We start from the raw sequence: 55,998 nt of genomic DNA, 5'->3' as shown, positions 1-55,998 counted from the left end.
ATCAGGCCGAGCCGGCGCAGGATCAGGTTCAGCAGGCCCTCCGGCTTGAGGATCGCGATCCAGGCGTAGATCCGGATCAGGAAGCTCGTCCAGAACGGCACCACCACGAGGGCGACCAGGAGCGGTTGCCACCGCGACGGCGCCCGGGCCAGCGCGTAGGCGAGCGGCGTGCCGAGCGCGACCAGGATCAGGCTGGCGACCAGCGCGTAGCCGAGCGAGCCCAGGGCTGCGTCGCGATAGAGCGTGTCGGCGGCGAGCGTCGCGTAATTGTCGAGGTTCAAGGATTCGAGGAAGCTCGACCAGCCGTCGAGCCCGCCCTGCCAATCGAGCACCGGCAGGTAGGGCGGAATCGCGGTCGCCGGCTCGGATAGGCTGATCTTCAGCGTGATCACGAACGGCAGCAGGAAGAAGGCCGTCAGCCACAGGAACGGCGGCAGGCGCGCGAGCCGGTCGAACAGGGGTCTTCTCGGCGCCTTAACCCTCACGGCTGCCGCTCACACGGCTCGGTCGTGCGGACGTGCCTGATGCCCAGCCGCATCATGCCGGGAGGATCACGGCGTCGGCGGCGGCAAAGCCGGCGCGGGTTTCCGAACCTGCGGGAGCGTTCTCGTCGTCAGGCCGCCCACTCGACCGCAGCAGGGTGCCGTCGGGCAAGCGCAAGGTCCGGCGCAGGCGATCCCCTAAGAAAATCGCGTCGGCGATCGTCACCGGAAGTCCTTCGGTGCCGACGATCAGGTTTTCCGGGCGCACTGCGACGACCACCGTCGCGCCCTCGGGCAGCGCCGTCGCGGCTGCCCGGACAGGCCCATGCGGGGTCTGAACCGCGCGGCTGTCGCCGGCCTCGGCCGGACCAAGGCGGCCGGGGATGAGGTTCACGTCGCCGAGCAGGCCCGCCACGAACCGGCTGGCCGGACGCCGGTACAGCTCGGCCGCCGGTCCGACCTGGGCGAGCCGGCCGCGCTCCATGACGCCGATCCGGTCGGCCAGCATCATCGCCTCCTCGGGATCGTGGGTCACCACCACGAAGGCGGTGCCGAGCCGGCGCTGGACGGCGCGCAGCTCCGCTTGCGTCTCCTCGCGCAGGCCGCGGTCGAGGGCGCCGAGGGGTTCGTCCAGAAGGAGCAGCTTCGGCTCTCGGGCGAGCGCCCGGGCCAGAGCGACCCGCTGGCGCTGCCCGCCCGACAACGTGTCGGGCCGGCGCTCGGCGAAGCCTTCAAGCTGGACGAGGCGCAGCAGCTCGGCCACCCTGGCGGACGCGGCAGTCCGGCCCAGACCCTTCAGGCCGTAGCCGACATTCCCGGCCACGCTCATATGCGGGAACAGGGCGTAGGACTGGACCATCATGTTCACCGGCCGCCGGTGCGGCGGCAGGGCTGTCAGGTCCTGATCGCCCAGCCGCACGCGACCGGAACTTGGGATCTCGAAGCCCGCGATCAGGCGCAGCAGGGTGCTCTTCCCGCAGCCGGACGGCCCGAGCAGGCAGAAGAACTCCCCGGCCTCCAGCTCGAGGTTCACCGCATCGACGGCGACATGCGTGCCGAAGCGTTTGGTCAGGTCCTCCAGCCGCAGGCGCAGCGCGGGTGCGTCCGTCAAGGCTTCAGGAATCCTCGCGCAAAGCCTCGGCCACGCGCGCCTCGAGCAGGTCGGGCCGGCGCAGGACCAGGGCTCCGCGCGTGCGGTCGACCAGCCCCTCGGACGCCATGGCGGTGAATTCGCGGGTGACCTGCTCGCGCCGGCAGCCGATCCGGGCGGCCAGCACGTGGTGATAGGGCGGCGGCGACACGACCCGCTCGCCCGACGTGCCCGATCTCGGAACCGAGAGACGCAGCAGCTCGGCGTAGAGCCGGTGCTTCAGGTCGAGGAGCGCGTGCTCCATGAGCCGGGTGTTGAGTTCGCGCACGCGCTTGGCCAGCAGCCGGAACAGCCGGTCGGCGATGGCCTCGGAGGCAAACACCATCTGGCGGAACACCGCCGCCGGAACCACGCAGACCTCGCCGCGGGTGAGCGCCGTGACGTTGGCCGAACGGCCGATGCCGTCGATGGCGGCGAGCTCGCCGAAAAAGGCCCCGCCGCGCATCTCGCCGAGGATCACCTCCTTGCCGGACTGGGTCCGGTTGAGGATGCGCACCTCGCCCGAGGCGATGAAATAGACGTCCGTGGAGATGTCGTCGAAGTCGACCAGCACCTCGTTCTCGTCGAAGCGGCGCCAATGGCAGCGGGTCTCGAACGGGCCGAGCTCGATGCCCGGATCCTTGAAGAAGGGTATCGTCCCCAACCGCGCCATCGATCCTGTCCCTTCGGCCTCGGCCTCCGTCCCTGCCCTGACGGGAGCCAACCAGCAATACTGGGGACGGGTGCAGCCCGCATCGCGCGCAGCGCACCAATCCGGCCGCGCTCGATCGATGAGGCGGACTTGATCGTGACGGCCGCGCGCGGACCGGTCAAGCCGCGCTCGGATGAACAGGAGTTTATTAGCGTGGATCGGGGAAGAGGGATAATTTCCCGTGCTGCGGCGCCCGACGAATCCCGATGCACCAAGCGTTCGAAATCGCAGGTTTGAAGTCGGGACCGGTCCTATCGATCGGCCGGCATCAAGCGACATTGGCCGCTGCCTTCGAACGCGCCGGCCACAGCTTGCATTCGGGCCGCTATGCCACCGTCCGGGTCTGTCCGGCCCCTGTGGGGCACCGCATCGTCTTCCGCCGGCGCCTGAAGTGCGGGCGGACGATCGATGTGCCGGCCCTGTGGCAGTATCGGGAGTCGCAGCCGCTCTCGGCGGCGATCCGGCGCGAGGGCGCGCTCGTCCGCACGATCGAGCACCTGCTGGCGTCCCTGCACGCCCTCAGAATCGACAACGCGCTGGTCGAGATCGATGCCGACGAATTACCGATCTTCGACGGCAGCGCGATCCCCTGGTGCGAGGCGATCCGGGCGGTCGGGCGATCCGAGCAACCCGCCCCCTGCCGGGTGATCCGCTTGCGCAGGACGGTCACGGTCGAAGACGGGCGGCGCCGGATCCAGATCGGGCCGGGCGCGGGCCTGCACGTCGCCGGGCATGTGGCGCTCGCCCATTTCGGCGCGATCGACTGGTCCGGCTTCATCACACCGGAGAGCTTCGTGCAGGACATCGCCCCCTCGCGCAGCTTCGGACGGTATTTCCGGGCCATGGCCGGCCGCGCCTACGGCTGGGTCTCGGGCCGGGATTTCCTGCAGGGGGTCTCGCCGCACTCGGCGGCGCTGCTCTGGCGCGGGTCCGTGCTCGGCGGGATGCGCGTTCCGGGGGAGCCGGTCCGCCACCGGATCCTGGACCTCATCGGCGATCTGGCGCTGGCCGGCCACCCGGTCGAGGGCCACGTGGCCGCCTTCCATACCGGGCACGAGCTGAACCACGCGCTGGTCGGTGCGCTGATGCGCGAGAGAACGGCCTGGGAGCTGGTCTGACCGTGCCGGTTCAGGCCGAGGCGCGAAGGCTCGGCTGCTCGCACGCGAAAGCCACCTGGCGGAACGCCCGGACGAGGTCGGCGTCGAGCTTCGGGCCCATTTTTTCGAGGATCGCGTAAGCCTCCCGAACCGGCTTCGGAGCCTTGTAGGGGCGTGCCTCGATCAGCGCCGCGAAAATATCGCAGATCGTGATCAGTCGGACCAGATCGGAGATCTCCGCAGCCCGCAACCCGTCCGGGTAACCCGATCCGTCGAGAAATTCGTGATGCGAGCGGACGACCGCGAGCGTCCCGGCATCGTAGCCCCCGCCGATCAGCATCCCGTGGCCGATCGACGGATGGCGATCCATCTCGACCCGCTCCTCCGGGGTCAGCGGAGCCGGCTTGTTCAGGATCGCGAGCGGGATCCGCGACTTGCCGATGTCGTGCAGCAGCGCCCCCTTGGTGAGATGATGGGCGTCGGCTTCGTTGAGACCAAGGCTCTGGGCGAAGGCGGCCGCCAAGCCGGCCACGGCAAGACAATGCCGATGCGTCACGTCGTCGAAACCCGCGACCACGTCCAGCCAATCGCGGACCTTCGACTCGCGGATCGCCCGGTTGACGATGGTGGTGCCGGCATCGACGATCGCGGCAGATGGGGCCGCGTCGCCACGGAAGATCGCCGTGAAGGCGCACCGTGCCTCTTCGGCGCAGCGCCAAAGGTCGGTGGGGTCGTCGGGTCTGCGGCCCGTTGTGCTCAAGCCGGCGACCGCTTTGACGAGCAGCGCGGTCGCCGCGGAAGCCGGGAGGATCCGCGTGGCGCCGAGGGCGGTCGCCTGGATCTCGCCGCGCCCGAGATTGCCATGAATCAAGGCGAGGAACGGCGTGGTCTTGTCGCGCGTCGCCGCAAGCGCCCTGCGCAGCCGAAGCACAGCATCGGATGTCAGCGCGCTCACGTCGCTAATCACCAAGGCCGCACCCGTGGGCGGTTCGGCATCCCCGTAGAGATCGTGGAGAACGAGGCTCGGGCCGCCGCCGAGGTTGCGGATCAAGCGCTCGCCACGGCCGAGATCATCGGTCAGGATCACGGTCCGACTCAAAGCGCCACTCCCACCACACGCCCCCTCGATGGGCGCACAACCCAGCGGACCGGCCTTCACGACGCCGCTCCGCAACCGCGAAACTCCGGCTCTCCGGCACCTACCAACGGGCGGGTTGAACACTATCCGCGGCGCCGGTGTCGAAGAAGTGTCACATATTCGACCGAGAGTGATGCGATTCCGTTAAAGTGGCCGCTGTCGATTTTTCCTTTCAGTGCAGCAATAAAGTTTCCGCGGTCGCGTCATCTTGCCCGGCCGGGCGGCATGCGAAGGCGCCGACAGGGCGCTTGCCTCCCCGCTCCCGGACGGCCAGAACGCCGCCATGCTGCGCGTCCATGACCTCACCTACCGCATCGGCGATCGCCTGATCCTCGACGCCGCGAACTTCTCGATCCCCGAGGGCGCGCGCGTGGGTCTCGTCGGGCGCAACGGCGCCGGCAAGACGACGCTGTTCAAGGCGATCCTCGGCGACTTGCCGGTGGACGCGAAATCGGTCTCGCTGCCCAAGGGCATGCGCATCGGTGCGGTCGCCCAGGAGGCGCCGGCCGGCCCGGAGACGCTGCACGCGGTGGTGCTCGCCGCCGACACCGAGCGCGCCCGGCTGATGGCCGAGGCCGAGCATGCCGACGGCCTGCGCCGGGCCGAGATCGAGACCCGGCTGGTCGATATCGGCGCCCATTCGGCGCCCGCGCGGGCCGCCGCGATCCTGCACGGTCTGGGCTTCGATGCGGCGGCGCAGGCACGCCCCTGTGCGGACTTCTCCGGCGGCTGGCGGATGCGCGTGGCGCTCGCCGCCGTGCTGTTCTCCGAGCCCGACCTGCTGCTGCTGGACGAGCCGACCAACTACCTCGACATCGAGGGGACGCTCTGGCTCTATGATTATCTCGAGCGCTACCCGCGCACCGCGATCATCATCAGCCACGACCGCGACCTGCTCGACACCAGCGTCGATCACATCCTGCATCTCGACCGGGGCAAGCTGACGATCTACCGGGGCGGCTACACCAGTTTCGCCAAGCAGCTTTCCGAGAAGCGCATGCTGCTCGCCAAGGCCAAGGTGAAGCAGGATGCCGAGCGGGCGCATCTGCAGAGCTTCATCGACCGGTTCAAGGCGAAGGCGACCAAGGCGCGCCAGGCCCAATCGCGGGTGAAGCGGCTGGCCAAGATGGAGCCGATCGCGGCCCTGATCGAGGACGACGTGCCGGTGATCCACCTGCCGAGCCCGGAGAAGCCGTTGTCGCCGCCGATCGTCTCCATGGAGCGGGTCAAGGCCGGCTACGGCGACCGCGTCGTGCTCAGCGGGCTCGACCTCAACCTCGCGCCCGACGACCGGGTCGCGCTGCTCGGCGCCAACGGCAACGGCAAGTCGACCTTCTGCAAGCTGATCGGCGGCCGGCTCGGGACGATCGCCGGGGAGATGCGGCGCTCGTCCAAGATGCAGGTCGCGTATTTCGCCCAGCATCAGCTCGACGAGTTGCGGCCTGCCGAGAGCGCCTACGCGCATGTCCGCACGCTGATGCCGGACGTGCCGGAGGCGAAGGTGCGCTCGGCCACCGCCCGGCTCGGATTCGGCGCCAACAAGGCCGATACGCCGGTGGAAAAGCTCTCGGGCGGCGAGAAGGCGCGCCTGCTGATGGGGCTCGCGGCCTTCCACGGCCCGCATCTGCTGATCCTCGACGAGCCGACCAACCACCTCGACATCGAGAGCCGCCAAGCCCTGGTCGAGGCGATCAACGATTACGAGGGCGCGGTCATCCTGGTGAGCCACGACCGCTTTCTGGTCGAGGCCTGCGCCGACCGGCTGTGGCTGGTGGCCGACGGTACGGTGAAGACCTTCGACGGCGACATGGACGATTACCGCCGGTTCGTCCTGTCCGGTCCCGAGCGCGATGAGGAGCGCGACGCCGAGCCGGCCGGTGGTCAGAAGGCCGAGGCGCGCCGGGCGGGCGTCGAGCGCCGGGCCGCCATCGCCCCCTTGCGCAAGAAGCTCGACGGGATCGAAGCCCGCATGGCCAAGCTGACCGCGGCGATCCAGAAGATCGACGCCGCCTTGGAGGACGGTTCGGCCTTCCGGGAGAACGCCGCCAAGGCGGGCGAGATCGCCAAGATGCGCGCCGACGCCGCGAGCGCGCTCGCTTCCGCCGAGGAGGAATGGCTGACGGTCAGCGAAGAGATCGAGGCGGCCTGAGCGCGTGCTGCCCGGCGTCGTCCAGGACTGATCACGAAAGTCCCGGTTTCAAAAGGTCGTCGACCTTTTACGGGTCCAGGGTAGAGCCCTGGTATCTCGGGAGCTCCGCCCCCGAACCCCGCCAAAGGGCTTGCCCTATGGGATCCAAGTCGTGGGCGCGTTAGACCGAGGCTTCGAGGGCGCGCTCCAGGATGTCCACGCCCAGATCGATCTCCGCGTCGGAGACGGTCAGCGGCGGCGCGATGCGGAACACGCCGCCCATGCCGGGCAACTGCACGATGTTCATGCTGAGGCCGAGATCCAGACAGCGCCGGGTGATCGCGTCGCCGAGTTCGGGCGCCGGCACCTTGGTCCGGCGATCGGCCACGATCTCCATCCCCTGGAGCAGGCCGCGACCCCGCAGGTCACCGATGCAGGCGAAGCGCTGCTGCAAGGCGCGAAGGCGCGCGCTTAGTTTTTCGCCCGCCTCCGCGGCCCGGGCGGCGAGCCCATCCCGCTGGACGATCTCCAATACCTTCAGGCCGACCGCCGCCGGGAGCGGGTCGGAGACATGGGTGGTGTAGAACAGGAAGCCGCGGGCGTGGCAGGTTTGTTCGATCTCGGCCGTGGTGACCAGCGCGGAGAGCGGCAGACCGGCACCGAGGGTCTTCGACAGGGTCAGGATGTCCGGGGCCACACCGTCGCGCTCGCAGGCGAACATCAGGCCGGTGCGGCCGATACCGGTCTGGGCCTCGTCGAGGATCAGCAGCATGCCCCGCTCGACGCATTTGCGCTTCAGCGCGGCCAGGTAGCCGAGGGGCAGCTCGATGATGCCGCCCGAACTGAGAATCGGCTCGGCCAGGAAGGCCGCGAGGTTGCCGGTCGATTGCTGGTCGATCAGCGCGAAGGCGTAGTCCAGCTCGGCCTGCCAATCCCCGGCGCCATCGGCCACGAATGCCGGCCGGTAGGCATTGGGAACCGGGATCGCGAAGGATCCGATCGCGGCTGGCCCGTAGCCCTTGCGGCCGGCGCTGTAGGTCGCCGCGGCAGCCCCGGCGGTCATGCCGTGCCAGGATTGGGCAAAGCTCACCACCTCCCAGCCTCCGGTGGCGAGCTTGGCCATGCGCAGGGCCGCCTCGTTGGCTTCGCCGCCGGTGGTCAGCAGCATGGACCGTTCGAGGCCGCCGGGCGCCAGACGGGCCAGCTCCGTGGCAAGGTCGACCACAGGTCGGGTCAGCATGCCGCTGAACAGGTGGTCGAGATTCGCGGCGTGATGCGCCACCACGGCGGCGATCTCGGGATGCCCGTGGCCGAGGATCGCGCTCATCTGGCCGGAGGTGAAGTCGAGGATGCCGCGGCCGTCGGCATCGTACACGAAGCTGCCCTGCGCGCGCTCGATGATCACCGGTGCGAAGGTCCCGCCATAGCGCACGAGATGCCGGCGCGCCCGGGTCCAGAAATCGGGGTCTGCGTTCCGCGTCATGGCTCGTTCGGATCCGGTGAAGGTCCCGCCATGCTAGGCACGCGAGCGCCGTCACGGTAGCTGATAGATCTGAACCGAGGCTTCAGAAAATTTGATGGCTGCAGCCCTGGATATCGACCTGCTGCGCAGCTTCGCCCTCGTCGCCGAGACCGGCGCCTTGAGCCGTGCCGCCGAGCGGGTCGGGCGAAGCCAAGCGGCGCTCAGCATGCAGATGAAGCGCCTGGAGGATATCGTCGGCCAAGCGCTGCTGACCCGGACCGGGCGCGGTGTACTCCTGACGGTCCATGGCGAGCGCCTGCTGGTCCATGCGCGCCGGATCCTGGCCGCACACGACGACGCCCTGGCGGAACTCTCGGGCGGCCGACTGGATGGGACGCTGCGCTTCGGCTGTCCGGACGATTACGCCGATGCGTTCCTTCCGGCGCTGCTGCGCAGCTTCGCGCAACTGCACCCCGCGGTGGTGATCGAGGTGGTCTGCGCGGCCACGCCCCGGCTGGTGAACCGTTTCGAGCGCGGCGGCCTAGACCTGGCGCTGATCTCGGTTCCGCTCGACGCGGAGCGAGAGATCCTGCGGCGCGAGGCGCTCGTCTGGGTCGGCGCCAAGGACGGCGCGACCGACTGGCCGGACCCGCTCCGGCTGGCGCTGGGCGACCCGGATACGCTGGATCATCGCGCGGCGCTCGCATCTTTCGACCAGACCGGGCGCAGCTACCGGATCGCCTATGCCAGCGGCAGCCTCTCCGGGCTTCTAGCGGTGGTGCGCTCCGGGCAGGCAATCGCGGTGCTGACCCAGGCCGCCGTGCCGGGGGATCTGCGCATCCTCGCGCGCACCGCCGGATTGCCGCCCCTGCCGAAGATCGGCCTCGTGGTCCGCGTCGACGAGCGACACGCCTCGCCGCTGACCCGCACCTTCGCGGCGCATATCCGGACCCTGCTGCCGGTGCTCTGATCCTGCCCGCTCGCCATCAGGCCAGCGCCGAGACCGCGATCACAGGAGGCCGATGGCCGCGCATCGATGGCACCAAACACCGATGGAAAGAGGCGTTCGATGATGTCTCAAACAAGGTTCAAACCGCCTCTTGGCGGCAAGATCCCGCTTGAACCTGCGATCTCGGTCCGATGATGATCGAAGGCGAAACAATCGTCAGACCGTCTCGGAGAACCATTTGTCGGTTATCCTCGGCCAAAGCGAGACGATCTTTTTGTTATCGACGTTAATCCAGTGAACGTCGACGCTCGGATGCTCAGTTTTGAAATCTCTGTAGTTTGCGTCGTTGGCCATCAGATAGAAGCTGATCGCATTTGCAACATTGACATCAATATGAGTGATTTTGTATAGATAGGCTTCCCAATCTGCGGCCTGCTTGGCTTGCTGGACCGTCTTTGTTTCGACGATCGACGGTTCGAAGACCGCCGTCGTTGCACGATCGCTCGAAACCCGGGATGCTGAAGCCACGTCGCCGCTCGCGCTCCTATCCAAGCGCGTATCGCCGGCGAGCACGGGCCGTGGTGCGTTCTCGGCGTTCTGGAGCGGCGAGGTTTCGACCTGGTGTGGGAGAAACACGACCGCATCCTGTGCGGACGCCTTAGCCTGGACGAGAGACAGAACGGCATCGGCCGTCTGAGTCGACAGGGCGTAAGTCGCCCGCGGATCCAGCACCACCGGCGCAGGAAGAATATTGGCTATCACCGACGCGACCCGCTCCGGCGCATCGACCTGTAGAGGCCTGGATGCGGCGACGGACGTAGCCGCGACAGGGCTGACAGCGAACATCTCACGAACTCCAAGCACTTGGTTTGACGACATTCCGCATCAAATCGCCCCTCACCGAAACTCTACAGTTATGATTTAAGTATTCCGATTGAAGTCAGTATTATTTTCATGATAACTAAAGAAATTTAAATAAATTCATTTGCTTTTTGTTTTATTCCCGAATTTAAATATCGACAATCGCAAATCAGCGCGGTGATTGCGACGCTGCCAGCCGCACGAGCTGGCAGCGTCCCTTTTCAGCATCCAAAATAACTTCGACCGCATGAATGCACGTCGCCGAATGGCTGATACGCATTACCAAGCGCAATAAGGACCGAAATATGATTGCAAAATCGCTGGGATTAAAATACGCGGCGCGCCGCCATCGTGCGCCAAGTCTTCCGAAGGCTATCATGGCCGAGGAAGAGACCGCCTGGAGCTTCATACTCCAGGGTTAGGAGTAGGCACATCGCAGCCTTGACTTGTCAACTTGCCGTGCGACCAAGCAGCGCACGGGAAATGTCCCTGCACTCTGACGCGGATATTCTTTACCGCTTGCCTGATGATACGTCCGTCGCGGATCAGGATTTGACGTTCTCAGCGATACTGATCACGCTGCGACATTCGCGTCTCTGATCGGCCTAGCCGTAACGTCCCAGCCCACCACAGAAATCTGATTTTGTGAGCGGCGTCACGATCGCAAGGCGGCACGATTCGGTGTCGGATAGGCCCTCCGCCCGCGGTAAGCGGCTGCCGTGCGCGTCCCCGCCCGCGAATCAGTCGCTGGCATCCGAGCGTGCTCAGGCGCGCGCCGACGCGACGGCCCGGGCGCGGCCCCGTCCAAGGCCCACAACCAGCAGGCAGCCGGCACCCGAGAGCACCACCAGCGGCAGCAGGCCGAGCGGGTAGCTGCCGGTGGCGTCCTTGATCACACCGAGCAGGTAGGTGCCGACGAACCCGCCGATATTGCCGATGGCGTTGATCTGCGCGATGCCGGCCGCCGCTGCGCCGGCCGAAAGCCATTCGGTGGAGAGCGCCCAGAACGGCCCTTTCACCATGTAGGTGGCCGTGACGGCGAGGCACAGGATCAGGATCGTCGGCAGCAATTGTGCGGTGGCGATCGAGGCCGCCAGGCTCAAGGCCAGCAGGCCGAGCGGCAAAGCGGTGTGCCAGACCCGCTCGCGCCGCTTGTCCGAGGAGCGGCCCCACAGGATCATCAGAACCGAGGCGATGCCGAACGGAATCGAGTTCAGCAGGCCGGTCTCCAGGTTCGTCAGCCCGAACGACTTGATGATCTGCGGCTGCCAGAGCGACAGGCATTGGCTGGCGCCCGATGCCCCGGCGTAGATCAGCGAGGCAGCCAGCACGTAGCGGTTGCGCATCACCTGCCAGACCGAGAGGTGCCGGGCCGGCGCCGCCTCGCCCGCGACCACCGAGGCGCGCTCGGCGGCGAGCCGGTCCTGGAGCCACGCGCTCTGCTGCGGCGTGAGCCACCGTGCCTTTCCGGGTCCGTCCGGCAGGATCGCGATGGCGACAAGCCCCAGCAGCACTGCCGGCAGCGCCTCCAGGATGAACAGCCACTGCCAGCCGCGGAAGCCGAGCATCCCGTCGGTGTTGAGGATCGACGCGGAGATCGGCGAGCCGAGGAAGCTGGAGATCGGGATCGCGACCATGAACACGGCCACGATCCGCCCCCGATAGGCGCGGGGGAACCAGTAGGTCAGGTACAGGATCACCCCGGGGAAGAAGCCCGCCTCGGAGGCGCCGAGCAGCAGCCGGACGACGTAGAACGACGTGGGGCCGACGACGAAGGCCATGGCGGCCGAGACGAGGCCCCAGGTGATCATGATCCGGGCGATCCAGATCCGGGCGCCGAACCGCTCCATGGCGAGGTTGCTCGGCACCTCGCACAGAACGTAGGACACGTAGAACAGCCCGCCGCCCAGGCCGAACTGCGCCGCGGAGAGGCCGATATCGTGGTTCATCTGCAGCGCCGCGAAGCCGGCATTCACCCGGTCAAGGAAGGCGATGAAGTAGGCGAGCATCAGGAATGGGAGGATCCGCCAGGTGACCTTGCGCAGGGTCTCCCGCTCGATCTCCGGGACGGCGTCCGGTACGTTCGTCGGGGCCATCGCAATCCTCCGGGCTCGATCAGCCCCCGCTTGGATCATAGGCAGCCCGGCGACCAGTCCCGGGCCCGACAACTTCGCTCGACTGTCATAGCCGCCCAGCAGACGCGCCTTCGCGTGCGCGATACGCGCGAATAGCCGCCGCCTCCCCGCCTGGCCGGTTTGCCCGCGGCCCGAGGACATGCGAGAGAAGCCGCATGTTGACGGTCGATAGCCTCTGGCGCGTGCGGCACCGGCTCGCGCAGATCGGGAAGAAGCGAACGGGCTCGCCCCGTATCCTCGTGGTTGGCGTGTGCCAGGCCGGCTCGATGGCCAAGGTGCTGCGCTTCCTGCTGCCGGACGCGCAGGTCGATTTCGTCTCGGCCTTCACGGCGACCCGCCGTTTCCCGAAGCTCGTCGACCTGATGGCGCATGCCGACGGCTACGACCATGTCTATTCCAGCATCTACCTGCCGCGCTTCAAGGATGGCGGCACGATCGACCGGTTTCGAACCCACCCCAAGGTTCGGCTGATCCCGACCATCGTGTTCGGCGCCTACCATCCCGACTTGATCCATGTCGGCGTGCAGGATGCCGTCTCGCTGAACGGCCTGATCTCCGGCCCGATGGGACATTCGCACTCGGCGATCACGCTCTACGCCTACCTGGCGGGTTTTTCACAGGCGCAGGCTTTGCGCCTGTTCGCCGAGCCGGTGTTCGAGCGGCTGGGCTATTTCGACCTCTGGAACGAATCCGTGTCCTACCTGCGCGGCCTAGGCGCCCAGGCGGAGTACGATCTCGATACCCACCTCACACGCTGGGCACGTCGCGGGTGCTTCATGCACTCGATCAACCACACCAAGCTCTATGTCGTGGCCGACCTCGCCCGCGGGCTGCTCACTAAGTCAGGCGTCGCCTATCCCGAGTGCGACCTCGACGCGTTCGTGCCCGACGACCTCGGCGGCCAAGGCAGCTGGCCGGTCTACCCTGAGATCGCCGCGCATTACGGCATTCCCGGCAGCGCTCTGTTCTTCAAGGCGGAGACGCGCCGCTCGGGCCCCCCCCGCACGATGACGCGGGCGGAATTCGTGGCCGCGGCCTACGCGAATTACGATCGACGCCCGCGCGAGGCTCTGGTCTCGCAGCGCGTTCAGGGCTGGCGCAACGATCCGGCCACCGTGGACTTCTTCCGCGAGGCCGCGGGCCGGGACATCAGCCCGATCCGGCCGGCCGGACGCACCCCGGCGGTCGCCGCGGGCAGCCTGGCCGGCCACGCATCCTGAAACGACGGCACTGTCTCCCCTCTACCGGCGCACCGCGCAGTCCGGGCCGGGGCCTACTGAGGTTGGGGAGCCTGATGAGTCGTGAGCCGCACAAGCAGGGTCGCGCCGGATCCTACGGGATCGCGGCGGTCCTGACGTTTCTCGGCTCCGCGGCGAGCCTCGTCGGCTGGAGCCGATTTGCCGTGAACCGGCAGATGGATCTGCCGCCGGCCCTGCCCGGCCGGCAGGAGCGGATCTCGACGGACCGCGCCGGTGTGGTCTCGTTCTACGGGTCGAACGATGTGGAGGGCGTGCCGCTCCTGCTGATCCATTCGATCAACGCCGCCGCGAATGCCTACGAGGTTCGCCCCCTCTACAAGCATTACCGCAAGTCCCGTCCGGTCTACGCCCTCGACCTGCCGGGCTTCGGGTTCTCCGAACGCTCGCGCCGCCGCTACACGCCTCGCTTGATGGTGGAGGCGATCAACGCGGCCGTGGCCGAGATCCGCCGCCGGCACCGGGACGGGGCAATCGACGCCATGGCGCTGTCGCTGTCGTGCTCCTACCTCGCCCGTGCGGCCCTCGAGCGGCCCGACGATTACCGCAGCGTCGGCCTGATCAGCCCGACAGGCTTCGACGCACGGCTCTCCGGCGAAGGACCGCCGGACGGCCACCGCGGTCGGGATATTGTGCGTGATCTTCTGGATCGAAAACCGTTCGGCCGGCCTCTGTTCGACGCGCTTGCCTCGCGTCCGAGCATGCGCTTCTTCCTGCAAAAGACGTTCGGCTCAAAGGACATCGACGAGGGCCTGTTCGCGTATGACTATGCCTCGGCGCATCAGCCGGGCGCCGAGCACGCCCCCTATTGCTTCATCGCCGGCCACCTGTTCCCGACCGATACGACGCGGCTCTACGAAGAGCTGCGCCTGCCGGTCTGGATGGTGCACGGACGACGCGGCGACTTCGTCGATTACCGGCTGGCGCCCCGGGTCGCCGGCCGGCCGAACTGGCGCGTGGTCAGCCTGCCGACCGGCGCCTTCCCGCATTTCGAGCGGATCGACGACATGACGGCCGATTACGACGCCTTCCTGGCGGATCTCACCTGGGCCCCGCCTCGGCCACCGGCGTGATGCGGTAGCGCAGCCAGACGACGCCGCCCGATAACGGCTCGCAGGACGTCAGCTCCAGCTTGCACCGGCTACCCATCGAGTCTTCCTCCTCCCCGGCGAAGTCGAATAGGGCCGGCGTGCCGGACACGCCGTCGACCGCCGGAGCGAGCAGCAGGCTCAGCTCATCGATCACGCCGGCTTTCAGCATCGAGCCGTTGATGTGGCCGCCGCCCTCGACCAGGAGCCGCTCGATCCCGAACAGCGCGCGCAGCTTGGTCACCGCCAGCGCGAAATCGACCGTCTTCTCGCCGGCAAACAGGTAGGATTGGCCGCCGGCCCGCAGCGCCCTCAGGTGCTCGTCCGGCACGGATTCCGTCAGCACGACCACGATGTGGTCGCCCTCGATCTCGTTCCGGGCGCCCCAATCCAGGCGGCCGCGAGCGTCGAGGGCCACGGCGTAGCCCGAGGCCCCGGGTTTCGCCACGTGATCCTCCCGCGGGATTGGGCTCGTATCGTCGAGGACCGGTTCTGGCAGCGGGTCGGCGCTGTCGGTGTAGCCTTGCATGGTCACCCGCCCGCACATCCAGGCATCGCCGTTCAGTGCGCCGTGGACGCGCTCGTAATGGCTGTCGGCGTCGAGGGTCTTCCAGCGACGGACCTTGATCCGGCCGTCCACCGAAGTGGTCATGTGGCAGATGACGTAGGGGCGCTGTGCGTCGGCCATGGTGCGTTCCGGATGTGGGATTCTATCGGAACGATAGGGGCGAAAGGCTGGGCGGCAACGCGCAAGCCGGTTTTCCAGCGCGTCAGCGCAGGTGCAGGAGGCGGCGCAGCCGGTCGATGAGGTGGGGCTTCAATTCCCGCCGGACCCGGCTTTCCGCGAAAGCATCGACCGAAAACCGGTCCGTCGGCACGCGCCGCAGGAACCGCTCGGCGATCTCGTAGACCACGAGGTCGGGCTTCACCGCGGCGACGTAGGCCCAATCGATCTCGGCGGACCAGATCGCGTGGACCTCGCAAAAACTCTCGGCCAGCATCGCGGTGAGCCGCGGTCCCTGGTCGAACACGTAGGAATCGCCGAACAGCACGATGCGTCGGGGATCGGCGGCCTCGGGATTGTGCATCACGGCGCGCGACCCGACGAAAAAACCGCCCCGGCCGGCGACCCGGCCGGTCTCACGCAGATGCACCAGCGCGTTGGCCTCGCTGCGCTGCGCATGCCGCGGGAAATCGTGGGCGAAATAGGCCTCATCCACGGGCGGCGAGAGCTTGCCGCCGAGGTCGAACACGAAGTGCTCGATATGCCCGGTCGCCGCGACCACATGGGCGGCCGGGGCGATCCCGAGCGCGGCGCACAGCGCTCGGTAGGCGGCGATATAGCCGCGATGGTTCCAGTGCGTGTCGGTTTGCAGGTAGACCGGCCCCTCGGCCCGCGCCGCACGCAGGGGCTCGTACAGGTCGACCCGTTCTGCCTCGGTTTCCGCCAGGAGCCGGCCGAGCCGCGCGCCGGGCGGGTCGTTCAGGTTCGGGAACGGCCGGTCGAGCGTGTCGGCATGGATCGCGATCTTTTCCGGCACGATCGCGTGGACGTAGGTCGCGCCCAGCGCTTTCGCCCGGCGGACGCGGGCCTCGACCAGCCGCACCCAGCGGCGGAGCAGGCGGCGGGTCGCCGCGGACTCGGTGTAGAGATCGACCAGGTCGTTCTTGCGGCCGATCCAGAACAGCCAGCCGTCCCGCCCGACCGCGATACCGCGCACGCCTGTCTGAGACAAAATCCGCTCATCCCCCCTGATCGCCCGCAGGCGGCGCCGACACATGCCGCCCGTCGGCGCGGGACACAAGCCGGAAACATCGCTCTGCGGCCGCGTCCCGAATCACGTTCGGCCGGGGGCGGCGCGATCCAAGCCATCGAAGCCGGCTACGCGCCGTGGAGAAACACGCCCCAGCACAGGACGGTCAGCGTCGAGACCGCCGTCGAGAGCGCGACGATCAGGGACGCCGCCGCCACATCGCTGCGCAGCTGCGCGGCGAAGACCACGACATTGCCCGCCACCGGCAGCAGGCCGAGGAGTCGCACCGTATTTAGGTTCTCCGTTGCGACCGGCACTCCGACGAGGGCGAACAGGCCGATGACGGCCGCGATCGCGCCGACCGATGCGACGTGGCGCCAGATCACTAGTTGCAGCGTCCCCCGGATCGCGGCGGCGGTGAAGCGGACCTGGCTGGCCCCCAGCCCGACCACCATCATCCCGCAGCCCGACATTAGCAGGGTCACCATCTGGAACGGCGCCTCCGTGCCGGGGGGCAGCAGGTCGCGGAACCCGAGGGCCTGACCGGCAAGCCCGGCACCGAAGGCATACAGCGCCGGGGTGGTGGCGACCTTCCACAGGCTCGTCCTGACCGAGAACCGATCCCGCGCCACGCAATAGAACCCAACGGTGTTGCCGAAGATCAGCCCGCCGACATAGGCCATGATCAGGATCGGCAGGCTGTCGGGGCCGAACAGCGCCAGGCCGGTCGGGACCCCGAACCAGCCGATATTGGTGTAGCTGAACGCGCAGAACGCCAGCCGGCGGGGAACATCGGTCTTGCACCGCGGCACGATCAGCGCGGCGCACAGCACCATCACCGTGCTGAAGGCCATCGACAGGGCGACGTTGCCGATCGCCGCGCCAAACTTCAGTGCCAGGGCGTTCTTGAACACGACCAGCGGGATCAGGACGTACATCAGCAGGCTGGAGAGGTGTCGGAGCCAGTCGCGACCCGACAGGCGTCCGACACAGAACCCAGCGGCGATGGCGCCGTAGGCCGGCGCCATCCGCGTCATGAGATCACCGGCCAAGTGCATGGCTGCGTACATCGGTTTCCATCCACCTCAATTTTTTCGATTGACCGATTTAATTACTTTTATTTAGTCAAAATTATAAGTAGATCAAATTATTAGCCAATGCTATGGCCGACAAAGCGACGTTTCTCGTTCTAAAACTCGAGTCATGCGCAGAAAGATTTTGAAAACATCTGCCGAGATCGAATTCGTATCGGGACGGATGCGGATTCAGGACGTTGGCGGCCGCAACGAAAGAACCGTAGATCACCTGGACATGCGAACTGAAGATCCACAATCGCGGCTCGTGACCGAGCCACTTCGCGTCAGCCTCTGAGGTTCGCGATGGCGCGCCGAACAAGGACGCTGCCGCTCGGCATGCCGGTCGCCCCACCCGAGCGGGCCAAGGCGCGCTGGGTGGTCGAGGCCCTGCGCGTCGCCATCCGCGAGGGCCGGGTGGTGCCGGGCAGCCGGGTGCCGAGCACCCGCGACCTAGCCGGACAATGGGGCGTCAGCCGCGGCCTCGTGAGCGCGGCTTACGAGGAACTACAGGGTGAGGGCCTGCTGGAATCCGCGCCCGGATCGGGGACCTATGTGCGCGCGGGCGCCGTCGATCCCCAGCCCGATGGTGCCGAGGGCGCGCCGCCGCGCGCAAAAACCGAATCCGGCTGGATCCGGGTGAATCCCGAGCGGCCGTTCATCGCCCGGGAGACCGACGTCACGCAGTTCCCGATCGGCGTCTGGAAGAGGCTGGCGCAGCGCGTCCTGTCGGAGGCCGACACGCAATTCTTCTACGACCCGGACCCGGCCGGCTCGGAGGAACTCAGAGTTCAGGTGGCACGCTATCTCGGCTTCGCCCGGGGCATCCGCTGCGATCCCGACGACATCCTCATCACCACCGGAACCCGGCACAGCCTGGATCTATGCCTGCGCTGTCTCGCCCGGCCCGGCGATCGCGTCTGGACCGAGTCGCCGGGCTATGCCGGGGCCGAGGCCCTGATCCGGTCACACGGTCTCACGGCCGTCCCGGTCCCGGTGGATACCGACGGCTTCCAGGTCGAGATCGCCGAGGCGATCGCCCCGGAGGCGACGCTGTGCCTCCTCACCCCGTCGCACCAATCCCCGCTCGGCGTCCGGCTGTCGCTCGATCGGCGAACCCGGATGCTGGCATGGGCCGCGCGGCGCGACGCCTACATCGTCGAGGACGATTACGACGGGGAATTCGTCTTCGAGCCGATCCGGGTTCCGGCGTTCAAGGCCATGGATGCCGCGGACCGGATCATCCATGCCGGGAGCTTCAACAAGAGCTTATTTCCGACGCTGCGGATCGGCTACATGGTCGTGCCGCGGGCGATCCGCGCCCGCATGCGCACCCTGCGGGCCGATACCGGGCGGGGCAACGGCACCCTGGACCAGGGCATCCTGTCCCGGTTCATCGCCGAGGGCCATTTCGCGCAGCACATCCGCCGCATGGAGCGGGTCTACAAGGACAAGTGCGCCCAGAGCCTGGAGGCGATTCGACAGGGCTATGGCGGCCCGCTCGGCGTGCTCGGGGCGCATGGCGGCTTCCATTTCTTCCTACGCCTGCCCGATGGGCTGGACGCGGCGCGTTTCGAGGACAACTGTCGCCACAACGGGCTGATCCTGCAAACCGCCGCCCTGCATGGCGCGGAGCGGCGCGAAACCGGTATCGTGGTGGGGTATTCGTCGCTGACATCCGAGACGATCGATCGGGCCGGCACGCTGCTCGGCCGGCTCCTGCGCGCCGGTTGAGGCCCCGGCTTCCCCACATGGTGGACCGGTCCCATCCCGATCCTCTAAGTGTAAGGCCGCCGCCCGGAGCGGCGACAGACCGTGGAATCCGATGATCGACCTGACGCTCGAGGCCGCCCGCAGCATCGTGGACACCGCCCTGCGCGAAGCCCGCACGCGCGGTCTGAAGCCGATGGCCGTCGTGGTATACGATGCCCGCGGCGCGCTCAAATCCGTCGCGGTCGAGGACGGCACGTCCCTGCGCCGGGCCGAGATCGCCAGCGGCAAGGCCAACGGCGCCCTGGCGCTCGGTCTCGGTTCCCGGGCAATCCACACCCGGGCCGAGGCGCAGCCCTATTTCGTGGCGGCGGTGAGCCATGTCGCCGGCCCCGCCGCGCTGGTGCCGGTGGCGGGCGGCGTGCTGATCCGCTCCCGAGAGGGCCGGTTGCTCGGTGCGGTCGGCATCTCCGGCGACACCTCCGACAACGACGAGATCTGTGCGGTGGCGGGCATCGAAGCCGTCGGCCTGGTGCCCGAGACCGGCGCCTGATCATGGCGATCCGCCGGCGCGCGTGGCTGGCCGGCGCCGCCGCCCTCGCGGCCGTGCGACCAGCTCGCGCCGGCGAATCCGGGCTCTACCGGCGCGGCAACGATGCGGACCCGGAGACGCTCGATCCGCACCGCTCCTCCTCGGTGGCGGAGGCGCATATCCTGCGCGACCTGTTCGACGGCCTCCTCACTTACGACAATTACGGGGCCATCATTCCGGGCGCCGCCCGCGCCTGGACCGCCTCGGATGACGGCCTGACCTTCCGCTTCGCATTGCGCCCGGACGGCAAATGGTCGAACGGCGAGCCGGTGACCGCGGAGGATTTCGTCTACGCGTTCCGCCGCATGCTCGCCCCGGCCACGGGCGCGAAATACGCCGAGATCCTGTCTCCGATTCGCGGCGCGGCGGCTTTCAACCGCGGCGAGAGCGCCGGCGATGCCCTCGGGGTCACCGCGGAAGGTCCGCTCGCGTTCACAATCACCCTCGAACAGCCGACGCCCTACTTCCTCGAACTCCTGACCCACCAGACCGCCCTGCCGGTGCACCGGGCCTCGGTGGAGCGCTACGGCGACTCCTTCACCCGCCCGGGCAACTTCGTGACCAACGGCCCCTATCGGCTGATCGATCGGGTGCCGGGCGGCGCGATCACCCTGGAGGTCAATCCGCACCATCCCGACGCCGGCCCGATCCCGATCCGGCGCGTCGCCTTCCTGCCGATCTCGGACCTGTCGGCGGCGGTGCGCCGCTACGCCGCCGGGGAACTCGACTCGCTGTCCCAGCTCCCGGTCGACCAGATCGTCGACCTGCGCCGCCGCTTCGGCACGCAGGTGGTTCTCGGACCCTCGCTCGGCCTCGAAGCCCTGATGGTCGACACCCGCAAGGCGCCGTTCTCGGATCGGCGGGTCCGCCAAGCCCTGTCCCTGCTGATCGACCGCGAATACCTGGCCGACGGGCTCTACGGCGGCACCATGAGCCCGGCCTATTCCCTGTGCCCGCCGGGCATCGACAACTATCGCACGCCCCCCGAGACGGAAGGCCGGCAGGGCCTGCCGATCGACCACGAGGCGGAGGCGCGCCGCCTGCTGGCCGAGGCGGGGTTCGGCCCGGGCCGGCCGCTCACCGTGGAATACCGGTTCAACGTCAGCGACAACAACCGCAACAACGCGGTGGCGGTCGCCGAGATGTGGCGCGATCTCGGGATCGAGACCCGGTTCGTCTACACCGACGCCAAGACGCATTTCGCCTATCTGCGCGACGGCGGCGCCTTCGATGTCGCCCGCTACGCCTGGATCGCCGACTATTCCGACCCGCAGAATTTCTTGTTTCTGCTCCAGAGCGGCAACGATGGATTGAACGCCGGCCGCTGGTCTGACGCGGCCTATGACGCGCTCCTGGCCAAAGCCGCCTCTGAGCGCGACCTCGGCCGCCGCGCCGACCTGCTCTACGACGCCGAGACCATCGCGCTGCGCGAGCTGCCCTGGATCCCGCTGATGCATTACCGCTCGAAGGCGCTGATCGCGCCGCGGCTGCACGGCTACACGCCGAACGTCCGCAACGCCACGCCGACCCGCTTCCTGAGGCTCGACGCGTGATCCGCTTCATCCTGCGCCGCCTCGCGCAGTCGGTGCCGACCCTGTTCGCGGTCGTAGCCGTCAGCTTCTTCCTGATGCGGCTCGCCCCCGGCGGCCCGTTCGACCTGGAGCGTCCCCTGGCGCCCACCGCCATGGAGAACCTGCGCCGGGTCTACGGCCTCGACCAGCCGCTGATCGTGCAGTTCGGCCGCTACCTGGCGGCCCTGGCGCGGGGCGATCTCGGCCCGTCCTTCTCGTTCCGCGACATGAGTGTCCTCGACCTGATCGCCCGGGGACTGCCGGTCTCGGCGACGCTCGGCGCCCTGGCCCTGACGCTGGCGGCCGGCTTAGGGATCGGGCTCGGGACCGTGGCGGCGCTCCGGCGCGGCGGCGCCCTCGACCGGATGCTCGGCCTCGGGGCGGCGCTGACCCTGTCGCTGCCGAGCTTCGTCGTCGCGCCGCTCCTGCAGATCGTGTTCGGGTTGAGCCTCCGCTGGCTCCCCTTGAGCGGTTGGGAGGGCGGCGCCCCGAGCCACCTGATCCTGCCGGTGGTGACCCTGGCGCTGCCGCAGGTCGGCGCCCTGGCCCGGCTGACCCGCGCCTCGCTCGGCGAAGTCCTGCGCACCCAGCCGGTGCGGACCATGCGCAGCCTCGGCCTGCCGCCGTCCCGCATCACCCGGCACGCCCTGCGCGGCGCGCTCCTGCCGGTGGTGGCCTATCTGGCGCCGCTGGCAGCCGCCCTGCTCACCGGCTCCGTGGTTGTCGAGACCATCTTCGGCCTGCCCGGGATCGGCCGCTATTTCGTCGAGGGGGCGCTCAACCGCGACTACACGCTGGTGATGGGCACCGTCCTGCTGGTGGCGGCCCTGGTGATCGCCCTCAACCTGATCGCCGACCTCGCCTGCGCCTGGCTCGACCCGCGCCTGCGGAGCGCCGCGTGAGCGCCGCCCGCGCCAGGGCCGGCCCGGCCGCCCGCACCCTCGGCCGTCTTGCCCGCGAACGGGTGGCGATGGCCTCGCTCACCGTGCTGATCCTGATCGCCTTCGCCTGCCTGGTAGGGCCGGCGCTGACCGGACACGATCCGACGCGCGCCTATCCGGACCTGCGCCAGCTCCCGGCCGGCCTGGCAGCGCAGCCCGATCCCGACCACCTGCGGCCCGCGCTGGAACGCCTCGCCTTCCGCATCCGCGCCCGCCTCGACGACGTGGCCCGGGACGGCGATACGCTGCGCCTGACGCTGAGCTCCGAGGCCGGGATCGACCGGCGCAGCCTCGTCTACCTGCCGCGCTCCAACCTGTTCGGCGAGCCGAACGTGCTCGCCGATCCGGAAGGCGGGAAGCGCTTGGTCGTGGCGGTGCCGCTCCGGCGCCTGCATTTCCCGCTCGGCACCGACGTGCATGGCCGCGACCTGCTCAGCCGCTGCCTAGTCGCCGGACGGGTCTCGCTGCTGATCGGGCTCACCGCCACCCTGGTCGCCCTGCTCATCGGCGTCGGCTACGGCGCAACGGCGGGCTTCATCGGCGGCGCCGTCGATGCCGTGATGATGCGGCTGGTCGACGTGCTCTATGCCCTGCCGTTCGTGTTCTTCGTCATCCTGCTGCTGGTGTTCTTCAAGGCGAGCCTGACGCTGATGCTGGTGGTGATCGGCGCGGTGGAATGGCTCGACATGGCCCGGATCGTCCGCGCGCAGACCCTGTCGCTACGCGAGCGCGATTTCGTCCGCGCCGCCCGCGCCCTCGGGCTCGGGACGCCCCGCATCATTCTCCGCCACATCGTGCCGAACACCTTTGGGCCGGTGGCGGTGGCCGCGACCCTGCTGGTGCCGCGCGTGATCCTGCTGGAGAGTTTCCTGTCGTTCCTCGGGCTCGGCGTGCAGGAGCCGGACACGAGCTGGGGCGTCCTGATCGCCGAAGGCGCCCGGGCGATCGAATCGGCGCCGCACATGCTGGCTGGCCCGGCCGCGTTCCTGATCACCACGCTGGTCGCCCTGACGCTGCTCGGCGACGGCCTGGCTGATGCCGTCGATCCCAGGGCCGACTAGCTTCAGCTCAGTTGCCGGATCGGCGCACCGGCGAGCCACGCCTCGATATCCTCCACCGCCTGGGTGAAGAACGTCCGGTAATTGTTGAGCGTGACGTAGCCGACATGCGGCAGCGCCAGAACATTCGGCAGGTGTCTAAACGGGCTGTCGTCGGGCAGCGGCTCGGTCTCGAACACGTCGAGCCCCGCCCCCGCGATCCAGCGCTCCTCCAGGGCCCGGACCAGGGCGGCCTGATCGACGATCGGCGCGCGCGAGGTGTTCACCAGGATGGCGCTCGGCCGCATCCGGCGCAGCTCCGCCTCGCCGAGAAGTCCCCGCGTCCGGTCGCCGAGGACGAGGTGGATGGTGACGACGTCGCTCGCCGCCAGCAGCGCCTCCTTGGACTCGGCACGCTCGACACCGGCCGCCGCGGCTCGGGCATCGTCGAGGTTCGGGCTCCAGGCGATCACCCGCATGCCGAAGGTCCGGCCGATCGCGGCCACCCGCGTGCCGATCTTGCCGAGCCCGAGCACGCCCAGCGTCGCTCCGGCGAGATCGGTCCCAACCGTGCTCTGCCACGGGCCGCTGTCGCGCAAGTTCTGGTTCTCAACCGTGAGATGGCGGGCGAGGCCCAGGATCAGCGCCCAGGTCAGCTCGGTCGGCGGCGTCGGGCTGGAATCCGTGCCGCAGACCGTGATGCCGCGCGTCCGCGCCGCCGCCACGTCGATTGCGAGGTTGCGCATGCCGCTGGTGACCAGCAGTTTCAGCCGGGGCAACCGCTCTAGCAGGGCTGCCGGGAAGGGCGTGCGCTCGCGCATGATGACGAGGATCTCGGCCTGCTCGATCCGGGCGACCAGCGCGTCTCGATCCGCGATGTGGTCGTTGACCGTCGAGACGGCGACGCGATCGGACAGACGCGTCCAGTCGGCGAGGCCGAGCGCAGCGTCCTGGTAATCGTCGAGGATCAGGCAGGTTTGCACGGCGCACGCTCCCGGCAGAAGGTGGCGAACGTCTCAAGAAATGTCTCTGCCGCCAAGCGATTGGGTGGTGCACCGACGATCTGTGCGATGCCGTCCGGCGTCTGGTCGAGGAGAGACAGGCGGAAGAAGATCTCGGGTTTGAAATTCGTACTCATCGTCGCGAGCACAGTGCGCAAGACCTGCAGCATCTCATCGCCCCTATGGGAGGCGTGGACGAGCGCGATCGGCTTATCGATCACGTGATGTGTCGAGACGAGCCAATCGATCGCGTTCTTCAGCCCACCGGGGATGGACCGGATATATTCGGGGCTCGAAACGATCAGCCCATCGCAGCCGTGAACGCTTCGCACGAACTCCTGCACAGCAGGGGGTGTCGCCGCGCCTTCGAGATCCGGCGAAAAGACGGGGAGGCTTCCGATACGATCATAGACATCGAGGCAGATTCGATCCGGAGCTACGGCTTGCAAAGCGCGTAAGAGCGCGGTGTTCGTCGAAGCTTGGCGCGTGCTTCCGGACAGCCCGAGAAGCCTGACATGCCTCTGAGCGTCCGACGCAGTCCAGACTTCATCTCCACCCTCGACCGTCAACGGGCCGCCGCCAGCGCCTCGAACGCCGCCGCGACCCCGGCGGCCCCCGGATCCTCCACGCCGGCGAGATCCGCCGCCGCGAGGTAACTCGATCGGCCGGTGGCGGCGTGGTCCATGCGGGCGGTGGCGGCGGCGCCCGCGCGGGCGGCGGCGGAAGCGGCGTCGAGGCCGCCGGATTTCAGGGCGTCGAGCGCCGGGATCAGCGCATCAAGCAGGGTGCGGTCCCCGGGCCCGGCGCCGCCGTAGTCCCGCACCCGGGCCACGCCCTGGGCCAGGGCGTCCGGCCATGAGGCGCCGTCGGCCAGCGATGTCGCGGTGGCGGCGAAGAAGATCGAGGCCAGCACGCCGCTCGAACCGCCGACCGCGCGGCCGATCCGCTCGGCCAGCGCGCGGCACAGGGCGGCCGGGTCGGCCTGCGGCAGCCGGTCGAGATCCGCCTCGACCGCCCGGGCCGCGCCCGCGAAGGTCGTGCCGGTGTCGCCGTCGCCGACCTTGGCGTCGAGGGCATTGAGCGCGCCCTCGGCGGCAATGAGGGCGCCCGTCACGGCAGCGATCCGGGCGGCCGCCACGGGATCGCGCGACGGCGTGAAGGCCTCGCCCGCGAGCCCCTCCGGGATCGGGCGCAGGACCGGCGGCGCGATCCGCACCGCGCCGGGCCAGGCCGGCAATGGCACCGGCGCCAGGAGCGCCGCTTCGAGGTCGTCGTCCAGCGGCAGGATCGACAGCGACGCGCCGTGCATGTCGAGCGCCGTCATCAGCGGTGCCGGGCCGAGGAGCAGGCGCACCCGCTGCCCCAGCTCCGTCGCCAGGACGGCCTGGGTCAGGACCTGCATCTCCAGGGCGGTCGCCGAACCGAGATTGTTGACCAGCAGCGCCAGCGGCCCGGTCGCCGAAAACCGTTCGGTCATGAGGCGAGCCAGATCGCTCGCCTTCGGCAGGGTGATCCGCTCGGCCCCCGGCTCGCCGTGGATGCCGAGGCCGAGTTCGGCTTGTCCCTCGGCGAGGCGCTCGCTGCGCGGCGAGCCGGGAATCGTGGCGGTCGAGACCGCGATGCCGAGCGACTGGGCCGACGCGGCAACCCGGCGGGCCAGCGCCGCGACTCGCTCCAGCGGCGCGCCGGCCTCCGCGGCATGGCCGGCGACCTTGTGCACGAACAGGGTGCCGGCCACGCCCCGGGGCTGCTTCGCGTCCGGCAGAGCGATGTCGTCGGCCACGATCACGGTCTCGACCGTCTTGCCCAGCGCCCGGGCGCGCTCGGCGGCGAGACCGAAATTCAGGCGGTCGCCTGCGTAGTTCTTGATGATCAGCAGGCATCCCGCCGGTCCGGTCACCGCCAGGATCCCGGCCAGCACCGCATCGACGCTGGGCGAGGCAAAGACATCGCCGCACACCGCCGCGCTGAGCATACCCGGCCCGACGAAGCCGGCATGGGCCGGCTCGTGGCCGGAGCCGCCGCCGGAGATCACCGCGACCTTGCCGGTATCGATCTCGGCCCGCAGCACGACGCGGATCCCGGGATCGCCGTCGAGCCGCGCGAGGCGGCCGCCGCTGGCGGCCAGGAGGCCCTCGATGGCGTCGGTGACCAGGGTCGCGCGGGTCTCGATGAAATGGGCCATGGCGTGACCTTCTGCGATCGCGGTCCGCAGGGGTCTCCCTGCGCGCCGTTACAGCGGACTGTCTGAGCAATCGTGGCCGCCGGCGCAACGGCCGGGGGCCGGTTTCCCCGGCGTCGCGGCCTACTCCTTCACGGCGCCGGTGAGCGCGGAGACGTAATATTCCACGAAGAACGAGTAGAGGATCACCAGCGGCAGGGAGCCGAGCAGCGCGCCGGCCATGAGCGAGCCCCACTTGTAGACGTCGCCGTCGACGAACTCGCTCACCACCGCGATCGGCACGGTCTTGTTCTGCGTCGAGGACAGGAAGGTCAGCGCGTAGATGAACTCGTTCCAGCACAGCGTCAGGGAAAAAATCCCGGCCGAGATCAGGCCCGGGAACGCGAGCGGCAGGATGATCTTGGTCAGGATCTGCCAGCGGCTGGCGCCGTCCATGAGCGCGCATTCCTCCAGCTCGTAGGGGATCGTCTTGAAGTAGCCCATCAGGAGCCAGGTCGAGAACGGGATCAGGATGGTCGGATAGGCCAGGATCAGGGCGATCGGCGAATCGAACAGGCCGTAGGCCTGGATGATCGTGGCCAGCGGGATGAACAGGATCGAGGGCGGCACCAGGTAGGCGAGGAAGATCGCCGCGCCGACCCAGCCCGCGCCGTTGAAGCGGACGCGCACGCAGGCATAGGCGGCCAGCACGCTGGCGAATAGCGATAGCGCCGTGGCGGCAACCGACACGTACATCGTGTTCCAGAGCCAGCGCGGATACTGCGTCTCGAACAGCAGTTTGTTGATGTGCTTGAGCGTCGGCTGCACAACCCAGAACGGGTTGTAGTGCTCCATGTCGATCAGCTGCTCGTCCGGTTTGATCGCCGTCAGAGCCATCCAGTAGAACGGGAACAGCAGCACCGCGAGGATGGTCAGGAGCGGCAGGTAAGTGGTCACGAGCCGCCGCGGCAGGCGCTCTAGGTAGGCCATCCCCTCGCTGTCGTCGGTGAGCCCGGCGGGGCGGGCGGCCATGATCGGCGCGAGGCGCGGGTCGGCATGGGCGGGCGGAGCGGGCGCGCTCATCGGTCGGTTCCCCCGGATTGCCAGGCCCGGCGCTGGAGGCCGAACCACGAGATGCCGATCGCGGCGAGCAGGAACGGCACCATCGCGGTGGCGATCGCCGCGCCCTCCCCCAGCGTCCCGGAGAGGATGCCGCGCTGATACGACAGGGTCGCCATCAGGTGCGTGGCGTTGACCGGGCCGCCCCGGGTCATCGCCCAGATCAGCTGGAAGTCGGTGAAGGTGAACAGCACCGAGAAGGTCATCACCACGGCGATGATCGGCGTCAGCAACGGCAGGGTGATGCGCGAGAAAATCTGCCAGTTCGAGGCGCCGTCGAGCGTCGCGGCCTCGTAGAGCGAGGGCGAGACCGTCTGCAGCCCGGCCAGCAGCGTGATCGCGATGAACGGCACCCCGCGCCAGATATTGGCGAAGATCACGCAGGCCCGCGCCATGCTGGGCTCGCCGAGGAAGTCGATGTTGCCGTCGATGATCCCGAGATGGCGCAGCGACCACGAGATGATCGAGAACTGGCTGTCGAAGATCCACCAGAACGCGATCGCCGAGAGGACCGTCGGCACGACGAACGGGATCAGCACGATCGACCGGACGATCGACTTGAACGGCATGTTCTTGTTGAGCAGCAGGGCCAGGTAGAGGCCGACCGCGAACTTCACCACCGAGGCCACAGCCGTGTAGAGGCAGGTGTTGAACACCGAGAGCCAGAACACGTCGTCGTCCCAGAGCCAGGCGTAGTTCTCCAGGCCGATGAACGTGCCGTCCCGGCCGATCCGGGTGTTGGTGAACGACAGCCAGATCCCCTTGAGCAGCGGATAGGCCAGGAACAGGCCGAGGATCAGCGCGGTCGGCAGCATGAACCAGAAGCCCGCCCAGCCGCGGCTGCCGCGCAGGCGCTGCCAACCGGAGCGGGTCGGGACCGCGAGCGGGGCAGGCTGTGTCAGGGCCGTGTGCGCCATGGGTTCGCCTCGGGAACGGGGCCGGGATGCGTCGCCGCGTCAGGTGTTGCGGAAGATGCGCTGGGCGGCGCGCTCGGCATTGCGGATCGCGGTCTTCACGTCCTCCCGGCCGGTGCAGTGGCTGGCGAACATGTCGACCACCACGAAATCGGCGAGCACCGCGGCGATGCGCTCGCTCACCGGCGCCTGGCCGCCGGCCGCGAGCGACCGCCGTCCCGCCTCGGCGAAGACCGCGTTCTTCGGGTCGCTCGTCCAGATCGGGTTCTTGGGGTAGTTCGACAGCGGCTCGCACAGGTAACCCTGCGCGCCCTCGATCCACGGACCGTAGTTCGACGCCTCCATCATGAAGGCGATGAACGCCTTACAGGCATTGGGCGCCTTCGAGTACTTGAACGCCAGGATCGGGAAGGCGAGCTGGAACTCCGTCGGCTTGCCGGCGGGACCGATCGGCCAGACCGCGTGGTCCATGTCTTCGGCGAGCTTCGGGTTGTCCTTCTTGGCGGCGGCGTAGATCGAGATGCCGTTGTGCGTCAGATACAGGTCGCCCGCCAGGAACGCCTTGTTGTTGGAGGAATCGTTCCAGGACACGGTGCCCGGCACGAAGGTCTCGTACATCGCCTTGACGTATTCCAGCGCCTTGGCGGTCTCCGGCGAGTTGATCACGATCTTTTCGTTGGCATCGACCAGATTGGCGCCATGGGACCAGAGCGCCCAGTGACACCAGGTGTTGGCGTCGCCGGTGGCGTGCCCGAGGGCGAAGCCCGCCGGGGTGTTGTTCTTCTTGAGCGCCCGGCACAGTTCGAGGAGGCCGGCGGTATCCTCCGGGAACTTGCTGAACCCGGCCCTCTGCATCGCCGAGATGCGGTAGTTCGGATAGCCGCCGTTGAAGCCCACGGGAATCGCGATCCACTTGCCCTTGACCTTGCCGTAGGCCTCCGCCGACGGGAACCACGGGCCGTATTTCTTGGCCAACGACTCGGCCACGTCCTCGAGCGGCAGGCACTTGTCCGGGAACAGGGCCGGGAACGAGAACAGGCCCCAGACCATGTCGGGTCCCTGGCCGGTATTGGCGGCGACGGACGCCTTGGGCTGGATGTCGTCGAAGGATTCGTTGGTCACCGAGACCTTGACGCCGGTCGCCTTGGTGAAGGCGTCCACCATCCGCAGGAACGCCTCGTCCTCGCTGGGAATGAAGCGCTTCCAGCGCAGGATGGACAGGCTGGCGCCGGGCTCCGGCTTCCACTCGGCGGTCTGCGCCCAGGCCCGGGCGAAGCCGAGGAGGTCGGCGCCGGCGGCGAGACCGGTCGCGGCGGCACCCGCCAGGAGGGAACGGCGGTCGAGTTTGGGCATCGTGGCGTCACTCCCTGGATGGATCGGGTGTGGTCAGGTCGGCAGGCGCCGGCCCGTCTCGGCATCGAAGAAGTGCACGCGGTTCGGCCGCAGGTGGACGGTCTCGCCCGGCCCCTCACTGACGCGCTCGCGCAGCACGCAGGTGAAGTCCTGGCCCTGAGCGCGCACCGCCAGCATGGTCTCGGAGCCGGTCGGCTCGACGACCACGACCGCGGCGGCGATCCCGTCCGGCGCCAGGTCGAAATGCTCCGGCCGCATCCCGAGGACCAGCTTCCGACCCTCGACGCCCGCCGGTGCCTGGGTCAGCGGAATGATCAGCCCCGTATCGGCGGCGAAGACCAGATGGCCGTTCCGCCGGACCGTGCCGCTGACGAAGTTCATCGCCGGGGACCCGATGAAGCCGGCCACGAACAGGTTGTCGGGCCGGTCGTAGAGTTCCAGCGGCGGCCCGATCTGCTCGACCACGCCGTCATGCATCACCACGATCCGGTCGGCCATGGTCATGGCCTCGATCTGGTCATGGGTGACGTAGATGGTCGTGGTCTTCAGGCGCTGGTGCAGTTCCTTGATCTCGGTGCGCATCGCCACGCGCAGCTTGGCGTCGAGGTTCGACAGCGGTTCGTCGAACAGGAAGACCTGGGGGTCGCGCACGATCGCCCGCCCCATGGCGACGCGCTGGCGCTGCCCACCCGAGAGCTGGCGCGGGTAGCGGTCGAGGAGATGCGTCAGGCCGAGGATCTGCGCGGCTTTGCTGACCCGCGTATCGATCTCGGCCGACCCTGCCTTCCGGATCCGCATGGAGAACGCCATGTTCTCGCGCACTGTGAGATGCGGATAGAGCGCGTAATTCTGGAACACCATCGCGATGTCCCGCTCCTTGGGCGGGACATCGTTGACGATCCGCTCACCAATACGGATCTCGCCGCCGGAGATATTCTCCAATCCGGCAATCATCCGCAGCAAGGTCGATTTTCCGCAGCCCGAAGGTCCAACCAGGATCACGAACTCACCGTCCCGGATGTCCACGGACACACCGTGCAGGACGTTCGTCGACCCGAAAGCCTTGCGAACCTCGCGGATTCCCACCGAGGCCATGCTTCCTCCCGATCAGGGTCGCTCTGACGGCAACTCCTGTGGCGGCAGTACAAGTGAGCGCATGTCGGAAAGCAAGCTGGCCGCACCTGAATTTTGAATCATATCTGGCTTCTGTCAGGGCCTTCCCTGTGGAATTTTAGTGACTGCACGGGGACGAGTGACGGGGCAGCCGGCGTGAAACATCCTGCCGGCGCCCGAATCGGTCGCGGATGCTAAGGCGGGGTCATATCGGCCCGCTGGCGACGCGCCATCCGGGATGGGTCAGGCCAACGCCGTGGCCAGGCCGAAAACCCTGAGGGAAGACGACAGCATGGCATTATCCGGTCTGAATGCCCGCGAGATCCTCCCCGACGATTCCGCTCGCGGTGCCCTGGTCGGGCGTGTGTGGCGCCCGGATGTCGATGGACCGAGCGTGGTGGCGATCCGGGCCGGTTCGGATGGCGAGCTGCGGGTCGTCGACGTCACGGCTCGGTTCGCCACCGTCAGCGACCTGTGCGAGGCGCCGGACCCCGCCACCGCCCTGCGCGCCGCCGAGGGCGCGGATCTCGGCAGCCTCGACGCGATCGTGGCCAATACCCCGCCGGACAGTCGCGATCCCGGGCTTCCGTGGCTGCTCGCCCCGGTGGATCTCCAGGCGCTGAAGGCCGCGGGCGTCACCTTCGCGACTTCGATGCTGGAGCGGGTCATCGAGGAGCGGGCGCGGGGCGATCTCGCCGCGGCTTCGGCGATCCGCGCCGAGGTCGAGCGCTTGGTCGGCCGCGACCTGCACCGGCTGAAACCCGGCTCGCCCGAGGCGATGGCGTTGAAAGAAGTGTTGGTCGCCCAGGGCGCCTGGAGCCAGTACCTCGAAGTCGGGATCGGGCCGGACGCCGAGATCTTCACCAAGGCGCAGCCGCTCTCGGCCGTCGGCTGCGGCGCCGACGCCGGGCTGCACCCGGATTCGCACTGGAACAACCCCGAGCCCGAGGTGGCCCTGGCCGTCTCGTCCAGACAGACAATCGTGGGTGCGACGCTCGCCAACGACGTGAACCTGCGCGACTTCGAGGGCCGGTCGGCGCTGCTCCTCGGCAAGGCCAAGGACAACAACGCCTCCTGCGCCCTGGGGCCGTTCCTGCGCCTTTTCGACGACACGTTCAGCCTCGACGACGTGCGCCGCACCACCGTGACCCTTGAAGTGACCGGCACCGACGGGTTCCGGATGGAGGGTACTTCCCCGCTCGCCGAGATCAGCCGTGATCCGGAAGAGCTGGTCGCGGCCCTGATGGGCCGCACGCACGAGTATCCCGATGGCGCGATCCTGCTGCTCGGCACGATGTTCGCGCCGATCCAGGACCGGCACGGGCCGGGCCTCGGCTTCACCCATGCCGAGAACGACCGCGTCGTCGTGGCGAGCCCGGAGCTCGGCCGCCTGGTCAACCGCATGCGCCCCTGCGACGCCTGTGAGCCCTGGACGTTCGGCGCCCGCGCGCTGATGCGCAACCTCGCGGCGCGCGGGATTCTGTGACAGAGGCTCGCGTCGAAGCTCCCCGGAACAAGCCGATGACAGAAGCCGGATCCATCCTTGCGCGTCTCTCCGCCATCGTCGGGCCGTCCGGCCTCGTCACCGGCGAGGAGTTGCGCGGCCGCTCGGCGAACTGGACCCGGCCGACCGAGCCCTGCGCCGCGCTCGCCCTGGTCCGGCCGCGCAGCACCGCCGAGACCAGCGCCGTGATGGCCGCCTGCCACGAAGCCGGGGTCGCGGTGGTCCCGCGCGGCGGCGCCACCGGCCTGGTCGACGGCACCCTGTGCACACCGGACGAGATCACCCTGTCCACCGAGCGGATGACCGGTATCGAGCCGGTCGATCCGCTGGGCATGACCGTGGTGGTCGGCACCGGCGCCACCCTCGAGAGCGTGCAGAACGCGGCCACGGAGAACGGCCTGTTCTTTCCCCTCGATCTCGGCGCCCGCGGCTCGGCCACGATCGGCGGCGCGATCTCGACCAATGCCGGCGGCCTGCGGGTGCTGCGCTACGGCATGATGCGCGAGATGGTGCTGGGCCTGGAGGCGGTTCTGGCCGACGGCACGGTGGTGTCGTCCATGCGGCCCCTGATCAAGAACAACACCGGGCTCGACCTGAAGCAGGTCTTCATCGGCACCGAGGGGACGCTCGGGATCGTCACGCGCGCGGTCCTGCGCCTGCGCCCGGAGCCGGCCGGCTACGCCACCGCGCTGATCGCCTGCCCGGGAGTCGATGACGGCGCCCGGGTGCTGCGCGCGGCCCAGAGCGCGTTCCAGGGGCGCGTCTCGTCCTTCGAGGGCCTGTGGCCGGATTTTTATAAGCTGATGACCGCTCCCGGCCGGGCTACGGCGCCGCTGGGCTACGATTATCCGTTCTACGCCATCATCGAGGTCGAGTGCGTGCCGGAGGAATCCGACCGGTTCCTCGGCCTGCTGGAAGGCCTGATGGGCGAGGGCACGATCCTCGACGCGGCGGTGGCCTCCTCGGAGGAGCAGCGGCGGGGGATGTGGCGCATCCGCGACCGGGTCGAGCACCTGAACGCCGACGGGATCGAGCGCGCCTTCGACGTCAGCGTGCCGCTCTCGAAGATGGACGGCTATGTCCGGGGCGCGCTGGAACGCCTGGCGGCGGTCCCGGACTGCCGCGCGGTGGTGTACGGCCATATCGGCGACAACAACCTGCACTGGAACACCACCCGCCTCGACGCCGCCGGCAATGCGGCCATCGACGCCGCGATCTACGCGCCGCTCGCCGAGCTGAACGGCTCAGTCTCGGCCGAGCACGGCATCGGTCTGGAGAAGCGCGGCAAGCTGCCCCTGTCGCGCTCGCCGGAGGAGATCGGCGCCATGCGTCTGATCAAGCGCGCGCTCGATCCGGACAACCGACTGAACCCGGGCAAGATTTTCTGAAGGCGCGACCGGTGACACGAACTCCTACGGAGCCAGCGATCAAGCCGCTGCGGCTCACCGTCCGGCTGACCCCGCGCGGCGGTCGCGACGCCGTGGAAGGCTGGATCCGCGACGCGGATGGCGCCCCGTGTCTCAAGGTGCGCGTGGCCGCCCCGCCGGTCGATGGCGCCGCCAACACGGCGCTCGAACGGCTGATCGCCGGGTCTCTCAGGATCGCGGCCGGCGCCGTTCAGATCGTCGCCGGCCATCAGGGCCGGGTGAAGCGCCTGGAGATCACCGGCGTGGATGATGGGGCCGTTGCCAAAGTCTTTGGGGTGCCGGGATAGGCGCTTGCCGGCGACATCAATGCACGCCGTTGTCGACGGCGTGTGGATCGAGCCAATTCTCGATTTCCAGTCCTGGAACGCGGCGGAACTCACTCAGGTTCGCGCTGACAAGACAGAGATTTAAGGCGAGGCATTGGGCAGCGATCAGGAGGTCGTTCGGCCCGATCGGTGTGCCCCGCTTTGTGAGGAGCGCGCGGATATCGCCGTAATAGCGATCGGCCGGCGCTGCCAGAGGAGCAATCGGAATCGTTCCGAGCACCGTTTCGGCCCGGCCTGCCAGAGACGGAGACCCTTTTCGCGCGACGCCGTACCGGATCTCAGCGGCCGCCACGATGCTCGTGCACACGTTGGCTGTGCGCCCTTCGAGCATGGCGGCGACCGGACCGTTCCGCCCGCGATTGATGAGATCCGACAGAATGTTGGTATCGAGGAGATAGCGCACGACGCCGCTCAAAGGACGACGTCTTCGGCCTCGAGATCTAAGATCTCGTCCAATCGGTCTTCCGGCGGAAGCGGCTCCAGCGACGCGATAAGAGCCTCGAGGCGAAGCCGTGGTCGAAGGATCAGGCTGCCATCGGGTTGTCGAGAGACCGACACTTCGTCGCCAGGCAATTCGAATTCCTTCGGAATTCGAACGGCCTGGCTGCGATTATTCCTGAAGACCTTGGCGATGCGCTCCATGCTCACCTCCCGGCATATAGCTTAACATATGCCCACGTCGGCGATCGCACAAGCAAGGGTGGACCGTCCTCAGAACCCGACCTTGTCCCCGCCCTTCAGCGCCAGCATCTCCCGCGCCTCGTCGGGGGACGCGATGGCGAGGCCCAGGCCTTCGATGATCGCGCGGACGCGGCGGACCTGCGCCGCGTTGGTCTCGGCGAGCTTGCCGGGGCCGTCCCACAGGCTGTCCTCCAGGCCGACGCGGACATTGCCGCCCATGGCGGCCGCCATGGCGGCGATATTCATCTGGTTGCGGCCGGCGCCCAGCACCGACCATTGGTACTGATCGCCGAACAGCCGGTCGGCGGTGCGCTTCATGTGCATCACGTCGTCGGGATGGGCGCCGATGCCGCCCTGCAGGCCGAACACCGTCTGGATGAACAGCGGCGCCTTCACCAGTCCGCGATCGAAGAAGTACTTGAGATTGTAGAGATGGGCGGTGTCGTAGCACTCGAACTCGAACTTGGTCCCGTTCGGCGCGCAGGTGGTCAGGATGTGCTCGATCTGGCCGAACGAGTTGCGGAAGATGATGTCCTTGTTGCCGAGATAGTCGCGCTCCCACTGGTGCTTCAGGTCCTTGAAGCGGTCGAGCATGCCGAACAGGCCGAAATTCATCGAGCCGAGGTTGAGCGAGGCGACCTCCGGCTGGAAGGTCGCGGCCGGGCGCACACGCTCCTCGATCGACATGGTCGGCGCGCCGCCGGTGGTGAGGTTCACCACGCAGCCCGAGCGCTGCTTGATCACCGGCAGGAATTTGGCGAACGCCTCCGGCGACTGGTCGGGCTGCCCGGTCTCGGGGTTGCGGGCGTGCAGGTGGATGATCGCCGCGCCGGCCTCGGCGGCGCCGATGGCGGCGTCGGCGATCTCTTCCGGCGTCACCGGCAGATGCGGCGACATGCTCGGCGTGTGGATCGCGCCGGTGACGGCGCAGGTGATAATGACTTTCCGCTGGGGGGCCATGCTCAGTCCTTCTGTGAAAGCTTGTGGGCCCGCAGGGAAGCGAGCCGGGCATCCCGGCGGCGCATGCGGGCGGGGAGATCCGCGGGCGCCCGCCATTGCGCCAGGATCGCCTCGGTGGCCGGCGCCTCGTAGACAGCGGGCGGAGCCGGATCGGCCGCGAGGCTCTTGTAGAAGCCGGTGTAGCGCGCGCAGTAATCGGCGATGCCGCCGGGGGCGTTCAGCTCGATCGTCTCGAACGGCCCCATGAAGCTCCAGCGCAGACCGAGCCCGTCCGCGACGGTCTTGTCGAGATCCTGAGGCGTCACGTAGCCCTCCGAGGCGAGACGGAACGCCTCCGCCAGCAGCGCGCCCTGGAGCCGATTGAGGATGAAGCCGTCGATCTCCTTCAGGACGGTGATCGGCACCTGCCCGATGGCTTCGTAGGTCGCTCGGGCACGCTCCAGGAAAGCCGCGTCGGTCCACGGCGCGCCCGAGATCTCCACCAGCGGGATCAGGTGCGGCGGGTTGACCGGATGGCCGATCAGGCAGCGCCCGCGACCGGGCAGGCTTTCCGTGAACAGCGAGCAGCGGATCGCCGAGGACGACGAGGCGATGATCGCGTCCGGCGGCGCCAGCGCGTCGAGCTCGGCAAACAGGGCCTGCTTCACGTCGAGCCGTTCCGGCCCGTTCTCCTGGACGAAGCCGACGCCGTCGAGGCAGGCCGCGAGGTTTTGGGGAGCGCGGATACGGCCGGACGCCGCCTCGGGATCGGGGCAGAGCCCGTGCTCCGCGAGTGTCCGAAGGCCCTCGGCGCAGAGGGGGATCGCCGCCTTCGCGACGCCGCCCGCGGCATCGAATAGGCGCACGTCCCAGCCGGCGCGGGCGAAGATCATCGCCCAGGCCCGGCCGATCAGGCCGGAACCGATGATCGCGACGCTGTCGGTCATAGCGACAAACCCTTTCGCCGTTGAGCCTGATCCTCACGCGGACGGCGCGTTTCGCCGGTCCGTGGGAGGTTGTCGCGCTCCGACGTGACGATGCGGTCCGGGAGGGCGAAAGCGTGGTCCGCCGGGCTCTTCGCACGCTTTCGGCGTGGACGGTCGCAGGCCGTTCGCGGGTCGTCCGTAACGGCCCGCAGGACGCTCCGGCGACGGACTGACGTCTCGAACCGATCTTTCATCGCCCGACGTCCAAGCGTTTCCTCCTGCCCGTCCCGTTGGGCCGGTTCTGCCAGCTCTCTGCGGAGCTGTGATCACAGATCACTAGCGCGATAGTGCTACATTCGTCTAGTGTCGGCACATGAGTTCCATCTCGGTCCTGGCCGAACTGCCCCAGCTGAAGCGGCGCACCCTCGCCGACACCGCCTACGAGGCCCTGGCTGACCTCCTCGCTTCCGGGCGGCTGACGCCGGGCGACCGGCTGTCCCTGCGCCAGAGCGCGGCGGCGCTCGGCGTCTCGGTGATGCCGGTGCGCGAGGCGGTGAGCCGGCTCGTGGCCGACGGCGTCCTCGAAGTGGCACCCACCCGGGCGATCCGGGTGCCGGTCATGACCGCGCAGGATTTCCGGGCGCTCGCCGAGACCCGCATGGCGATCGAGGGAATGGCCGCCGCCCGGGCTGCCGAGCGCCGGAGCGAATCGGAGCTCACTGCGATCCGGCGGGCCGAGGCGGCGTTCCGGGCGGAAGCAGCCTCCGCGCAGCCGGACAGCGCTCGGGCTGTCCGGCTCAACCGCGACCTGCACTTCGCGATCTATGCGGCTTGCGGGCTGGCGCCGCTCCAGGAGATCATCGCCCGACTGTGGCTGAAGGCGGGGCCGGTCATCAACCTCGACCTGCGCGCCCATCCGGAGCGGTTGCGCCACGGTTACGCCCTGCGGCGGCACGCCGAGGCGCTGGCGGCGATCGAGGCGCGGGACGGCCCGGTCGCCGCCGCAGCCCTGGCCGCCGATATCCGCGAGGCGACGGACTTCATCCTGTCCCGCGGGGGTTTGCGGGACGGGTAGGTTTTGGTGCGCATCGTCTTCGTCCGAAAGGCGGCAAACGCCTTCGACACGATGCTTTGACGGGAGGAACGATCATGGATCTCGGAATCGCGGGCCTGCGCGTCCTCGTGACCGCCGGTGCGGCCGGCATCGGACGCGGTATCGTCGACGCGTTCCTGGACGAAGGCGCCCGGGTCTTCGCCTGCGACATCGACCAGGAAGCCCTGGCCGCCCTCCCCGACACGGTGGGACGCAGCCGGACCGACGTCGCAGACCGGGAGCAGGTCGCCGCCATGATGGATCAGGCGGTCGATCACCTCGGCGGCCTGGACGTTCTTGTGAACAATGCCGGCATCGCCGGGCCGACCGGGCGGGTCGAGGAGATCGCCCCGGAGGAATGGGACCGCTGCCTGACGGTTTGCCTAACCAGCCAGTTCAACTGCGCCCGGCTCGCCGTTCCGCACCTGCGCGCAAGCGGCAACGGCTCGATCGTCAACCTGTCCTCGGCCGCCGGCAAGTTCGGCTTCGGCCTGCGCAGCCCCTACGCGGCGGCGAAATGGGGCGTGATCGGCTTCACCAAGTCCCTGGCGATCGAGCTGGGCGAGTCCGGGATCCGGGTGAACGCGATCCTGCCCGGCTTGGTCGCCGGCGACCGGCAGCGCCGGGTCCTGGAGGCCAAGGCGCAGCAGCAGGGCACGAGCTTTGCCGAGATGGAGGCCCGGGCCTTCTCGTTCGTGTCGGTCAGGGACTACGTCACCGCCCGCCAGCTCGCCGACCAGATCCTGCTGCTCTGCTCGCCCCGGGGCCGGACGATCTCGGGCCAGGCGATCTCCATCGACGGCGATACCCGGATGCTGTCCTGAAACGCTGCGCCCCGGCTTACGCCGCGGCGCGGATCGCGGCAGACTGAAGCCGAAGCGGCACGACGACCGCGCCAAGGGGAGGATCGGAGCATGCGTCTTTCGGGCAAGACAGCGTTGGTCACCGCCGCCGGCCAGGGCATCGGCCGGGCGAGTGTCCTGGCGATGGCGCGTGAAGGCGCGCGGGTGCTGGCCACCGATGTCCGGGCGGAGGCGCTGCGAACCTTCGAGGACGTGACCAACGTCACCACGGCGCCCCTCGACGTGCTGGACCGGGCGCAGATCGAGGCCGTGGCCGGCGGCCTCGACCGGATCGACGTGCTGTTCAACTGCGCCGGCTACGTCCACGCCGGCACGGTGCTCGACGCCAGCGACGCGGATTTCGACTTCGCGGTGAACCTCAATGTCCGGTCGCAGTTCTGGACGATCCGCGCGGTGCTGCCCCGGATGCTGGAGACCGGCGCCGGCAGCATCGTCAACATGGCGAGCGTCGCCGGGTCGCTGCGCGGCCTGCCGAACCGCTTCGTCTACGGGCTGACCAAGGCTGCGGTGATCGGCCTGACCAAGTCGGTGGCGGCAGATTACGTCGGCCGCGGGATCCGCTGCAATTGCGTCTGCCCCGGCACGGTCGACACGCCGTCGCTGGCCGACCGGATCAATGCGTTCGAGGATCCCGTAGAGGCCCGCAAGGCGTTCATCGCCCGCCAGCCGATGGGCCGGCTCGCCAAGGCCGAAGAAATCGCCCCGCTGGTGGTGTTCCTGGCGAGCGACGAGGCCGCTTTCGTGACCGGCCAGAGCTATTCGATCGACGGTGGTATGACGATCTAACCGTCGGCGCGACGGGGCCAACTGGCGTCGATTGATCCTCTGCATAACAGATGCGGCACGACCGCGGCTTTCCCGATCGTGAATTTTGAATACAATCCTCCCGACGGGCGGGGACGCGCCCTCGGGAGGGTTCGGCCGTGACGCAAGCCAAGGCTCGGAGTGCGGTGTCGCCGCGCGCGGCGGCGCGTCACGATGGCGGAATGGCCCGCAAGCTCGCGGAGCAGCTTCAGGGCGAGGCGCGGTTCGACGCGTTCACCCGCGGCCGCTACAGCACCGATGCCTCGATCTACCAGATCATGCCGGCCGGCGTGGTCCTGCCGCGCTCGGCCGCGGACATCGCGGCGACGCTGCGGATCGCCGCCGATCACGGGGCGCCGGTGATCCTGCGCGGCGGCGGCACCTCGCAGAACGGCCAGCCGATCGGCTCGGGGCTGGTGGTCGATTGCGCGCGCCACTTCAACGGCATCCGCACCTACGATCCCGAGGCCGGCACGATCACGGTCGAGCCCGGCCTCGTGCTGGAGCGGCTGAACACCCGGGTGAAGGCCGACGGCTGGTTCTTCCCGGTCGAGCCATCGACGGCGACCCGCTGCACCATCGGCGGCATGGCCGGCAACAATTCCTGCGGCGCCCGCTCGCTGCGCTACGGCAAGATGAGCGACAACGTCCTGGCGTTGGACGCGATGCTTCCGGGCGGCGAGGCGTTCGGCTTCGGCCTGACCGGCAACGCGACCACCGGCGTCACCGGCTCGGCTCAGGCGGAAGCGCTGGCCGAGCGCATGCGCGCCCTCGCCCTGCTCCATCGCGACGAGATCGAAGCCCGCTACCCGAAGGTGCAGCGGCGCGTGGGCGGCTACAACCTCGACGCATTGATCGAGCCGCGTCCGAACCTCGCGCATCTGCTGGTCGGCTCGGAAGGGACCCTGGCCGCCACCACCTCGGTGACCCTCAAGCTGTCGCGCCTGCCCGCGCACCGGGTGATGGGCGTCTGCCATTTCCCATCGTTCCGGGCCGCCATGGAGACGACGCAGCACATCGTCGCCCTCGACCCCGTGGCGGTGGAGCTGGTCGACAACAACGTGCTGGTGCTCGGCGCCGACATCCCGCTATTCCGGGCGACGCTCGCCGACATCACCCGCGGCAAGCCGAACTGCCTGCTGCTGGCGGAATTCGCCGGCGACGACCTCGCCGCCCTGAAGCGCGACCTGAAGCGCCTCGACGCCTGCATGGCCGATCACGGTTTTCCGAACTCCGTCGTCGAGATTCTGGAGCCGGCCCGCCAGCGCTCGGTCTGGGAGGTGCGCGAGGCCTGCCTCAACATCATGATGTCGATGAAGGGCGATGCGAAGCCGGTCTCGTTCATCGAGGATTGCGCCGTCCCGCTGGAGCACCTCGCCGACTACACCAATGCGGTGACCGAGGTGTTCACCAAGCACGGCACCCGCGGCACGTGGTACGCCCATGCTTCCGTAGGCTGCCTCCATGTCCGCCCGATCCTGGACATGAAGGAGGGCGGCGACGTGAAGCGGATGCGCGCCATCGCGGAGGAGACCTCCGAGTTGGTCCGTCGCTACAAGGGATCGTATTCCGGCGAGCACGGCGACGGCATCTCGCGCTCGGAATACATCGCGCCGCTGTTCGGCCCGGTCCTGACCCGCGCCTTCGAGACCGTGAAGGACGCGTTCGACCCGGAGAACCTGCTCAATCCCGGCAAGATCGTCCGGCCGCTGACCATGGACGACCGGAGCCTATTCCGGTTCAAGCCCGGCTACGCCGTGACCGAGCCGCTGAAGCCCGCCCTCGACTGGTCGGATTGGGGCGGCTTCGGCTCGGCCGTCGAGATGTGCAACAACAACGGCACCTGCCGGAAGCTCGCCGGCGGGGCGATGTGCCCGTCCTACCGCGCGACCCGGGAGGAGGAGCATCTCACCCGCGGCCGCGCCAATACCCTGCGGCTCGCGATCTCGGGCCAGCTCGGGCCGGACGCCTTCACCAGCAAGGCGATGAAGCGCACCCTCGACCTGTGCGTCTCGTGCAAGGCCTGCCGGCGGGAATGCCCCACGGGGGTCGACATGGCCAAGATGAAGGTCGAGTTCCTGCACCACTACCACGCCCGCCACGGGCTGCCCCTGCGCGACCGGCTGATCGGCCTGATGCCGCATTACGCCGGCATCGCCGCCAAGCTCGCCCCGCTCCTCAACCTGCGCGACCGGCATCCGGCCCTGGCCGCCCTGTCGGAGCGGATGGTCGGGTTCTCGGCCAAGCGGTCGCTGCCGCGCTGGCGGCGCCCCTGGAGCGAGCCGGGCGAGGCGGCCCATCCGGCCGACGTGACCGGGGACTTCCGCGACGTGATCCTGTTCGGCGACACGTTCAACCGCGCCTTCGAGCGGGAGAACCTGGAGGCGGCCGAGCGGGTGTTGCTAGCCGCGGGCTACCGTATCCACCGGGTCTACCCGACACGCGGGCGGCGTCCCCTCTGCTGCGGCCGGACCTGGCTGGCCTCGGGCCAGACCGACCGGGCCCGCGCCGAGGCGCGCCGGACCCTCGACACGCTCCTGCCGTTCGTGCGGGCCGGCGCCCGGGTGGTCGGCCTCGAGCCGTCCTGCCTGCTGACCTTCCGCGACGAGTTTTCGGCATTACTACCTGGAGAAGACGCCGCGCTGCTCGCCATGCAATCGGTTCTGTTCGAGGAATTGCTGGCCGGCGATCTCGCGGCGGGCCGGATCGCGCTTCCCCTGGCGGACCAGGGCGGCCGGGTCGCGCACCTGCACGGGCATTGTCACCAGAAATCGTTCGGCGTGATGGGCTCGGTGGAGACCGTGCTGCGGACGGTGCCGGGCCTCGACGTGCGGGTCATCGAGTCGAGCTGCTGCGGCATGGCCGGCGCCTTCGGCTACGGGGCCGAGACGATCGAGACGTCCTTCGCCATGGCCGAGTTGTCCCTGTTCCCGGCCTTGCGGGCGGCCGCCCCCGGCGACCTGGTCGTGGCCGACGGCACGAGCTGCCGTCACCAGATCCACGATGGCCTCGGCATCCGCGCTGAGCATATGGCCCGCGTTCTCGATGACGCGCTCGTGCAAGGCCCCCCGCCTCGACACTGAATTGTCGGGCACCTACACAGGCAGGATAGGTTGCTTCGACCTCGCGTGCACCGTCGGCTCATGAACAAAATCGACACCGGCATCGGAATCAGCCGTCGTTACCTCCACGATGAGGTGGCCGACCGGATGCGTGAACTGATCCGCTCCGGAGAAATGGAGCCGAAGGCACGCATCAACGAAGGCGAGTTGACCGAACGCTTCGGGATCTCGCGCACGCCTCTCCGGGAAGCGATCAAGATCCTGGCCACTGAGGGCTTGCTCGAACTGCTCCCGAACCGCGGCGCGCGCGTCGCCAGCATCTCTGAGACCGAGCTCGAGGAGATGCTGGAGGTGATCGCCGGGCTCGAGGCCACCGCCGGCGATCTCGCCTGCCGGACGATCTCGGAGGCCGAGATCGACGCGATCGAGGTCGATCACCAGGCAATGGTGGCGGCCTGGAAGGGCGGCGACGAAGCCGGGTATTTCAGCCACAACCGCCGGATCCACGAAGGCATCATGGCGGCAAGCCGCAACGGCATCCTGGCCAACATCTACGAGAGCCTGTCCGGCCGGATCCAGCGGTCGCGCTACTCGGCCCATCAGACCCCGGACCAGTGGGCCCGGGCCGTGTCGGAACATGAGCAGATGCTCGTGCTGCTGCGCGCCCGGGACGGCGCCGCCCTCGCCACCCTGATGCGCGAGCATATCCGCGGGAAAAAGACCGTGATCGCAGCCAATTACGGGGTCGCGGAAGCCGGCTGAGCCGTCATCTCGAACCAGAACGAGGCGCCCGGCGTGCCGGAATCGTTCGGGTAGAGGAACGGGATGTCGGGCCCCGGCCGGCGGGCGGCGAAGACGGCTTTGACCCGGGCGCTCATGGCCGGATCCTGGCAGAGATACGTCACCGGCAGGGTCACCCGGAACGGCGGGGCACCGCACATCAGCATGGCGGCCAGCAGGTACTGCTCATTGTAGAGCCGGCAGTTCCACGCGGCGGGGTAGTCGTCCGGGATGAAGATATCGTGGATCTGCACGATCACCCCCGCGGCGAGCCGCGGCATCACTTCGAAGAAGAACACCGTCACGTCGGAATTGGCGAAGGACCGGTGTGATCCGTCGAAGAAGACGATGTCCCCGGCGCGCAACTCTTCGAAGATCTTGAGATCGCAGCTTTCGAGGGGACTGCGGAGGGTCCAGTCGCAGATCGCGTCGATCTCCCGGCGGGGCATCGGGTCGATCGAGGTGATTGTCGTCGGCAGTTTCAGTGCGTCGATCGTATAACGGGCAAAGCAGGTCGAGGAGCCGGACCCGATCTCGAGGTAGCGGGCCGGCCGCTTCCAGGCGAGCTTGGTCATCAGCGCCGCGGCGTCGAGCGCGGTGAACCACGTGTTGTTCCAGTGCGGCGTCACCGGGTCGATCACGCCGGATAGATGCGGGACGCTGTGGAGCAGGTCGGCCCGCGCCTCCAGCGCATCGAGGAACGCGGCGTAGGCGGCCGTCTCACGGGCGAGGACCGCCCGGAGATGGCCGTGCGGCGCACTGCCGGGCATCCAGCGGGAGGACGGCACCACCGGATGGTAGTCGTGGACCGTATGGCTCCAGCGGAACGGCTCGGTGCTCGCCCGGAAGATGTCGATTCCGGCGCGGCGCCCGGCGTTTCGCACGATGTCCTTCAACATGACCGTCCTCGCTCCTACGCGACGATAATGCTGATGACGCAACTTCTAGTCGAGTCGGATCGCGGGCCTACGCAATCCTCGCGGGAATGCGGTTAAGCTGCGCTTTCCGTTTCGTCAGGCGGCGCTCGGTGCCCGGAGGCCGGCCACGAGGTCGGTGAAGCGGTCGCCCTGGACGAGGACGTGGCTGCGCAAAGCCTCCGCGGCACCGGCGTCGTCGCCGGCGACGATCGCGGCCACGATCGCCTCATGCTCGGCCAGCGATTGCGGCAGTCGCTGTCGGACTCGCAGTTGCAACCTGCGGTAGGGCGCCAAACGCCGATGCAGCGACAGGGCCTGCTCGGCCAGAAACGCGTTGCGGCTCGCCCGGTAGACCACCGTGTGGAACACGTAGTTCTCGGCGTAGTAGCTCTCGGGATCCTCCTGGGCCACGGCCGTCCTGCAGCCCGCCAGAGCCGCCTGCAGCGCCTCGGCATCCTCCGGAACCAGGCGGCGTGCGGCGAGCCGGCCGCAGGCGGCCTCGATTTCCGCCATGGCCTCGAACATGGCGAGCAGCAGATACGGCTCCGGCGCGCTTACGATGGCGCCGCGCCGCGGCTTGGTCTGGACAAGGCCGGTCGCCGCCAGTTGCAGCAAAGCCTCCCGGATCGGGGTGCGCGAGACGCCGAACCGCACCGCCAGCTGGTTCTCGTCCAATCGCGAGCCGAGAGCGAGTTCGCCCGAGACGATCTCGTCTTCGATCCGCTGTCTCAGGCGCTGGGCGTGGCTCATCCCCCCGGTCCCTCCGCGCCGACAAGCGGGCGCTGCCTTCGTCGGCTTCCTGGATCACCGGCCGACGTTCCGCCAGTCACATATGCTTCAGTATTGACAAAATATACAACACCGTCTTTCTTGCATACAAGCATCGCAACCCAGTATTGCGACGCACAAAATCGATGCCGCCGACGGTGCGGTGCGGGAGAGATCGATGACGCCGACACGTCGCACGCTGGTCACGGCCGCCTTCGCGGCGCCTGCCATCCTGAGATTCGGCCTCGGCGCCGCACAGGCCGCCACGGTCCTGAAGCTGTCGCATCAGTTCCCGGGCGGCACGATCGACGAGGGCGATTTCCGCGATCGGATGTGCCGCAAGTTCGCCAAGGCGGTTGGCGAGCGCTCGAAGGGCGCCCTGGAGGTCCAGGTCTATCCCGGCTCCTCCCTGATGAAGACGAACGCCCAGTTCGGCGCCATGCGCAAGGGCGCGCTGGACATGTCGCTCTATCCGAGCCCCTACGCGGGCGGCGAGGTGGCGGAGCTGAATATCGGCCTGATGCCGGCGCTGGTGACCTCCTACGCGCAGGCGGTGGCGTGGAAGACCGCCCCAGTGGGCCGCAAGCTCACCGAGCTGCTGGAATCGAAGGGTATCGTCCTGGTCTCCTGGGTCTGGCAATCTGGCGGCGTCGCCAGCCGCGAGCGGCCGCTGGTCGCGCCGTCCGACGCCAAGGGCATGAAGGTCCGCGGCGGCTCCCGCGAGATGGACCTGATGATGAAGCAGGCCGGTGCCGCCACGCTGTCGATCCCGTCGAACGAATCCTACGCGGCGATGCAGACCGGCGCCTGCGACGCGGTGATCACCTCATCCACCAGCCTGATCTCCTTCCGGCTCGAGGAACTCTCGAAGGCGCTGACCTCGGGCCGGGAGCGCTCCTACTGGTTCATGCTCGAGCCGATCATGATGTCCAAGACCCTCTTCTCCGGCCTGCCCAAGGACCAGCAGGACCTGATCATGGCGGTGGGCGCCGAGCTCGAAGCCTTCGGGCAGACCGGCGCCAAGGAGGACGACACCCGCGTCGAGCAGATCTTCTCCAAGGCCGGCGCCAAGGTCTCGCAGCTCGACGAGAAGTCCCTCGGCCAGTGGCGCGAGCTCGCCCGGGAGACCGCCTGGAAGGACTATGCCGGCCGCAATGCCGGCTGCGCCGAGCTGCTGAAGCTGGCGGAGCAGGTCGCGTGAGCCACGGCTTCGACGCGGCCACCGCGATCCCGGACGCGAAAGGCGCTGAGGAGCCCCGGCTCCCCGGCCTGCTCGGCCTCTTCGACCGGGCGCTGCGCGGCATCAACCGCGTGATCCTCGGGTTGGGCGGGCTCTGCCTCGTCGGCGCCTGCCTCGTGCTGAGCCACAGCGTCGTCGTTCGCTACGTGCTGAAGGAGCCTACCGACTGGCAGGACGAGATGGCGGTCTTCCTGATCGTCGGGGCGACCTTCTTCTCGGCCGCCGGAGTACAGGCCAAGCGCGGCCACGTCGCGATCGAGGCCCTGACCGGCCTGCTGCCGCCGGCGGTGAACCGGGTGCGGCTGCTGTTCGTCGACGTCGTCAGCCTCGCCTTCTGCGCATTCTTCGCCTGGAAAAGCTGGACCCTCGACCACGAGGCCTGGATCGACGGCCAGACCTCGCAATCGACCTGGGGGCCGCCGCTCTGGATCCCCTACACGCTGATGGCCGCCGGCATGACCCTGCTGTGCCTCCAGTTCGTCCTGCAGATCGCCGAGGCCCTGCTCTACGGGCCGCGGGCGGCGGGCTGGGCCAAGCCGAAGATCGGCATCGGCGCCGACGTGAACGCCGACATGCACGATGCGCCCGGGGTCACGCCCCGCGGGCCCGATCCGATGGGCCGGACGGTCGACGCGAGGGTGAAGTGATGGGCACGGCGGCGATCGGCTTCCTCTACGCGGGGGCCACCCTCGGGGCGATGCTCTCGGGCATCCCCATCGCGTTCGCGCTCGGCGCCGTGGCCCTGGCCTTCATGGTCGTGTTCATGCCGGGCGCCTCCCTCGATACGGTAGCGCAGAACGTCTACGAGGAGATGGCCTCGATCACCCTGCTGTCGATCCCGCTGTTCATCCTGAAGGGCGCGGCGATCGGGCGGTCCCGGGCCGGCCAGGACCTCTACTCAGCGATGCATGCCTGGATGCACCGCATCCCGGGCGGTCTCGGAATCGCCAACGTGTTCGCCTGCGCGCTGTTCGCCGCCATGGCGGGCTCGAGCCCGGCCACCTGCTCGGCGATCGGCTCGGCCGGCATCCCGGAGATGCGCAAGCGCGGCTACTCGCCGGGTTTCGCCGCCGGGATCATCGCGGCCGGCGGTACCCTCGGGATCCTGCTGCCGCCCTCGATCACCATGATCCTGTACGCGGTCGCCTCCGAACAGTCCCTCGGGCGCCTGTTCCTGGCCGGCATCGGGCCCGGGCTGCTGCTGGTGAGCCTGTTCGCGGCCTGGTCGATGGTCCGGTTCCGCTCGGAATTCGCTGCCGCAAAGGCGGTGCTGGAACGCGGCGGACCGGCCTCGCCGATCCTGGCCGACGAGCAGTACAGCATGGCCCAGCGCTTCTCGACGCTGCCGCGAGTGCTACCCTTCGTGATCCTGCTCACCGGCGTGATGGTGGCACTCTACGGCGGCTACGCGACGCCTTCGGAGACGGCCGGCCTCGGCGGGTTGCTGGCGCTCGGCCTGATCGCCGCGATCTACGGGGTGTGGCGGTTCCGGGACGTCAGCCCGATCCTGATCGCCACGTTGCGCGAATCGACCATGCTGATGCTGATCATCGGCATGTCGCTGCTCTACGCCTACGTGATGAGCTACCTGCACCTGTCGCAATCGGCCGCGGCCGCGATCGTGGCGATGCAGCTCTCGCCCTGGGTGCTGCTGGTGACGATCCTCGGACTGGTGATCGTGCTCGGTTTCTTCCTGCCGCCGGTCTCGATCATCCTGATGACCGCGCCGATCATCCTGCCGCCGCTCAAGGCCGCGGGCTTCGACCTGGTGTGGTTCGGCGTGGTGATGACCATCACCATGGAGATGGGCCTGATCCACCCGCCGGTGGGCCTCAACATCTTCGTCATCAAGAATATCGCCCCCGACATCCCGCTCTCAGACATCATCTGGGGCACCCTGCCCTTCGTGATGCTGATGGGGCTCGCGATCCTGATCCTGTGCCTGGTCCCAGGCATCGCCCTGTGGCTGCCGGACCTGCTTCTGGCGACGACGCGGTAGGAAACGCTTCACCGCGAACGGCGGCGCCGGTAACCTTGGCTGCGCGACCGGCGCCGCCGCCCTATCTATCTGCAATGACCGACCTTCAGACCATCCAGATGCTGCACACGGCGAACGTGATCGGCGAGGACGAGATCGACGCCAGCGTCGAGGCATTCCTCGACGGTGCCGTGGCCGAGCCCTACCGGTTCCGCAGCGGCCACCGAGTCAACCTGGTGAAGGCGGTGCGCAGCCACCCCGGCGCGCAGGAATTCGTCGGCCGGGCGAATGTCGGCACCCAGTTGAAGCGGCCGTTCGTACGCGCGGCGATCCTGCAGGCGCGGCCGTTGAAGGGGTGAACGGGCAAGGCCTGCGCTCGATCGCACGCGTCTGACCGTGTAACGGCGAGTTTGCGCAGGTTTGGGCCAGACGCCTACCTTGGAGCGCGATTAGCCCCCTCGCCCATGCGGGCTACGATGCTCCACATCGCTGCCGGATGAGGGCCACGGCCAAGCCCGAGCGCATCTCCCTCCCCCGCAGAGGGGATAGGGAGAGACGCGGTGTCTGCCGTGTACGTGGATTTGGATCGCTCGCAGAACGCGCCGCTATCGACATTCCACGAACTTCGCGCGGCACGCGATCGGCAAGAACTCAGCGCCCCTCGGATTTCTTCACCACGGCGCCGACGGTGTTCTTCTGCGACGGCGCCGCCGCGTTCAGCTTCGGGACGGCCTTCTTCGGCTTCTTCGTCTCGCGATTGCCGCGCTGCTTCTCGGTGGCCATGCTCTCGATCCTTCGGTTCGATGCGGGTGACGGGTCGGCACGGTCCGGGCGGCGATCCCCTACGGCTTGACGTGCGCGATGAAGCGCCCGCGGGCCCAGAGTTCGATCCGGTGTCCGTCGAGCAGGGTGACGGCGTGGCGCTCGGCCGCGTCGTCGTCCAGAGCATCCACCGGGACGGTCGCGCGGACGCTGCCGTTCGCGGAGAATCGGTAGGCCTGATAGGTCGCCGCCGCGCTGAGCGCGACATTCGGGAAGACGAAGAGATCTGCCATATGCCAGGCCGCCGATCACAGGCGGGGACATGGAGTCCTCAGTCACCGGAGCCTGTTGCCGCCCTTCCGGTAATCCGCTGATCCTGCGCCCGGTCGGGGGCAAAAGATAGTCTTTTCGCGGCTCGGCGCCGGGCACCGGCACGGGATTGGCCGCAGGACGCCAATCGCCCGTTTCGCGGCACCGCACGCATCATCTATGGACGACGCGACCGGGGTTCGCGGCGATGCTGCGCAGATCTTTCTGCCGTCGCCGTCGCGCCCTGCGTTGTTTGAAGGATACCATCCATGAGCCTTGAATCGGTCCGCGCGTTCTTTGCCGAGAAGGCGCCCGACATCGCCGTCATCGAGCTGGCCACCAGCACCGCGACGGTCGCGGAGGCCGCCGCCGGACACGGGGTCGCCCCGGCGCAGATCGCCAAGACGCTCTCGATCCGCATCGTCGATCAGGTCGCTCTGGTGGTGACGCGGGGCGACGCGCGGCTCGACAACAGGAAGGCCAAGGCGGTGTTCGGCGGCAAGGTCCGGATGCTCGATCTGGCCGAGGTGGAGGCGATCACCGGCCACCCGGTCGGCGGCGTCTGCCCGTTCGGGCTCATCGCGCCGCTGCCGGTCTATTGCGACGTCTCGCTCAAGGCGTTCGACGAGGTGGTCCCCGCCGCCGGAAGCACCCACAGCGCAGTCCGGATCGCCCCGGGCCGCATGGCCGAGCTGACCGGGGCCGCATGGGTGGATGTGTGCCAGGAGCCGGGGTGAAACTTCGGACGTGCAGACCGGGGCCGGTCGGCTGCTCAAGGGTAACGTAAGCGGAGGGATGCCGGGATCGGCCGAAAGCCCGCCGCGAGCCATAGGACGGCATCGATCGGGTGTGCCACGGCAAGCGATACCCCATCGAGCCGCTCATGGATCAGGACGGAGAGTTGGCGGGTCGTTCCGTCCCTCCTGGAAACGCGCTGCGTGTCACGGCGCTCCGAATCGTTCGTGACGAAGTCCGAGAGATTATCCGTCACCAGCAGATCAACACGATCAGCCATGCAGAAGGCCAGGACGCCGGCGTCCTCGCGATCCGTCATGGCGAGTTGGTCGCGCCCGGCCGTGAGCAGGGCCGGCTGGAGCTTCTCCGGACCGACCTGCATCAATCCCTCGACGGCATGGGGGAACCCTTCGGCCAGGTGATCCGGCAAGCCCTGTCGCTTGAGCACGCGCTCCAGGGTGCCAAGCATCTCCTGCGACACCATCAACTGAAGCGGAATGGTCCCGGCCGCGCAGGCCTGAACCATCGCAACCAGCCGCATCGGCGCCGTTCCGACGCGGCTGTGCTGCAAGGCCAGGAGGTAGGCGATCCAGACGTTCACATCCAGACAGACGCGCAGCACCACGCGCGGCGGTTCCTCACCACCGGCGGCAGGACCGGCGCCTGCGGTCACGTCTTCGCGGTGCTGAGCGCAGTGGCGACCTCAAGCATCTCGAGGTCGCCCATGTCTTCGGTGATGGGAGCCAGGGGCCGCGCGTTGGCGGTCAGCTCCGCGACGCGCACGAGATCCCGGCGCGCCGCCTCGACCCGAGCGGCGTTCTCCCGCGTACGCTGCTGCTCAAGCGTTTCGGTCGACCGGGTACGGGGGAAATCGGAGAGCGCCATCGCCGGAGGCCATATCTTCGGACGTTGCCCAAATGTAGCGCCGCGGCGCGCGGCGTTCAACGCGTGACCGGCGGCGATGCCCAGCTCACCGACCCGTCCAGGCCGGCGTGCGCTTGCCCAGAAACGCCTCCATGCCCTCGCGAAAATCCTGGCTCATGTAGCACAGGAGGATCAGGTCATCGCCCGGATGCGGCGCCCCGTCGGCGGTGGGCTCCTCCTCGGCGAGGCGGCGCAGGCCTTCCTTGGTGGCCTGCATGGTGAGCGGGGCGTGGCCGGCGAGCAGCTCGGCCAGGACATCGACCCGCTCGGTCAGCGCGGCGCGGTCGTCCACGACCTCGCCGACCAGACCGATCGCCAGCGCCTCCTCGGCGCCGACGAGGCGGGCGGTGAAGATGATGTCCTTCACCCGCGCCGGGCCGATCAGGCCGGAGAGCCGCTTGAGATTGCCTTGGCTGAGGCAATTGCCCAGCGTACGGGCGATCGGGAAGCCGAACCGGGCATCGCGCGTGGCGATCCGCAGGTCGCAGGCGGCCGCGATCGCGGCGCCGCCGCCCGTGCAGGCGCCGGCGATGGCCGCGATGGTCGGCACGCGCAGCCGCTCCAGGGCGCCGAGCACCCGGTCCATGAACCGCTCGTAGCCCAGTGCATCCTCGGCGGTCTCAAAGCTGCGGAATTGGGCGATGTCGGTGCCGGCCGCGAACGCCTTGTCGCCGGCGCCGGTGATGATCAGCGCCTTCACGGCCGGGTCGGCGGCGATCGCCTCGCAGCAGGTGATCAGCCCCTGGTACATCGCGAAGGTCAGCGCGTTGCGGGCCTGGGGCCGGTTGAGGACAATCCGGGCGATCCCGGCCTCGTCCGTGGTGAACAGCAGCTCGTCGGTGGCGGGCGTGGCACTCATCGCTGCGTCTCCGGATACGGAATCAGGCTGCGGTCTCGCGGACCACGCCTCTGTCGATCAGGCCGTCGATCTCGGCGGCGGTGTAGCCCGCCTCCGCCAGGATCGCCCGGGAATGCTCGCCGAGCAACGGCGCCGGGCCGTGGACCCGGCCTGGCGTTTCCGAGAACTTCACCGGCAGGCCCAGCGTCTTCATCCGGCCGACCCGGCTGTGCTCGACCTCGACCACCATCTCGCGGGCGAGCGCCTGCGGGTCCCGGTGCATGGCGTTGACGTCGAGCACCGGCCCGGCCGGGACGCCGCCGGCTTTCAGGCGCGCCAGCCAGACCTCCGAGGTCTCCGCCTTGAAGGTGGGCGCCAGGGTGGCGGCGAGGTCGTGGCGGTTGGCCATGCGGTCGCGGTTGAGCGCGAAGCGCGGATCCTCGGCGAGCGACTCGGCGTCGATCGCCTTGAGCATCCGCAGCCAGTTGGTCTGGTTGGCCGCCCCGATGGTGATCCAGCCGTCCGCCGTCTCGAACGCCTCGTAGGGGGCGTTCAACGGATGGGCCGAGCCCATCGGCCCCGGGGCGATCCCAGTCGCCATGGCGATGGCCGATTGCCAGTAGGTGTGGGTGATCCCGGCCTCGAACAGCGAGGTATCGACCGCCTGCCCCCGCCCGGTCCGGAGCCGGTGGGAATAGGCCGCCAGCACGCCCATGGCAGCCAGGATCCCGGCAGTGATGTCGGTCACCGGCGGCCCGCACTTCATCGGCGGCCGGCCCGGCCCCTCCCCGGTCACCGACATGAGCCCGCTCATGCCCTGCGCGACCAGATCGAACCCGGCCCGGTCGGCATAGGGCCCGGTGCGGCCGAAGCCCGAGAGCGAGCAATAGACCAGCGTCGGAAACTCCGCCCGCAGGGTCTCGTAGCCGATGCCGAGACGCTCCATGGTGCCGCCGCGGTAATTCTCGATCAGCGCATCGGCGTTGGCGAGCAGACGGCGCAGGACCGCGACGCCGTCCGGGTTCTTCAGGTCGAGGCTGAGGCCGCGCTTGCCGCGGTTCATCATCATGTAGGCGGCGCTCTCGCCCTCCAGCGCCGGCGGGACGGTGCGGCGGGTGTCGTCGCCGTCCATCTTCTCGACCTTGATCACCTCCGCACCCATGTCGGCGAGCATCAGCCCGCAGACCGGGCCGGCCATGATATGCGCCAGCTCGATCACCCGCATGCCGACGAGCGGCCCGGAACGTCCCGTCTGTTCCGCCATCGCGGCGCTACTCCCCGGCCGGCACGGTCGCCACGGGGCCGACCGGCCCGGTGACCGGGTCCACGAATTCACACTCGGGATGCATGGTGAAGGCCAGGGCGGCGCCAAGCAAGCACAGGCCGACCGAGCCGACGAAGGGCAGCGTCCAGCTCCCGGTGAGATCGACGATCAGCCCGAACACGATCGGCGAGACGATCGCGGCCACCGCCGAGCCGGTGTTCATCAGGCCGCTGGCGGTGCCGGCATATTTCGGCGCGATGTCCATCGGCACCGACCAGATCGGCCCGATCACCAATTCGGCGAAGAAGAACCCGGAGGAGAGCAGCAAAGCCACCAGGGTCAGGTCGCGGGTGAGGAACACCCCGGCCAGGCTCGCCGCCGCACCCAAGAAACCGACCACGATCACCGACAGGCGGGCGAGCTTCACGTTGCCGGTGCGATGGAGGATCGAGTCGCTCAACATGCCGCCGACCGTATCGCCGACGACTCCGGCGAAGAAAACCCCGGAGGCGAACAGGGCCGAGTTCTTGAGGTCAAGGCCGTAATTCTCCTTGAAGAAGCTCGGCAGCCAGCCGAGGAACAGCCACAGGGTCCAGCCGTAGCAGAAATACGTGATCGTCACCGGCAGCATGCGCCGGGTGAGCGCCCCCCACGGCACCGACTGCTTGGCCCCGACTTTCTTGGGCGGCGGCAGGGCCTCGAGCTCCTTCTCGGTGATGGTCGGGTGGTCGGAGGGATCGTCACGGAAATACAGATACCAGATCACCACCCAGATGAAGCTGACCCCGCCCAGGATCACGAAGCTGGTGCGCCAGCCGAAATGGACCATCAGGAAGGCCACGATCGGCGGCGCGACCGCGTTGCCGAGGCGGGCGAAGGCGTGGGTGATGCCCTGCGCGAAGCCGCGCCTGCCCGGCGCCGTCCAGTTCTGCATCGCCCGGGTCGCGGTCGGGAAGGTCGCGCCCTCGCCGAAACCCAGCAGGACGCGGGCTAGGAACAGGCTGATCAGGCCGCCGACCAGGCCGGTCAGGATCGTCGCCGAGGCCCAGATCATGCCGCAGACCAGGAGCGTGCGCCTTGCGCCGAACTTGTCGCCGACCGAGCCGCCGATCACCTGGAAGATCGCGTAGGGGTAGGCGAAGGCTGAAAGGATCAGCCCGAAATCCGTCTTCGACATGCCGAATTCGCGGATGATCTCGGCACCGGCGGTCGCGATGTTCACCCGGTCGAGATACGTGATGAAATACATCACGCAGAGCAGGCCGAGCACGCCTTGGGTGGCGCTCACGCGCTTCAGCATCGACCGTTCCTCCGCTCAAGGACGCCGCGTTTCGCGGTCGCCGGGCGCCTCGTCCCGGGGACGGGCGCTCTTTGGTATTCGTTATTCAAACGTTTCTTGCGCCGTAAGGCAACCGTGCGTGGAGGGGCTCGGCACGAATTCAATTGGGTGGCGGGAACGCGAAACGGGAGCCGTGAGGCTCCCGTTTCGGTTTTTCCAGACCGTCTAGGCGGCGCTTAGACGGTAGCGGGCTGCAGCTGTCCGGTCTCCGTCTCGGTGCCCAGCGCCTTGCCGCGCGGGCCGACCCAGCTGCCGACCCACTTGCGCTGCCACAGCATCAGGCAGCCGAGCACCGCGGCGGTGAACACCGCGTAGCCGATGAAGCCCGTGGAGAACGAGCCGGTATATTGCTTCGACATACCCATGACGTTGGGCAGGATCGCGCCGCCCAGCGCCCCGACCTCGCCGATCATCGAGCCGGCGACGGCGGTGTTGGACGGCCAGCGCAGGGGCACGAGCTGGAACAGCGCGCCGTTGCCGGCGCCGAGCGCCGCGAAGCAGAGCATGAACAGCAGCGTGGTCACGGCGAGCGAGGGCGTTGCCATCAGCGACAGGAAGGTCGCGATCGCGGCCAGCAGCACCACCGACAGCACCGCGATCCCGCCCATCCGGTCGGCGAAGTAGCCGCCGACGATCCGGATGCCGGAGCCCATGAAAGCGGCCAGCATGGTCAGACGCCCGGCCTCGACCTTGGTGACCGAGAACTGCTCGTAGAAGAAGGTCGGCAGGAAGTTCGACAGGCCGACGAAGCCGCCGAAGGTGATGACGTAGATCAGCGAGAACGCCCAACCATCCTTGGTGAACAGGCAGGAGATGTGCTCCTTGAAGGACTGGTGGGCGTTGTCCGGCGGCTCCTTGGCGAACACGATCATGACCGCGAGCGGGATCAGCATCACCACGCCCGCGAAGGCGTAGGTGGTCTGCCAGCCATAGGCCTGCGCGAGCGGCGGGGCGAACAGGACGGCGAGCACGGTGCCGGAGTTGCCGGCACCCGCGATGCCCATCGCCAGGCCCTTGTGCTCCGGCGGGAACCAGCCCGAGCCGAGCGACAGCGCCACCCCGAAGGACGCCCCGGCGATGCCGAGCAGCACGCCCATGGCGAGCACGTCGTTGTAGGACGAGACCACGAAGTACCCGTAGGCCATCGCCAGCATGATCACGCTCATCTCCGTGATCGCGGCGTTCTTGCGGCCGATATACTGGGCCAGGATCCCGAGCGGGAAGCGCATCAGCGCACCGGCGAGGATCGGCAGCGAGATCATGAAGCCGGTCTGCGCCGGGGTGAGCTTGTAGGTCTCGGTGATGAACGGGCCCATGGCACCGTTCAGGACCCAGATGGCGAAGCAGAAATCGAAGTAGAGGAATGCTGCGAACAGGGTCGGGGGGTGCCCCGACTTCATCACCGTCTTGAAGCTGGCCATAGCTGGTGCTCGTCTAAGGGAGGCGAACCGTCACGCGGTCGCTCATGCCGGGGATCCGGACTCACACCGTCCGCTGTTGGGAGCGCCGTTGCTCCGCCGCCGCAGCAAGCGCGGCGGAGCGGGCAAGGCATCATGCGTGCCAGCGTTTGGGGGATCGAGGAGCGACGAACACGGCCTCCCATCAACCGACAACGTCATTGCGAGCGTAGCGAAGCAACCTAGGGAAACGCATTGTTCTGAAATAGCGAGCATCCCCGGGATGCTGCGCTCCCCTGGCGAGCACGATGTGGACCGCTGACAGCGTCGCTACTATCCATACCTC

54 protein-coding genes (1 of these 54 only partly in view) are annotated in these 55,998 nt (G+C 68.4%); 23 read left to right on the top strand and 31 right to left on the bottom strand.

Going from position 1 to position 55,998, the window contains the following annotated elements; translation table 11 throughout:
- The 3 genes in view from MKL09_RS28145 to MKL09_RS28135 are tightly spaced (at most 52 nt apart) and all read right to left on the bottom strand, a layout consistent with a single transcriptional unit that may run on beyond the window.
- On the bottom strand, positions 1–485 hold the 5' portion of the coding sequence (locus MKL09_RS28145; RefSeq protein WP_244025266.1) for an ABC transporter permease. 433 nt of this gene lie to the left of the window's left edge; the window shows 485 of its 918 coding nt (coding positions 1–485); its start codon is at positions 483–485; its stop codon lies beyond the left edge, outside the window.
- 52 nt (positions 486–537) lie between these two features.
- Positions 538–1,593: an ABC transporter ATP-binding protein gene (locus MKL09_RS28140; RefSeq protein WP_244025265.1), complete on the bottom strand. Its 1,056-nt coding sequence runs from the start codon at positions 1,591–1,593 to the stop codon at positions 538–540.
- Between the two features lie 4 nt (positions 1,594–1,597).
- Positions 1,598–2,284 (bottom strand): Crp/Fnr family transcriptional regulator, encoded by a 687-nt coding sequence (locus MKL09_RS28135; protein ID WP_243943184.1) that lies wholly within the window; start codon positions 2,282–2,284, stop codon positions 1,598–1,600.
- A gap of 245 nt (positions 2,285–2,529) precedes the next feature.
- Between MKL09_RS28135 and MKL09_RS28130 the strand changes: the two genes are divergently transcribed.
- Positions 2,530–3,441, top strand: coding sequence for a UDP-3-O-acyl-N-acetylglucosamine deacetylase (locus MKL09_RS28130; RefSeq protein ID WP_409567001.1), 912 nt, complete (start codon positions 2,530–2,532; stop codon positions 3,439–3,441).
- A 10-nt stretch (positions 3,442–3,451) separates the two neighbouring features.
- Here MKL09_RS28130 and MKL09_RS28125 read toward each other — a convergent pair whose 3' ends face one another.
- The gene (locus MKL09_RS28125; protein ID WP_244025263.1) at positions 3,452–4,507 is read right to left on the bottom strand and encodes an HD-GYP domain-containing protein; all 1,056 of its coding nucleotides are present in this window, start codon (positions 4,505–4,507) and stop codon (positions 3,452–3,454) included.
- Positions 4,508–4,841: 334 nt separating this feature from the next.
- Here MKL09_RS28125 and MKL09_RS28120 point away from each other — a divergent pair, with 334 nt between their 5' ends.
- Positions 4,842–6,707 carry an ABC-F family ATP-binding cassette domain-containing protein gene (locus MKL09_RS28120; protein WP_244025262.1) on the top strand — a complete coding sequence of 622 codons (1,866 nt, stop codon included), beginning with the start codon at positions 4,842–4,844 and terminating at the stop codon, positions 6,705–6,707.
- Positions 6,708–6,867: 160 nt separating this feature from the next.
- Here the strand turns inward: MKL09_RS28120 and MKL09_RS28115 are convergent, their stop codons facing one another.
- Positions 6,868–8,169 carry an aspartate aminotransferase family protein gene (locus MKL09_RS28115; protein ID WP_244025261.1) on the bottom strand — a complete coding sequence of 434 codons (1,302 nt, stop codon included), beginning with the start codon at positions 8,167–8,169 and terminating at the stop codon, positions 6,868–6,870.
- Positions 8,170–8,263: 94 nt separating this feature from the next.
- Between MKL09_RS28115 and MKL09_RS28110 the strand changes: the two genes are divergently transcribed.
- The gene (locus MKL09_RS28110; protein WP_244025260.1) at positions 8,264–9,118 is read left to right on the top strand and encodes a LysR family transcriptional regulator; all 855 of its coding nucleotides are present in this window, start codon (positions 8,264–8,266) and stop codon (positions 9,116–9,118) included.
- A 195-nt stretch (positions 9,119–9,313) separates the two neighbouring features.
- On the opposite strand, the gene MKL09_RS28105 is transcribed toward MKL09_RS28110, so the two are convergent.
- Both MKL09_RS28105 and MKL09_RS28100 read right to left on the bottom strand, forming a co-directional pair.
- On the bottom strand, positions 9,314–9,943 hold the full coding sequence (locus MKL09_RS28105; protein WP_244025259.1) for a hypothetical protein: 630 nt from the start codon (positions 9,941–9,943) through the stop codon (positions 9,314–9,316).
- A gap of 779 nt (positions 9,944–10,722) precedes the next feature.
- Entirely contained in the window at positions 10,723–12,054 is a 1,332-nt protein-coding gene (locus tag MKL09_RS28100) for an MFS transporter (protein ID WP_244025258.1), read from the bottom strand.
- Between the two features lie 194 nt (positions 12,055–12,248).
- Between MKL09_RS28100 and MKL09_RS28095 the strand changes: the two genes are divergently transcribed.
- Positions 12,249–13,313: a WcbI family polysaccharide biosynthesis putative acetyltransferase gene (locus MKL09_RS28095; protein WP_244025257.1), complete on the top strand. Its 1,065-nt coding sequence runs from the start codon at positions 12,249–12,251 to the stop codon at positions 13,311–13,313.
- Positions 13,314–13,387: 74 nt separating this feature from the next.
- A complete protein-coding gene (locus MKL09_RS28090; protein ID WP_244025256.1) occupies positions 13,388–14,422 on the top strand; it encodes an alpha/beta fold hydrolase in 1,035 nt (344 codons plus the stop codon).
- Here MKL09_RS28090 and MKL09_RS28085 read toward each other — a convergent pair.
- The 3 genes from MKL09_RS28085 to MKL09_RS28075 all read right to left on the bottom strand — a co-directional run bounded on the left by MKL09_RS28085 (position 14,391) and on the right by MKL09_RS28075 (position 17,261).
- Positions 14,391–15,125, bottom strand: coding sequence for a dihydrofolate reductase family protein (locus MKL09_RS28085; RefSeq protein WP_244025255.1), 735 nt, complete (start codon positions 15,123–15,125; stop codon positions 14,391–14,393). The two genes, MKL09_RS28090 and MKL09_RS28085, sit on opposite strands and share 32 nt — an antisense overlap.
- A gap of 82 nt (positions 15,126–15,207) precedes the next feature.
- Positions 15,208–16,173, bottom strand: coding sequence for an alginate O-acetyltransferase AlgX-related protein (locus tag MKL09_RS28080; protein ID WP_244025254.1), 966 nt, complete (start codon positions 16,171–16,173; stop codon positions 15,208–15,210).
- Between the two features lie 146 nt (positions 16,174–16,319).
- A complete protein-coding gene (locus tag MKL09_RS28075; RefSeq protein ID WP_244025253.1) occupies positions 16,320–17,261 on the bottom strand; it encodes an AEC family transporter in 942 nt (313 codons plus the stop codon).
- A gap of 309 nt (positions 17,262–17,570) precedes the next feature.
- Between MKL09_RS28075 and MKL09_RS28070 the strand changes: the two genes are divergently transcribed.
- The 5 genes from MKL09_RS28070 (at position 17,571) to MKL09_RS28050 (ending at position 23,139) form a co-directional block, all read left to right on the top strand.
- Positions 17,571–18,998, top strand: coding sequence for a PLP-dependent aminotransferase family protein (locus tag MKL09_RS28070; protein ID WP_244025252.1), 1,428 nt, complete (start codon positions 17,571–17,573; stop codon positions 18,996–18,998).
- A gap of 91 nt (positions 18,999–19,089) precedes the next feature.
- Positions 19,090–19,527, top strand: coding sequence for a GlcG/HbpS family heme-binding protein (locus MKL09_RS28065; RefSeq protein WP_244025251.1), 438 nt, complete (start codon positions 19,090–19,092; stop codon positions 19,525–19,527).
- A gap of 2 nt (positions 19,528–19,529) precedes the next feature.
- On the top strand, positions 19,530–21,119 hold the full coding sequence (locus tag MKL09_RS28060) for a peptide ABC transporter substrate-binding protein (protein ID WP_244025250.1): 1,590 nt from the start codon (positions 19,530–19,532) through the stop codon (positions 21,117–21,119).
- Entirely contained in the window at positions 21,116–22,039 is a 924-nt protein-coding gene (locus MKL09_RS28055) for an ABC transporter permease (protein ID WP_244025249.1), read from the top strand. The genes MKL09_RS28060 and MKL09_RS28055 overlap by 4 nt, the downstream gene beginning before the upstream one ends.
- Positions 22,036–23,139, top strand: a complete 1,104-nt coding sequence (locus MKL09_RS28050; RefSeq protein WP_409567000.1) for an ABC transporter permease — start codon at positions 22,036–22,038, stop codon at positions 23,137–23,139. The genes MKL09_RS28055 and MKL09_RS28050 overlap by 4 nt, the downstream gene beginning before the upstream one ends.
- Positions 23,140–23,141: 2 nt before the next feature.
- On the opposite strand, the gene MKL09_RS28045 is transcribed toward MKL09_RS28050, so the two are convergent.
- The 7 genes from MKL09_RS28045 to MKL09_RS28015 form a co-directional block, all read right to left on the bottom strand.
- Positions 23,142–24,098 (bottom strand): D-2-hydroxyacid dehydrogenase family protein, encoded by a 957-nt coding sequence (locus MKL09_RS28045; protein ID WP_244025248.1) that lies wholly within the window; start codon positions 24,096–24,098, stop codon positions 23,142–23,144.
- Positions 24,083–24,685 (bottom strand): NADPH-dependent FMN reductase, encoded by a 603-nt coding sequence (locus MKL09_RS28040; RefSeq protein WP_244025247.1) that lies wholly within the window; start codon positions 24,683–24,685, stop codon positions 24,083–24,085. The genes MKL09_RS28045 and MKL09_RS28040 overlap by 16 nt, the downstream gene beginning before the upstream one ends.
- A complete protein-coding gene (locus tag MKL09_RS28035) occupies positions 24,682–26,301 on the bottom strand; it encodes a dihydroxyacetone kinase subunit DhaK (protein ID WP_244025246.1) in 1,620 nt (539 codons plus the stop codon). Before MKL09_RS28035 ends, MKL09_RS28040 begins: the two co-directional genes overlap by 4 nt.
- Positions 26,302–26,421: 120 nt before the next feature.
- Positions 26,422–27,309: a carbohydrate ABC transporter permease gene (locus tag MKL09_RS28030; protein ID WP_244025473.1), complete on the bottom strand. Its 888-nt coding sequence runs from the start codon at positions 27,307–27,309 to the stop codon at positions 26,422–26,424.
- Positions 27,310–27,356: 47 nt separating this feature from the next.
- The gene (locus MKL09_RS28025; protein WP_244025245.1) at positions 27,357–28,313 is read right to left on the bottom strand and encodes a carbohydrate ABC transporter permease; all 957 of its coding nucleotides are present in this window, start codon (positions 28,311–28,313) and stop codon (positions 27,357–27,359) included.
- Positions 28,314–28,352: 39 nt separating this feature from the next.
- Positions 28,353–29,663 carry an ABC transporter substrate-binding protein gene (locus tag MKL09_RS28020; RefSeq protein ID WP_244025244.1) on the bottom strand — a complete coding sequence of 437 codons (1,311 nt, stop codon included), beginning with the start codon at positions 29,661–29,663 and terminating at the stop codon, positions 28,353–28,355.
- Between the two features lie 33 nt (positions 29,664–29,696).
- Positions 29,697–30,758 (bottom strand): ABC transporter ATP-binding protein, encoded by a 1,062-nt coding sequence (locus MKL09_RS28015; RefSeq protein ID WP_244025243.1) that lies wholly within the window; start codon positions 30,756–30,758, stop codon positions 29,697–29,699.
- Positions 30,759–31,068: 310 nt separating this feature from the next.
- On the opposite strand from MKL09_RS28015, the gene MKL09_RS28010 reads away from it, so the two are divergent.
- The 3 genes from MKL09_RS28010 to MKL09_RS28000 are packed head-to-tail and all read left to right on the top strand — an operon-like array spanning position 31,069 to position 33,994.
- A complete protein-coding gene (locus MKL09_RS28010; protein WP_244025242.1) occupies positions 31,069–32,262 on the top strand; it encodes a fumarylacetoacetate hydrolase family protein in 1,194 nt (397 codons plus the stop codon).
- Positions 32,263–32,297: 35 nt separating this feature from the next.
- Positions 32,298–33,668 (top strand): FAD-binding oxidoreductase, encoded by a 1,371-nt coding sequence (locus tag MKL09_RS28005; protein ID WP_244025241.1) that lies wholly within the window; start codon positions 32,298–32,300, stop codon positions 33,666–33,668.
- Between the two features lie 11 nt (positions 33,669–33,679).
- Positions 33,680–33,994 carry a DUF167 domain-containing protein gene (locus MKL09_RS28000; protein WP_244025240.1) on the top strand — a complete coding sequence of 105 codons (315 nt, stop codon included), beginning with the start codon at positions 33,680–33,682 and terminating at the stop codon, positions 33,992–33,994.
- Between the two features lie 16 nt (positions 33,995–34,010).
- Here the strand turns inward: MKL09_RS28000 and MKL09_RS27995 are convergent, their stop codons facing one another.
- The 4 genes from MKL09_RS27995 to MKL09_RS27980 all read right to left on the bottom strand — a co-directional run bounded on the left by MKL09_RS27995 (position 34,011) and on the right by MKL09_RS27980 (position 36,600).
- Positions 34,011–34,448 carry a type II toxin-antitoxin system VapC family toxin gene (locus MKL09_RS27995; RefSeq protein ID WP_244025239.1) on the bottom strand — a complete coding sequence of 146 codons (438 nt, stop codon included), beginning with the start codon at positions 34,446–34,448 and terminating at the stop codon, positions 34,011–34,013.
- Positions 34,445–34,675, bottom strand: a complete 231-nt coding sequence (locus tag MKL09_RS27990) for an antitoxin (RefSeq protein WP_244025238.1) — start codon at positions 34,673–34,675, stop codon at positions 34,445–34,447. The genes MKL09_RS27995 and MKL09_RS27990 overlap by 4 nt, the downstream gene beginning before the upstream one ends.
- A 69-nt stretch (positions 34,676–34,744) precedes the next feature.
- Positions 34,745–35,674, bottom strand: coding sequence for a 3-keto-5-aminohexanoate cleavage protein (locus tag MKL09_RS27985; protein WP_244025237.1), 930 nt, complete (start codon positions 35,672–35,674; stop codon positions 34,745–34,747).
- Positions 35,675–35,676: 2 nt separating this feature from the next.
- The gene (locus tag MKL09_RS27980; protein ID WP_244025236.1) at positions 35,677–36,600 is read right to left on the bottom strand and encodes a 3-hydroxyacyl-CoA dehydrogenase; all 924 of its coding nucleotides are present in this window, start codon (positions 36,598–36,600) and stop codon (positions 35,677–35,679) included.
- A 352-nt stretch (positions 36,601–36,952) separates the two neighbouring features.
- Between MKL09_RS27980 and MKL09_RS27975 the strand changes: the two genes are divergently transcribed.
- The 5 genes from MKL09_RS27975 (at position 36,953) to MKL09_RS27955 (ending at position 43,163) form a co-directional block, all read left to right on the top strand.
- Positions 36,953–37,654, top strand: coding sequence for a GntR family transcriptional regulator (locus MKL09_RS27975; RefSeq protein ID WP_244025235.1), 702 nt, complete (start codon positions 36,953–36,955; stop codon positions 37,652–37,654).
- A gap of 74 nt (positions 37,655–37,728) precedes the next feature.
- Complete coding sequence (locus tag MKL09_RS27970) at positions 37,729–38,496, top strand: SDR family oxidoreductase (RefSeq protein ID WP_244025234.1); 768 nt, start codon at positions 37,729–37,731, stop codon at positions 38,494–38,496.
- Between the two features lie 90 nt (positions 38,497–38,586).
- The gene (locus tag MKL09_RS27965; protein ID WP_244025233.1) at positions 38,587–39,321 is read left to right on the top strand and encodes an SDR family oxidoreductase; all 735 of its coding nucleotides are present in this window, start codon (positions 38,587–38,589) and stop codon (positions 39,319–39,321) included.
- Positions 39,322–39,521: 200 nt separating this feature from the next.
- On the top strand, positions 39,522–42,422 hold the full coding sequence (locus MKL09_RS27960; protein ID WP_244025232.1) for an FAD-binding and (Fe-S)-binding domain-containing protein: 2,901 nt from the start codon (positions 39,522–39,524) through the stop codon (positions 42,420–42,422).
- A 60-nt stretch (positions 42,423–42,482) separates the two neighbouring features.
- A complete protein-coding gene (locus MKL09_RS27955; protein ID WP_244025231.1) occupies positions 42,483–43,163 on the top strand; it encodes a GntR family transcriptional regulator in 681 nt (226 codons plus the stop codon).
- Here MKL09_RS27955 and MKL09_RS27950 read toward each other — a convergent pair.
- Entirely contained in the window at positions 43,139–44,080 is a 942-nt protein-coding gene (locus MKL09_RS27950) for a class I SAM-dependent methyltransferase (RefSeq protein WP_244025230.1), read from the bottom strand. The two genes, MKL09_RS27955 and MKL09_RS27950, sit on opposite strands and share 25 nt — an antisense overlap.
- Before the next feature lie 114 nt (positions 44,081–44,194).
- On the bottom strand, positions 44,195–44,848 hold the full coding sequence (locus tag MKL09_RS27945) for a GntR family transcriptional regulator (RefSeq protein ID WP_244025229.1): 654 nt from the start codon (positions 44,846–44,848) through the stop codon (positions 44,195–44,197).
- Between the two features lie 196 nt (positions 44,849–45,044).
- Here MKL09_RS27945 and dctP point away from each other — a divergent pair, with 196 nt between their 5' ends.
- The 4 genes from dctP to MKL09_RS27925 all read left to right on the top strand — a co-directional run bounded on the left by dctP (position 45,045) and on the right by MKL09_RS27925 (position 48,443).
- Positions 45,045–46,067: a TRAP transporter substrate-binding protein DctP gene (gene dctP, locus MKL09_RS27940; protein ID WP_244025228.1), complete on the top strand. Its 1,023-nt coding sequence runs from the start codon at positions 45,045–45,047 to the stop codon at positions 46,065–46,067.
- Positions 46,064–46,753: a TRAP transporter small permease gene (locus MKL09_RS27935; RefSeq protein WP_244025227.1), complete on the top strand. Its 690-nt coding sequence runs from the start codon at positions 46,064–46,066 to the stop codon at positions 46,751–46,753. Before dctP ends, MKL09_RS27935 begins: the two co-directional genes overlap by 4 nt.
- Entirely contained in the window at positions 46,753–48,105 is a 1,353-nt protein-coding gene (locus MKL09_RS27930) for a TRAP transporter large permease (RefSeq protein WP_244025226.1), read from the top strand. The genes MKL09_RS27935 and MKL09_RS27930 overlap by 1 nt, the downstream gene beginning before the upstream one ends.
- A gap of 74 nt (positions 48,106–48,179) precedes the next feature.
- Complete coding sequence (locus MKL09_RS27925; protein ID WP_244025225.1) at positions 48,180–48,443, top strand: hypothetical protein; 264 nt, start codon at positions 48,180–48,182, stop codon at positions 48,441–48,443.
- Positions 48,444–48,735: 292 nt separating this feature from the next.
- Here MKL09_RS27925 and MKL09_RS32140 read toward each other — a convergent pair whose 3' ends face one another.
- Both MKL09_RS32140 and MKL09_RS27920 read right to left on the bottom strand, forming a co-directional pair.
- The gene (locus tag MKL09_RS32140) at positions 48,736–48,867 is read right to left on the bottom strand and encodes a hypothetical protein (protein ID WP_279606159.1); all 132 of its coding nucleotides are present in this window, start codon (positions 48,865–48,867) and stop codon (positions 48,736–48,738) included.
- A gap of 59 nt (positions 48,868–48,926) precedes the next feature.
- Complete coding sequence (locus tag MKL09_RS27920; protein ID WP_244025224.1) at positions 48,927–49,139, bottom strand: hypothetical protein; 213 nt, start codon at positions 49,137–49,139, stop codon at positions 48,927–48,929.
- A gap of 285 nt (positions 49,140–49,424) precedes the next feature.
- Between MKL09_RS27920 and MKL09_RS27915 the strand changes: the two genes are divergently transcribed.
- Positions 49,425–49,892, top strand: coding sequence for a YbaK/EbsC family protein (locus tag MKL09_RS27915; protein ID WP_244025223.1), 468 nt, complete (start codon positions 49,425–49,427; stop codon positions 49,890–49,892).
- A 35-nt stretch (positions 49,893–49,927) separates the two neighbouring features.
- On the opposite strand, the gene MKL09_RS27910 is transcribed toward MKL09_RS27915, so the two are convergent.
- From MKL09_RS27910 to MKL09_RS27885, 6 genes are all read right to left on the bottom strand, one after another.
- On the bottom strand, positions 49,928–50,515 hold the full coding sequence (locus MKL09_RS27910) for a PIN domain-containing protein (RefSeq protein ID WP_244025222.1): 588 nt from the start codon (positions 50,513–50,515) through the stop codon (positions 49,928–49,930).
- Positions 50,516–50,559: 44 nt separating this feature from the next.
- Positions 50,560–50,775 (bottom strand): hypothetical protein, encoded by a 216-nt coding sequence (locus MKL09_RS27905; RefSeq protein WP_244025221.1) that lies wholly within the window; start codon positions 50,773–50,775, stop codon positions 50,560–50,562.
- An 85-nt stretch (positions 50,776–50,860) separates the two neighbouring features.
- A complete protein-coding gene (locus tag MKL09_RS27900; protein ID WP_244025220.1) occupies positions 50,861–51,673 on the bottom strand; it encodes an enoyl-CoA hydratase/isomerase family protein in 813 nt (270 codons plus the stop codon).
- 22 nt (positions 51,674–51,695) lie between these two features.
- A complete protein-coding gene (locus tag MKL09_RS27895; protein WP_244025219.1) occupies positions 51,696–52,916 on the bottom strand; it encodes a CaiB/BaiF CoA transferase family protein in 1,221 nt (406 codons plus the stop codon).
- A 7-nt stretch (positions 52,917–52,923) separates the two neighbouring features.
- Positions 52,924–54,216, bottom strand: coding sequence for an MFS transporter (locus MKL09_RS27890; RefSeq protein ID WP_244025218.1), 1,293 nt, complete (start codon positions 54,214–54,216; stop codon positions 52,924–52,926).
- A 215-nt stretch (positions 54,217–54,431) separates the two neighbouring features.
- A complete protein-coding gene (locus tag MKL09_RS27885; RefSeq protein ID WP_244025217.1) occupies positions 54,432–55,676 on the bottom strand; it encodes a nitrate/nitrite transporter in 1,245 nt (414 codons plus the stop codon).
- Positions 55,677–55,998: the final 322 nt, after the last annotated feature.

Origin of the sequence: Methylobacterium sp. J-048, from assembly GCF_022829515.1 — a bacterium.
Lineage (GTDB): Bacteria > Pseudomonadota > Alphaproteobacteria > Rhizobiales > Beijerinckiaceae > Methylobacterium.
Note: the sequence above shows the minus strand (reverse complement) of the source record. Positions and strands in the feature narration are given on the sequence as shown.

Excerpts from the sequence above, each read along its gene's own strand:
- MKL09_RS27885 (WP_244025217.1), bottom strand. The coding sequence starts at position 55,676 with ATGGCCAGCTTCAAGACGGTGATGAAGTCGGGGCACCCCCCGACCCTG.
- MKL09_RS28100 (WP_244025258.1), bottom strand. The coding sequence starts at position 12,054 with ATGGCCCCGACGAACGTACCGGACGCCGTCCCGGAGATCGAGCGGGAG.
- MKL09_RS27895 (WP_244025219.1), bottom strand. The coding sequence starts at position 52,916 with ATGGCGGAACAGACGGGACGTTCCGGGCCGCTCGTCGGCATGCGGGTG.
- MKL09_RS28005 (WP_244025241.1), top strand. The coding sequence starts at position 32,298 with ATGACAGAAGCCGGATCCATCCTTGCGCGTCTCTCCGCCATCGTCGGG.
- MKL09_RS27930 (WP_244025226.1), top strand. The coding sequence starts at position 46,753 with ATGGGCACGGCGGCGATCGGCTTCCTCTACGCGGGGGCCACCCTCGGG.
- MKL09_RS28110 (WP_244025260.1), top strand. The coding sequence starts at position 8,264 with ATGGCTGCAGCCCTGGATATCGACCTGCTGCGCAGCTTCGCCCTCGTC.
- MKL09_RS28075 (WP_244025253.1), bottom strand. The coding sequence starts at position 17,261 with ATGTACGCAGCCATGCACTTGGCCGGTGATCTCATGACGCGGATGGCG.
- MKL09_RS28105 (WP_244025259.1), bottom strand. The coding sequence starts at position 9,943 with ATGTTCGCTGTCAGCCCTGTCGCGGCTACGTCCGTCGCCGCATCCAGG.
- MKL09_RS28115 (WP_244025261.1), bottom strand. The coding sequence starts at position 8,169 with ATGACGCGGAACGCAGACCCCGATTTCTGGACCCGGGCGCGCCGGCAT.
- MKL09_RS27925 (WP_244025225.1), top strand. The coding sequence starts at position 48,180 with ATGACCGACCTTCAGACCATCCAGATGCTGCACACGGCGAACGTGATC.
- MKL09_RS27970 (WP_244025234.1), top strand. The coding sequence starts at position 37,729 with ATGGATCTCGGAATCGCGGGCCTGCGCGTCCTCGTGACCGCCGGTGCG.
- MKL09_RS28090 (WP_244025256.1), top strand. The coding sequence starts at position 13,388 with ATGAGTCGTGAGCCGCACAAGCAGGGTCGCGCCGGATCCTACGGGATC.
- MKL09_RS28120 (WP_244025262.1), top strand. The coding sequence starts at position 4,842 with ATGCTGCGCGTCCATGACCTCACCTACCGCATCGGCGATCGCCTGATC.
- MKL09_RS28010 (WP_244025242.1), top strand. The coding sequence starts at position 31,069 with ATGGCATTATCCGGTCTGAATGCCCGCGAGATCCTCCCCGACGATTCC.
- MKL09_RS28035 (WP_244025246.1), bottom strand. The coding sequence starts at position 26,301 with ATGGCCCATTTCATCGAGACCCGCGCGACCCTGGTCACCGACGCCATC.
- MKL09_RS27955 (WP_244025231.1), top strand. The coding sequence starts at position 42,483 with ATGAACAAAATCGACACCGGCATCGGAATCAGCCGTCGTTACCTCCAC.
- MKL09_RS27985 (WP_244025237.1), bottom strand. The coding sequence starts at position 35,674 with ATGGCCCCCCAGCGGAAAGTCATTATCACCTGCGCCGTCACCGGCGCG.
- MKL09_RS27990 (WP_244025238.1), bottom strand. The coding sequence starts at position 34,675 with ATGGAGCGCATCGCCAAGGTCTTCAGGAATAATCGCAGCCAGGCCGTT.
- MKL09_RS28095 (WP_244025257.1), top strand. The coding sequence starts at position 12,249 with ATGTTGACGGTCGATAGCCTCTGGCGCGTGCGGCACCGGCTCGCGCAG.
- MKL09_RS28070 (WP_244025252.1), top strand. The coding sequence starts at position 17,571 with ATGGCGCGCCGAACAAGGACGCTGCCGCTCGGCATGCCGGTCGCCCCA.
- MKL09_RS27980 (WP_244025236.1), bottom strand. The coding sequence starts at position 36,600 with ATGACCGACAGCGTCGCGATCATCGGTTCCGGCCTGATCGGCCGGGCC.
- MKL09_RS27975 (WP_244025235.1), top strand. The coding sequence starts at position 36,953 with ATGAGTTCCATCTCGGTCCTGGCCGAACTGCCCCAGCTGAAGCGGCGC.
- dctP (WP_244025228.1), top strand. The coding sequence starts at position 45,045 with ATGACGCCGACACGTCGCACGCTGGTCACGGCCGCCTTCGCGGCGCCT.
- MKL09_RS28085 (WP_244025255.1), bottom strand. The coding sequence starts at position 15,125 with ATGGCCGACGCACAGCGCCCCTACGTCATCTGCCACATGACCACTTCG.
- MKL09_RS32140 (WP_279606159.1), bottom strand. The coding sequence starts at position 48,867 with ATGGCCACCGAGAAGCAGCGCGGCAATCGCGAGACGAAGAAGCCGAAG.
- MKL09_RS27915 (WP_244025223.1), top strand. The coding sequence starts at position 49,425 with ATGAGCCTTGAATCGGTCCGCGCGTTCTTTGCCGAGAAGGCGCCCGAC.
- MKL09_RS28130 (WP_409567001.1), top strand. The coding sequence starts at position 2,530 with ATGCACCAAGCGTTCGAAATCGCAGGTTTGAAGTCGGGACCGGTCCTA.
- MKL09_RS27900 (WP_244025220.1), bottom strand. The coding sequence starts at position 51,673 with ATGAGTGCCACGCCCGCCACCGACGAGCTGCTGTTCACCACGGACGAG.
- MKL09_RS27905 (WP_244025221.1), bottom strand. The coding sequence starts at position 50,775 with ATGGCGCTCTCCGATTTCCCCCGTACCCGGTCGACCGAAACGCTTGAG.
- MKL09_RS28015 (WP_244025243.1), bottom strand. The coding sequence starts at position 30,758 with ATGGCCTCGGTGGGAATCCGCGAGGTTCGCAAGGCTTTCGGGTCGACG.
- MKL09_RS28030 (WP_244025473.1), bottom strand. The coding sequence starts at position 27,309 with ATGGCCGCCCGCCCCGCCGGGCTCACCGACGACAGCGAGGGGATGGCC.
- MKL09_RS27890 (WP_244025218.1), bottom strand. The coding sequence starts at position 54,216 with ATGCTGAAGCGCGTGAGCGCCACCCAAGGCGTGCTCGGCCTGCTCTGC.
- MKL09_RS28065 (WP_244025251.1), top strand. The coding sequence starts at position 19,090 with ATGATCGACCTGACGCTCGAGGCCGCCCGCAGCATCGTGGACACCGCC.
- MKL09_RS28060 (WP_244025250.1), top strand. The coding sequence starts at position 19,530 with ATGGCGATCCGCCGGCGCGCGTGGCTGGCCGGCGCCGCCGCCCTCGCG.
- MKL09_RS28135 (WP_243943184.1), bottom strand. The coding sequence starts at position 2,284 with ATGGCGCGGTTGGGGACGATACCCTTCTTCAAGGATCCGGGCATCGAG.
- MKL09_RS27945 (WP_244025229.1), bottom strand. The coding sequence starts at position 44,848 with ATGAGCCACGCCCAGCGCCTGAGACAGCGGATCGAAGACGAGATCGTC.
- MKL09_RS28020 (WP_244025244.1), bottom strand. The coding sequence starts at position 29,663 with ATGCCCAAACTCGACCGCCGTTCCCTCCTGGCGGGTGCCGCCGCGACC.
- MKL09_RS27960 (WP_244025232.1), top strand. The coding sequence starts at position 39,522 with ATGGCCCGCAAGCTCGCGGAGCAGCTTCAGGGCGAGGCGCGGTTCGAC.
- MKL09_RS27950 (WP_244025230.1), bottom strand. The coding sequence starts at position 44,080 with ATGTTGAAGGACATCGTGCGAAACGCCGGGCGCCGCGCCGGAATCGAC.
- MKL09_RS27965 (WP_244025233.1), top strand. The coding sequence starts at position 38,587 with ATGCGTCTTTCGGGCAAGACAGCGTTGGTCACCGCCGCCGGCCAGGGC.
- MKL09_RS27920 (WP_244025224.1), bottom strand. The coding sequence starts at position 49,139 with ATGGCAGATCTCTTCGTCTTCCCGAATGTCGCGCTCAGCGCGGCGGCG.
- MKL09_RS28025 (WP_244025245.1), bottom strand. The coding sequence starts at position 28,313 with ATGGCGCACACGGCCCTGACACAGCCTGCCCCGCTCGCGGTCCCGACC.